Raw genomic sequence first — 57,671 nt, 5'->3', positions numbered from 1 at the left:
TAGTCAGTTTATTTTCAACACCTTTTACGCCATCTAAGGTCTTAATTAACTCTTCAGCTAATGACTTCTCAAGAGTGCTGTTTACCTCTCCTGTTAAAGTGACAATGCCATCTTCAACGTCAGTATCAATATTGAAAGAGTTAAGTTCGGCGTTAAGTAATAAAGTGGTTTCAGCTTTACCGTCTACCCATGCATCAAGGGATTCACCTTTCCAATCTTGCTCAGATGCAAATGCCAACGTTGATGAAGTCAGTAGTACAGTCGAAAGGGCAATCTTTGTTATGTTCTTCATGTTTTTCTCCTCTAGTTGATATTTAATGATACTAAAGCGATAGTCGTGCCAACTTTTTATCTTATTGTTTCTATTGGGTTTTTATTTTATTTTAGGTGTTGGCTTTACGTTAGTTATGAACTATTTACAGGGGAGGGTGTAATAATTATCAAGTATTTATAGGCCACTTTTACTTTTTTAACTTGATTATAAAGATACAAAGAGAGTGGATTGTATTATTGATGTTTTAAGCTCTAAGAAGAGTGAATCAGCCTGTTAAGTACATTATTTAGGTGAGTTATCACGCTTAGTTAGGTCAGCGTTGGCTTATATTTAATGGAATCTTTAAATTAAAGATAGGCCTTATAGTCTTTTTTAGGTGAGTATGGGAAATGGAGGTATAGCTCAACCATCAAGTTATATTCTATGACGACATTAAATCACATAACGCTTAATTCATAATAAGATGCCAAAAGGGTCATTGATATAATTGCTCTTTATGGCCATTAGACTAAGAATATCTTTTCAACTTTCTACCTTACTTTGGGGCACAAAGCACCTTAAATTGTTTGCTCTATTATCCGTTGAAATAGCCAATTTATGCTGATTCCCTGTCAATAGAAAGTAATAGCAAAAGGCAAGGTTTGACCCCTGAAATTTTGGAATTTAAAGAAAGGTAACGGTAATGTCAGACGTAAGTCACTTTGAGCAAATAAAACCTCTGTACTAAAACAGAAACCTGTTGAAGATATAATTGCTTTAAACGTATACTCGAATTTTTTGTCTTAAAAGGATTTAGAGATGCATTTTTTAGGGGTGATTAGTCAACAGTTGAGTCGGTTTACCGCATTAGTTATTGTTTTAGCAGCAGCGGTGACATTTATAGAACCCGCGACTTTTTCTTGGGTGACAGGCAATACTCAGATCATTGTACTAGGGGTTATCATGCTTGCTATGGGCATGACATTGGGTAAAGAAGATTACAAAATATTGGCTAAACGCCATTAGATATTTTTATTGGTTCTATCATCCAATATACCGTGATGCCGATATTAGCCATTGGTGTGGCTAGCCTGTTTGATCTCTCACCTGGTTTAACACTGGGCTTGGTTTTAGTAGGTACTTGTCCAGGTGGCGTATCTTCTAATATCATGAGCTATCTGGCTAAAGGTGATGTTGCTTTTTCGGTGGGTATGACCACTGTGTCAACCGTCATTGCACCTTTGATAACACCGCTGTGGTTGAATTACTTAGTGGGCCAATCAGTCGAAATGGATGGTTGGGGCATGTTCCGCTTTATGCTACTAGTTACTCTGCTACCCGTTGCTATCGGCTCCATGCTAAATATTTTATTTCATAACAAACATTGGTTTAAAGATGTGCAAGCCGTTATGCCTGGCGTTGCTGTATTAGCTTTTGCTGCGATCGTGGGCGGTGTTGCAGCCGTATTTGGCAGTCAGTTTTTACACTCAGGATTGGTCGTCATCTTAGCCATTGCCGTACACAACTTTGCCGGTTATATACTGGGTTTCTACTCAGGTGTATTATTTGGTATGAACAAGGCCAAAAAACGTACCATATCTATTGAGGTTGGTGTGCAAAATGCAGGCTTAGCAACGGGCTTAAGTACCAAGTTTTTCCCTGCTAATGCACAATCTGCGATCGCGGCAGCTGTTGCTTGTATCTGGCACTCGATATCCGGCTCTGTATTGGCAAATATCTTTGCTTGGTGGGATAAACGTCAGGAAGCAAAATCCCCTACTGCTATCGATGCACAAGTTATCGTAGATATTGATAAACCAATAAAAAATAGTTAAGGCACTTTTGGTATTCAAGAATCGCACTGACGGAGCGCTTTTATAGTGATTAGCAGTGCTTCATCATTGCTCAGTCACTATTATCTGCTTATTTATAAAGTGCCTTTTGATATTTATCTTAAAATACACAGTACAACACCAGTCGATAATACGGAGTTTCATTATGATTGGGGTCAGTCTTTCATTAGTTCAATAATTTGTGTGTTCACTTCGCTTTTTGATAACCGAAATCGTATCATTGTAATAATGTGAATTAATGGATGTCTAGTAACTATATAGTTTCTATAAATTTAATGTTTAAAATGAAACCACATATTTTATTATAAAGCTTTGACAGTTAATGATTTAATTATTGTTATTTTTTATTTCATAGTCCGTGACTATCGTGAATTATGGATAATATACTGTTATACGTTTCTCTTATTCTCTCTATTTTATTCTATTCAATTCTTGACTTATTATAATTTACTGCCATTATAAAATTATCTAAACGCAAATTTTAAAAGTTGAGTTATATGGTTAAGCCTACAGTGGAAAGAGCACCTAAATTTGAAATTTCAGAAGTTGATTTATCAACAGTAGGGAAATACTTAAATGAGTACGGAGCTACTGATGATAAGGGGAGATACCTTCACTGGAATCAATTGAAGTGGCGTGTACCGCAAGCTGAAGCAAAAGATATTTGGGCTGCAATTAAGTTTAAGAGAACGATGCAAATCAAGTATGTTCATTTATTGGATGATAAAGAAAAGTGTTTCTCATATGCGACTCCTCATTCGATGGAAGCAAAGCTACATCAAATAATTAAAGTTGCAGGTGGAAGTGTTGGAGCAATAGCTGGTAACGTTGCTTCTGACAGTATTCAAAGAAAATACTTGGTTTCTTCTCTAATAATGGAAGAGGCGATAACGAGTGCACAATTAGAAGGTGCATCGACGACTCGTGAAGTAGCAAAAAAAATGCTAGAAGAAGAAAGAGAGCCTGTTGATGAAGATGAGAGAATGATCATCAATAACTTTCTTTTACTTAAAAATGCAGAAAAAGTTTCTAAAGAGCCATTATCAATTGATTTGATTTTAGATTTTCATCGTATTGCAACTAATAAAACTACTGAGAATAATGTAGTTCCTGGTGAGTTCAGAGAAGATAATGATATTTTTGTTGAAGATGATAGAGGTGAGATTGCACATAAACCACCTTGTTATAAAGAGATTCCTGAGAGGCTTCAACGTCTGTGCGACTTTGCTAACGAAGAGCATTCAGGCATTGATGGTGGGGAATTTATTCCTCCTGTAATTAAAGCAATAATATTACATTTCATGTTGGGGTATGAGCATCCGTTTAGGGATGGAAATGGTAGAACTGCTCGTGCTTTATTTTATTGGTTTATGTTAAAAAATGAATACGATCTTTTTAAATATGTTTCCATTAGTAAATTATTAAAAGATGATCCTAAGGGCTACGGCCTTTCATATTTATATACAGAAAAAGATCAAAATGATCTCACATATTTTATCGATTTTCAGTTAGATATAATTCTAGCTGCATTTGATGAACTACAAAATTATTTAAAAGTTAAAACTGATGAATTTTACCAAGTAGTTGAAATTTTGGATAATTCACAATTTAATAATCTTTTAAACTTTGTTCAAAAAGATATTGTTAAAAAAGGCACAAAAGATCCAGGTAGGTTGTTTAGTGTAAAGGAAACAGCTAACTCTTATGCTATTGCTGAAAATACGGCTAGAACATATTTAAATAAATTAGTCTCGCTTAAGTTATTACTTCAAACAAAAGATGGTAGGACAACCTTATATTTTGCTCCTTCTGATTTGAAGTCACGACTAAAAGCAAACCACGTATAACAAGCTGTTTAAACTGATAAAAAATAGTTGGCCATCGCTTGCGATTATAGCCAATTATTTTTTACAGCTTAACGGGGCCTTATGGCTGTAGAGTTTCTCCAAAAAAATCATTTTATGAATGGGGGCTTATGAATGGGTCGTGTCTTGCCTTTTGCTTCTTATTATTGCGGTTGAACGATGTTGGCCACAACTTTATAGCCCACTCGCTCGCTATTGGGGCGAAAGTGACTTAGAGGTATTACTCTATTTTATCAGTACTTACAGAAATTCATGCCCGTAATGTCCGGGTTGTTGTCGTTAAAGAAATAACTTTAATGTTCGATACTATCAATGCTGATCATAACTGAGTCTGGGCGCCAATATTCAAATTCACAGTCAATAATCTCTTCATATTGGTTGTAATTTACACGGCATATTTTCAATACTTGTTGCCCTGCACTGAGGTTAAGTGCTTTGGCTACATGTGCTGGTGCGGTAGTTGGTATCACATCAAAGCGTGAACGACTGGTGCTGAAATTATATTTTTCTTGATATAATTGAGTAAGGGACTGATTGAGATCTTCCTCTATAATATGAGGGAAAAAATCACTGATTAAACAGTTTTCCACAAATAGCACGACTCTCCCATCAATATATCTTAAGCGCTCAATAATATGAATTTCAGTGAGCTCTTTAAGCTGCAAAATTTTCGCGTGCTCACTTGGTGCCATGATGGTATTGATATTAACTAATTGCGTTTCGGCAATTCGGTTCTGCTCACTCACCATCTGTTTAAAATGACATCGTGACAATGGGTTATATTGAATTCTTGGTGGAGAAACAAACCAACCTCGTCGGTCTTCTCGATATATTAACCCTTCTGCTTCTAAAGATTTAAGTGCTTCTTTTACGCTAATTCGAGTCAGGGAAAATAAGTCACAAAGCTCTCGCTCGGATGGTAGTTTTTGTAATGCTGTTAATGCATTACCAATAATTTGTTCACGTATGACATCCTTCATTTTGAGCGGAATTTGCTGTTTTTTTTGCATATTCTGAACTAGTCCAGTTGTATGTGTTTATATTAAATTACTATAGATTGAAACTTAAAAATAGGGGGAGTAAAGGGTTATTGATCACAAATAAGTTAAAAAATAGTTTTTACTTATTGTAAAAAAACTGTAATGTTTGGCTTGTAGTATAAAAAATGAACTCACTGAACTAGTCCAGAGGATGGAAGTAAAATGAATACATTTAAAGTTACGTCAACACTTATCGCACTCTCTCTATCACAATCTTTGTATGCTGCTGAATCGACGGATATAGATTCACTGGTTGCTGCCGCTCAAAAAGAAGGTCAGGTTTATAGTATCGGAATGCCTGATTCATGGGCAAACTGGAAAGATACATGGGCTGACTTAAAAACCAAATATGCTATTGAACATCAAGATACCGATATGAGTTCTGCTCAAGAAATCGCTAAATTTGATGCTGAAAAAGAAAATGCCACTGCTGATATCGGTGATGTTGGTTTTGCATTTGCACGTGTAGCTGTGCAAAAAGGAGTATCGCAACCGTACAAACCAAGTACATGGGACGATATTCCTAATTGGGCAAAAGATGCAGATGGCCATTGGGCATTAGCTTACACCGGTACCATTTCATTTATTTCAAACAATAATCTAGTTGAAGATGCGCCTACAACATGGGCAGATCTATTAACAGGTAAATATAAGGTAACAGTAGGCGACGTAGGTGTTGCATCACAAGCAAATAATGCCGTTTTAGCTGCTGCAATTGCCAATGGAGGGGATGAAGGTAACCTAGATCCTGCTATTAAATTCTTTGGTGAATTAGCAAAACAAGGGCGTATTTCATTTACTGACCCAAGTATTGCCAATTTAGAAAAGGGTGAAATTGAAGTCGCTATTCTTTGGGACTTTAATGCTTTGAATTACCGCGACCAAATTGATCGTTCTCGTTTCACTGTCAGCATCCCACAAGATGGTTCAGTGATTTCAGGTTATACAACGATTATTAATAAATATGCTAAGAACCCTAATGCAGCGAAGTTAGCACGTGAATATATCTTTAGCGATGCAGGTCAAATTAATTTAGCTGATGGTTACGCTCGCCCAATCCGTACTAACGTGACATTACCAGATGAGATTCAAGCAAAGTTAATTCCTAATGAGCAATATAAATCGGTTTCTCCAATAAAAGATTTTAAAGCTTGGGAAAAATCTGCTCGTAAACTGCCACGTCAATGGCAAGAAGGTGTACTTATTTACCAGAACTAAAAGGATTTATAATGAACGATAAGGTTATTCTTGTTGTTCTTGATGGCTTAAATCTGAAAGTAGCCCAGGATTGCCTAGGCTACTTAAATGGTTTAGTAGAGCACAAGAAAGCAAGCCAATATTCACTATATAGTGAACTCCCATCACTATCTCGCCCCTTGTATGAATGTATTTTAACGGGGGTCACCCCTATAGAAAGTGGAATAGTACATAATAATGTGACTCGTCGTTCTTTGTTTGAGTCTATTTTTAGCCTAGCGCAGGCACAAGGTAAAACAACCGCCGCTGCTGCTTACCATTGGGTTAGTGAACTATATAATCGCTCTCCTTACGATCCGATTCGAGATCGTCATACTCACAATGAAAGTTTATCCATTCAACATGGCGTTTTTTATCATTGGGATCATTATCCTGATGAAGCATTAGTCTTGGATGGAGAGTATTTACGCCAAGAATTTGATCCTGATTTTTTGCTTGTGCACTCTATGAATATAGATGATACCGGCCATAAGTTTGGTCTTGATTCAGCTGAATATAGAAACTGTGCTCGCCATGCCGATATTATTTTATCTAACTTTTTACCCACTTGGATAGAAGAGGGATATCAAATATTAGTGACCAGTGATCATGGTATGAATAATGATAAGTCACATGGTGGAACGCTTGTTGAAGAGCGTGAAGTGCCGCTTTATTTGATTGGTGATCGTTTTAGTCATTCAGATATTTCCATACAACAAACAGAGTTATGTGGATTGGTGTGTGAATTACTTGGTTTATTGCATCACAAGCCCTTCGTAGAAGAGGCATTAACATAAACAAGGATGATGTTATGTTAGCGATTAAGTCTGAAAAATCGAAGGGCGCTGTTTTTATAGTAAAGTTAGGTCAATACAAGCCGGTCCTTTGGTTAATACCATTTATAGTTTTTTATTATCTATTTCAAATTGCACCTATGCTTTGGGTTTTCGTCAATAGCTTTATTTATGATGGAGAGTGGACAATAGAAAACTACAGCGAAGTTTTTGATTCTGCTTTCATTTTACAAAGCTTTAGCAATAGCCTTTGGATCTCCTTTTGGTCTAGTTTGATCGGCTTAGCCTTAGCCGCTTTATTAGTGTCATCTTTGAGGCATTTAGATAGCAAAATTCGAGATGCTATTATTGCATTTACTAATATGAGTAGTAATTTTGCAGGTGTTCCATTAGCTTTTGCATTTATTATTATCCTTGGTACGAATGGCGCTGTGACTTTGTTACTAAGGCAGTGGGGAATATTAGGCGATTTTGATTTATATAGTAAATCAGGTTTACTTGCTCTCTATATTTACTTCCAAATTCCATTGGGGGCTTTATTACTTTATCCGGCCTTTGATGCGTTAAAAAAAGATGCCTATGAAGCTTCACAATTATTAGGTGCAAATACACGACAATATTGGTTAAAGATAGGGTTACCTATTTTGTCACCTGCTTTATTAGGGACTTTTATTATCTTATTTGCCAATGCCATTGGCGCTTATGCCAGTGTTTATGCATTAACCAATGGTAACTACAATATGGTGACGATTCGTATCGCAAGTTTGGTTTCCGGCGATCTATTCCTAGAGCCTAATTTGGCAGCTGCAATTTCTGTTTTATTGATGGCGTTATTAGCGTTGATAACCGCTGTAAATCAATGGTTAATAGCAAGGAGCTACCATGCATAATCAAAATTTATTGCTACATAAAACAGTGGTCTACGGGTTATCAACATTATTACTTATCCCTATTCTTGCCACTTTAATTTATTCGTTTTCCTCAAGTTGGGGAGCAACCATGTTACCTGATGGCTTTTCAATAAAATGGTATTCGCAATTATTAACCGATCCGCGTTTTATAGAGGCTTTTGCACGTTCATTATTTATTTGTATTAGCTCGTTAATACTGGCAATGGTATTAGTACTACCGATGATATTTGTTATTTTTTATTATTATCCTGCATTGGATAAATTAATGAATATATTAATCTTATTGCCATTTGCAGTACCGCCTGTTGTTTCCTCAGTAGGGCTATTGCAGTTATATGCAGATAGCAGTATTCAACTCGTCGGGACACCTTGGATCTTGATTGGAACCTATTTTACGATTGCACTTCCTTTTATGTATCGCGCTATTTCTAATAGCTTTAGCACTATTAATTTAAGAGACCTTGTTGATGCTGCCCACTTATTAGGAGCAAGTACTACCAAAGCTTACCTTTTGATTATCTTACCTAACCTTAAAAAAGGATTATTAGCATCGACGTTTCTTTCCTTTTCATTTTTATTAGGTGAGTTTGTTTTCGCTAATATATTAGTGGGAACACGTTATGAAACATTACAAATTTATCTATATAACATGCGTCAGACGAGTGGGCATTTTACCTCTGCTTTAGTGATGACTTATTTTGCTTTTATCTTTATATGCACTTGGTTGGCAACCCGTTTTAGTCGAGGAAATGAATAATGAGTTACGTTAAAGTTAATCAGTTTGCCAAAAGTTTTGGTGATGTTGATGTTTTTAAAGATATCGACTTTTCAATTGAAAAAGGCGAGTTCATTACGCTGCTAGGACCAAGCGGTTGTGGTAAATCAACTTTATTACGTTGTATCGCTGGGCTGGATAATGTTGATCTGGGGACATTGTTGGTTGAAGGAGAAAACATTACTGATCTTGCGCCACAGCAGCGTGAAATTGGTATGGTTTTCCAATCTTATGCATTGTTTCCAAATATGACCGTTGAAGATAACGTGGCTTTTGGCTTAAAAATGAACGGGTTTAGTAAGTCTAAGTCACGCTTAGAAGCTAAAAAGATGATTGATTTGGTTGAGCTAGCCGGAAAAGAAAAGTTCTACCCTAGGGAGCTCTCAGGTGGACAACGCCAGCGTGTTGCTTTGGCGCGTGCTTTGGTGGTAAGGCCAAGAATCTTGCTGCTTGATGAGCCGCTTTCAGCTTTAGACGCGAAAATCCGAAAAAGTTTACGACAGCAAATTCTGAACATTCAAAAAGAGTTAAATTTAACAACGATATTTGTTACTCATGACCAAGAAGAGGCCATGTTATTGTCAGATAGAATCTTTTTGATGTCTAAAGGCAGTATTGTCCAGCAGGGAAAACCTGAAGATATTTATACTAAACCTGCTAATGAATTTGTTGCTTCGTTTATGGGGCATTACAATTTAATTGATGCTGATGTCGCCAACCAATGGTTCGATATTTCTACCTCAGATAAAGTAGCGATTCGTCCTGAATCGATTTATATTCGTGAAAAGGGCAGACAATATGGTGAACATATATCGATAGCAAAACCGGGAGTAGTGCTTTCACATCAGCTATTAGGTAATGTGATCCGCTATAGCGTTGAGGTCGATAAGCAACAGTTAACCGTTGATTTATTAAACCGATCCTCGGAGCGATTATTAACTAAAGGAGCGCCCCTTGAGTTAATGTTCAATTTAAATGAAATACAACCGGTGAGGTCTTAAGATGTCAAAACCCCTGCATATATTTGATATGGATGAAACACTAGTCAATGGTGATTGCGCCAGTTTATGGAGTTTATTTTTAGTAGAGAAAGGCATTGTTACTGATCCCGATTATCTAGAAACCGATAAAATATTAATGCAGCAATATGCTCGGGGTGAGCTCGATATGGAAGAATATATTGCGTATACGCTTGCTCCTATTGTTGATATTCCTGTAGAGAAGATTGATAACTTAGTTGATGAGTTTGTAGAGACTCAGATTGTACCTTTAATATTTCCTGAAGCTATGACACTAGTGCGCTCCTTAAAAGATCAAAAAATTGATTGTTTGGTTATCTCTGCAACCGTTTCTTTTATTGTAAATAAAGTCGCAAAAGTCATTGGAATTAATGATGCACTCGGTATTGATTTACTGATCAAAAATAATAGTAATGGCAGCCCTTGTTATCAAAATGAGGTGACTGGTATTGCCACTTATCGGGAAGGAAAAATACTACGATTACAGCAGTGGTTAGAAAATCATTCTGAAAAATTCGATGTGATTCATTTTTATAGTGATTCGATTAACGATTTACCGTTATGTGAATATGCAGATTTTGCTTATTTGGTTAACCCTTGCAAACGCTTAGTATTAGCAGCAAAAGCACATCCTGAATGGAAGATATTTAGTTGGGGATAAAAGTAATAAAGGAGCTATCATTAGCTCCTTTATTGATCATAGTAAAATAAACTATCTTCGTGGCAGTAAAATGCTGGAGATAAATAGAATACAGCCAGCTACCACGATACTTGGGCCCGATGGCGTGTCATAATAGAAAGAGCCTAATAAACCTAAGGTTACGCTCAATCCGCCTATTACCATAGCAATAATCGCCATGCTTTCTGGCGTACTGGCAAAGCGTCTTGCGGTTGCCGCTGGGATGATTAATAGTGCCGTTACTAATAACATACCAACCACTTTCATCATAATAGCCACGGTTAAGGCAATTAAGCCTAAGAATAACCAGTTAATTCTATCCACAGGTAAACCTTCTACTCGAGCAAGGTCTTCGTGAATGGTGATCGAAAGTAGCGGTTTCCAGATAGCAATCAATCCGATTAAAGCAACCCCACCTGCGCCATAAATCCAGATCAGGTCGGTAGTACCAATAGCTAAAATATCACCAAAAAGATAGCTCACTAAATCTATTCTGACGTTATCCATAAACCCTAAGGCAACTAACCCCAGGGATAATGCACCATGGGAGAAAATACCTAATAAAGTATCACTGGCAAGTTGTCGCTGATATTGGCTAATAAATAATAAAATCGCGAGAATTTGGCAAATAATAAAAATGCCTAAGGTTAAATTGATGTGGAGAATAAAACCCAGTGCAACACCTAACAATGCTGAATGTGCTAACGTATCTCCGAAATAAGCTAAACGTCTCCAAACAACAAATGATCCAAACGGTCCGGCTACTAAAGCAACTCCTAAACCACCTAATAAAGCTCTTATTAAAAAATCATCAAACACAGTCTTTTCCTTCGTCACAATCACAGCTATTTACATGTTGAGGGTCTTGCTCATGTTTGTGTTCTTTATCATGTACATAAAATGCTAAATGTCTCGCTGCATGTGCACCAAATAATTCAGTGTAAGCAGGATCATTGATAACCACTTCGGGTGTGCCGCTACAACATATGTGGCGATTTAAACAAAATACTCTATCTGTTGATGCCATCACTAAATGCAAGTCATGGGAAACCATTAAAATGGCACAGTTACGTTCAGTTCTAACTCGACTAATTAGCTCATATAATTCAACTTGTCCGTGAACATCTACCCCTTGTACAGGTTCATCAAGGACTAAAACATCTGGTTCACGCATTAATGCGCGCGCCATTAAGATTCGCTGTAGTTCACCACCAGAAAGGTTTTGCAAAGGGGAGTCAATAACATGCGCTGCACCAACATCGTCTAATAATTTACTAAAATCGACCTTTTTATGGCTTTTAGCAAGCGCTAAGAAGCGGCGAACTGTAATAGGAAAGGTAGGGTCAATATGTAGTTTTTGTGGTACATAACCGATCGTTATGCCTGCATTAACTGTTACTTTACCAGACGTTGGCTTTTGTAAACCTAAAGCAACGCGTAATAATGTTGTTTTACCTGCGCCATTTGGGCCGACAACAGTTACAATCTCGCCTCTGTTAAGCTCTAAATTAACATTTTCAAGTAGGGAGCGTTCACCTATTTGTAAATTGATATTTACTAATGATAGTAAAGAGTCTTGTATGTTGTCTTTTTGCGACGACATGTCTTTTAACACAATTTCACCACTTAATTTATTCCTTTTTTAGCACCATTTGACAGCAATAAATGTTATTATATAACATTACCCTTATCAATATTATTAAAGGTTTGCACATGAAAAAAATATTACTTACTTTCTTGTCTATTATACTACTACCAATGCAGTTTGTAACTGCTGCTGAAACGCCACAAGTTGTTGTCAGTATTAAACCAATTCACTCATTAGTTAGTGGTGTTATGGAAGGTGTCGCAACCCCAACGTTACTTGTTAAAAAAGGCTCTCCTCACGCGTATACATTACGTCCTTCTGAAGCTAGCGCATTAGCCAATGCAGATTTAGTTATTTGGGTTGGACATGAAATGGAAAGCTTTTTGGAAAAACCATTAGAAACTGTTGCTGGAAATGCGCAAAAACTGACCTTGTCTGAACAATTAGCATCGTCATTATTAACTACTCGTACTGGTACTGAGTGGGAAGATGAGCATGACCACAGCGAGCATGATCATGCGGCACATGAAGGTGAGCATGAGCATGATGAAGAACACGCTGCGCATGAAGGCGAGCACGACCATGATGAAGAGCACGCAGCACATGAAGGCGATCACGACCATGATGAAGAGCATGCTGCACATGAAGACGATCACGACCACGATGAAGATCACGCAGCGCATGAAGGCGAGCACGACCATGATGAAGAGCACGCAGCACATGAAGGCGAGCATGCACATGAAGCTGGGCATCACCATGGCGCAATGGATTTACATCTATGGTTAGATCCAAAAATTGCACAAAAAATTGTGATTGAATCAGCTAAAAAGTTAATTGAGATAGACCCTGAGCATTCGCTTCAATATCAAAAGAATGCAGATAATTTAACAGCGAGACTAATGACTTTAGATCAACAGTTAGCAGAAAAAGTTGCGCCAGTGAAAGCCGTACCTTATCTTGCATTCCACTCTGCATATCAATATTTTGAAACCGCTTATGGACTTAATGCTGTGGGTTCAGTCACCATTGATCCAGATAGAAAGCCTGGTGCCAAAGGAATTAGTGAAATACGTCAAAGAGTAAAAGAAGCAGGTGCTAAAGCAGTATTTAGTGAACCACAGTTTGAATCTAGCTTGGTACAAACAATTATTGAGGGGACTGGTGCAACCACAGGCATTTTAGATCCTTTAGGTTCAGATATTGAACAGGGGCCTGAAGCCTATTTCACTTTATTAAATAACCTAACTGATAATTTAGTCGCCGGTTTAAAATAAACAACAAATAAACAACAAATAAACCACTTAAAAGCTCAGTTTTATACTGAGCTTTTTTATATCCACGCAATTATTATTAACCTTCAGATAGTATTGATACTAATAAGATTGGCTGTATTGATATTATTATCTAGATTGAATGAGTCATTTTAAGTAACGCCTAAACCCGATAGAAGCGACTAATTAGATTAATCTTGTTGAGGCTCTATAACTGCTTTTTCTCAACATTTAATTTAGCTATAACAAGCAAAACCCATCCTAAGTCTAAAATTAACAATAAATAAATACAAAGCCTTTTACGATTAGTTAAAAATGCTATTTTATGCTCTTGAACTACACAGATAAGGTCATTACAACAAATTCGTTTAGGGATAAAAGCATGATTAATTTTGCCACCATCGGTACTAACTGGATCACAGAGTCATTTATAAATGGCACATTAGTTAATAATGATTTAAAGCTAGCTGCCGTTTATTCTCGTAACCTTGATAACGCAAAAACCTTTGCAGATAAATTTGCAATTAACCTATGCTTTGATGATTTAGAGGCGCTAAGTAAATGTGATGAGGTTGAAGCTGTTTATATTGCTAGCCCCAATTCACTGCATTTTGAGCAAGCCTTACTAATGTTAGAAAATGGTAAGCATGTTATTTGTGAAAAGCCCTTAGCCTCTCATTTTCAGCAAGTAGAGAAGCTTTACCAAGCTGCAATAGATAACAATGTTATTTTATATGAGGCTTATAAAACCGCTCAATTACCTAATTTTAAACAAATTAAAGAAAATATCTCTGAGTTAGGCAAATTGCGAAAAGCCCATATTCATTATTGCCAATATTCGTCGCGTTATCAAAGATACCTTGATGGCGAAATTCCTAACACCTTCAATCCTGAATTCTCCAATGGATCAATTATGGATATTGGGTATTACTGTATTGCCTTTACCGTTGCTCTATTTGGTAAACCTAAACGCATTCAAGCTGATGCCATTATACTAGGATCGGGTGTTGATGGTTGTGGCGCTGTTCTCTTAACCTACGATGGATTTTCCGTAACAATTGATCACTCAAAAATTAGTCGATCAGAGCAAGTTAGTGAAATACAAGGTGAAGAAGGTAATTTATTAATTAAAGGCATTTCTGTTTTGGATGATGTTACCTTGGTAACAGACTCCATTAGGGATTTAACACTACCACAAGAACAAGACCAAATGAGTTACGAAGCAAGCTTTTTTGCTGAACAAATTAAACAAGGCGTGATCAATGATGAGGCGATGTTACAAGCCAAGAATACGTCAGAGGTTATCACTGAAATACGCCGTTTAACCGGCGTAAATTTCCCCGCAGATGATATCTAGCTAGAAACTGAACAGCTGTATTTATTCAATATCAAGCGGCAAGCTTATAAGAATGTAGGTATGTACGAAGTACTCGATTTGAAAGTGATCAAAAACAATTTTTAGGGTTTGATAATATTGGGAAATCGTGGGTAGTCGATGTAATTTCAACATCTTTAACGCTTAAGCTTGCTGGTGGGGTTGCTGTATTACTGTCTAGTCAGTGAGAGTCGCACTATCATAAAATCAGCTCATATTTTAGGAGCTGATTTTATGAATACTTATCTCTATGATTTTAATAGATAAATGAAATTATATTTTTGAGAGCTTAAACTCATCAATACGGACTTCTGTTTGTTTACCAATATCTCCATCGCTGTCTATTTTAGAGGGATCGGTTATTTTTAAATTTGCATAAACAGTAACAGAGACATTTGAGCCTGAATTAAAGTTAATAGCAGTTTGGCGGAAACCTTTTTTTACATCGCCTTGAGGTGCATCTGCAAGTTCAGAAATATGGACTGTTTTTGTTGCCAGTGTGCCACCATTGGCTCCTGTTACCCCATAAACTAATTGGCTAATGGATTGCTCACCTTTTTTATCATTGTAATAAAGTGATAATTGGTAATCTGTATTTGGTTGAAGACCTAAGACTGTTTGGCTTAACCCAGGCTCAGCGGAAAAGTCGTCCGTTGCTGCAATAAAACGTAAACGAGATGATCCTTCACTGCCAAATGCGCTATCTTTAGAGCTACCTGCATCACCTAAGCCTGCATTCTTATTTGAATTTTTTTTCCACACATCACTTTTACCACTATTGCTTCTAAACTCTGTTAATTGTGGATCTTGAATTAGGTTTTCACCTGTTGCGATAGCGGTTACCGCTTGAGCTATCGAGGCACCTTCCTGTGCTGTTGTCGCCTGCTCTGTTGTGACACAGCCTGCTAATAGTGTTGCGATGGTTAATCCTAAGTAAGCTTGTTTCATTCGGCTAATCTCCTGTTAGTTTATTCTTTCATTGAATATCCTACGTAGGTACAGGGTTTTTAATGTGATTAAAGAAACAAAAAAAATAAACCCTTTAATAGTTTGTTATTTCTGTGAGCAAGATTTAATAATCATACAAATGAAACTAAGGTTAATCGATGTGTTGTCCTAGTGTAATATTTTTTTCATTACAAAAATCCACAAAATCAATAACATGTTGAGGAGAGGTTTTACGACTGTGATAAATATTAAGTTGTAGCGGCAAAGTTAATTCGTGCATGGTAATAAAGCAACAACCATCAATGTGTAGATATTGTACGCAGCTTGGAACGATTGAAATACCCAATCCAGCTGAAACCACTGTCATCAGACTGCGGATATTACCATGGTGCGAGGTAATATTAGGGGAGAAGCCATTTTTTTGGCAGTTGGACACAATGTGGTAATGCAAGTCGACAGACTCTTCTGGTTTAAACAGGATAAAGTTTTCTTTCTCTAATTGTTTAAAATGCAATTGCTTATTGTTTGCTAGATGGTGACCATCCGGGACCACTGCGACCAATGAGTCCGTATAAATCTCAGAGCAGGAGAACTTGTCTTTTTCTAATGAGGGCTGTGGGCGTGAAAAACTAATATCGATTTTATTTTCAGCAAGTGCGTTAAATTGTTCTTTAGAGGTCATCTCTTGAATAGAAAACCTAATATTAGGGTTCAATTTGGAAAACTGTTTAACCAATTGTGGAAAAAAGGTTGAGCAGGCAGAGGCTAAGTAGCCGATTCTTAGTACCTGTTGTTTATTACTGGTTGCGATGACTAAGTTTTTAACGCGAGTATTATTTGCGACAATTTCTATTGCTTCGGGTAATAACACTTGTCCAGCTTCTGTTAAGTTGACCTCTCGTGTATTACGGCTGAATAGTTTTGTGTCGAGGGTTTTTTCTAGTTCGGAGATTTGTCGGCTAACATTGGGCTGAACAGTGTGAAGTTCTTTTGCTGCAGCTGAAAAGTTTTTAAGCGAAGCCACTGTAATGAATGTTTTTAATGCCTTTATTTCCACTTTTTATAACCTTTATTCGTAATTAGTATTATTGCTATACAATATCAGTATTTCCCTACACCACCAATGCTACGTATATTTCTGTTATGGAATCTATCTAGGTAATGTTGAGCAAAATTTTGGTGTCTATATTTTAGTATCTATGTAGTCGTGTCTATACACGTGTTGAGGCATGACTATGCTTGGTTTTATCAGGGCCTTCAATCGTTATCTTCTTCTCAGTGTATATGTGCCTTTCAAATGTGAATTGCGAATGAGTGATGAAAAATCAATATTCAATTTTGACCTACATAACCAATAACATACAGTATTGATCTGCTCTTATTAAGTGTTTGTTTTCTGAACTTGATTCCAACTTCATAACAAGGCCGTTGTTGTCCATTGTTGTTACGGCTATTGTGGATTTTATGAATTTATTATTGCTTCTTCAATGATCAGAAAGGCTATTTAAACTGGTCAATTGGAGCTTCTAATCAACATTCTTATATCATTACAATGGAGGTGAGTGCTAGCTCATTGCCTAAGGTTAAAAATATGTCTATACAAGAAAAATTTGGTGGTGAATTAAGCGAAGAAGAGTTTCGTAAATTTACACTCTACACCACGCAGAGTAATAACTTTGAAGATGATAATACGCGAGCAACGATTCTTGGTTTTACCAATGAAAGAGTTAGAATTGCACCTGGTGCGGTAGTGCGCATTGGCGAAAATCAAATAGGACAACATTCATATGTAGGCCTTTATAGTTATGTAAACGGTGATGTTAATATTGGTGAAAACGTATTGATTGGACCACATGCCAGTATTGTTGCTTCTAATCATTTGTACTCTGCAGAGGATGATTTCTTTAGTGCTCGAAGTGATCTTGAGAAAGGTAAAGTCGTTATTGAAGATGGAGTGTGGCTCACTTCAGGCGTTGTCATTACACCTGGTGTTACCGTCGGTCGTTGTAGTTTAGTTTGCGCAAACTCGGTAGTAACTAGTGATATTGAACCCTATGCCATTGTTGGTGGAACACCTGCTGTGCCATTAGGCAGAATAGATCGTGAAACGGGTAAGTACCATTGGTTTAAAAAGGAGAAATAAGATGTTAGAACTGAAACGACATCATGACTTCCAATTATTTTTATCGCCCGAAGATCAACAAGTCGCATTAACAAACCCTCCCAGTTTTAATTGGCCACAGCCTGCTAGTGAGTTGCTATATAACCTTGAGTTAGAATTGGTTGATACTCAACAAGTTTGGGAATGGAAGGGGGTTAGATCACCACTGCAGTTATCATTTAAGCTTGAAATAGGCCATTATCGGTGGCGTGTAAGCAATGAAAGTAATGAAACGTCACAATGGTTTGTTTTTGTTATTGATGAAAGTGTTCCTGATTATTTAGCGCCAACCGCCAGTGAGTTGTTTAATTCCTGCGCTGAACGCACGCAATTTATGATGTATTTTGATGAGGATATTGAGCTTATTAAAGAGGCATCTGCTGCTGTTTATCCAAAGTTAAAAGCAACCGCGTCATTAGCGGTAGATGTCGATGATATTAGTTATCCTGATCACTATAAGCGTGGCAAAGAAGCGGGTAAAAGAACGGCTATTACCAATGTCCGTGAATGGATCGACAGAGACTTAATGACATTGTCATTACTTTACAAAATTTGGCAGGAAGAAGAGAGCGGTCAACAAGCGGTTGAATTGTTATTAAGTTTTGCGCAATGGAGTCCGGAAGGTCCGGCAACCTTAGTACGACCTTTAACTTGGGGGGATGAAGTTGGTTTATCCTTATCACGTAATTTATTTTTAGCTTATCATTGGCTATCACCGTTAATGACAGAGCCTGAAAAGTCATTTATTCGACCAATGTTAATCCGCATTGCCTACCAAATGGAAGAGCGTTTAGAGGGCGATCAGTTTTTACAATTTCCAGGACACTCACATACATCGAGATTACCGGGCTATTTAGGTGTTGCTGCGTTAGTGTTACACAAAGAATTTGAACGTGATGTTTGTGAGCGCTGGTTGAATTATTCATTGACTGTTTACCGCGGTATTTTCCCATTTTATGGCGGAAGTGATGGTAGCTGGGCTGAAGGTCCATTTTATTCGTCATCTTACAGTAAATGGCATCATGCATTCTTTTTATCAGTTGAACGATTAACTGACTTTTCTTTTTATGAGCATCCCTTTTATAAAAACTATTGTGACTTTGCTATGGACTTTGTGGCGACGGATCAAAAAATCCATCCCTTTGGTGATGGGTTTTGGTGCCAGCGTGAAAGCGTTGAATGGCCAGGGTTCTTTGCTCAAAATCCATTACGTATTTATGCACAGCGCTTTGGTGGAGAACAAGCCGTTGCGACAAGTGATAAATTAGAATCAGAGATTAATCATTATGCTTTACATTTATTGGACGTTATTCCAACCATCAAACAATTAGCATTTATTAATAATAGTGACATAAAACAGAAAAACCCACGCGCAAATGCAGGTTACTTTTATGGATATGCAGGTTTTGGTATTGCTAAATATCAACAGGTAAATTTATCATTCCGTGCAAGCCCGTTCGGAAACAGTTCTCATCGTCATGCAGATCAAGGTAATTTAGCCTTGATAGATAACGGTGTTGGGGTATTAACGCCAACGGGTAGTTATGGTTATTGTTTTGGTAGCGATCATCATAGTCAATGGACACAAAAAACATTGGCACATAATTTACCGTTAATTGGTGGTGAAGGGCAGATTAGTGATGATGAAAATGCAACGGCTTCCGTTGTATTTCAAGAAGAGGGTGAGGGTTGGTATTGTTGTCAGGTTGAGCTAGCCAACGCCTATCATGAGACTGAGTCATTTACCCGTACTTATGTATTCATAGAAGGACATGGAGTGGTTATTTGGGATGATATAAAGCTGCATCAAGCAAATACATTACAATGGCGATTACATAGTCACTTAGATACAAAAGCAGTGTCTGATGTTGTTCAACTTAGTTCAAACACATCGCCGGAATTGCAATATCAATGTGCACTTGTGAGTGATAATAAAGTGCCTGTCACCCTTGAGTTTGGCTATCAGGAGGAGATACCTGTTTCAGGTGGTATTAAGTCAGATGCCACAACTGATATTTATCATCTACAGTGGGACTTCTGCGCAGCAAAAGCACATAGCGTAGTGGTTAACTGCCTGAAAAAACCATTAAATGTATCGTTTAATGGGACAGGTGAATTGAATATTACGCTAGAAAAGGCGCAATTAGTTATTACTAAAAAGACGGCAAACGTCATTTAAATAGTAAAATGTAGTCAATGCCAGTGTTATCAATACTGGCATTTTATTACCCCGTAGGCTGCTTAATAAAGCTAAGTTTTTACCCCACAGCCTTTTAAAATGACTTGTGTTACTGCTGTTATACCGTGCTCAAAGTCTGTTTCTGTTAGTTCTTCTTTATCCATTAAAATACTAATTTGTAAACCATGATCAGCATAGGCTTGAGTGCTTGACCAAAGCATAAACAAGAGGTGTTCTGGATGAATTGGATCAATCCATTTCTTATCTATCCATGCCTGAAAAACTTGGCAAGTTTGTTGAAATTGATCTTTTAACTCTTGTTGCAATGAAGTACGCAGAAAGTGAGCGCCGTGTAATACTTCGGCGGCAAAAATACGTGAAGCATTTGGATGATTTTGAGATTGTTTAATTTTATTTTTTATATACTTAGGTAATGCATCTTTTGGATGAGAGTCTGCCGTTATTTCATTCATGTGTTGCATCCATAAACTTAAGAGCTGATTCATTACCTCTTGGTAAAGTTTCTCTTTACTCTTAAAATAATAAAGGACATTCGCTTTGGGTAACCCAACGGCGTTAGCTATTGATGAAACGGTGGTGCCTTTATAACCATTTTTAGCAAATATATCCTCAGCAGCACTTAATATTTGCTGCAAATTGCCTTTACGTGCTTTGGTTATTTTATTATCAGTTTTTTTCTCTGCTGTGTTATTCATAAATACCAAACTCATTCATTTTTGACCAATCAGATGAAAAAAAGGGGCTAATCACGCCCCTTTATTGTTGGATAAAGCGCAGAGGTTATTTAAGTTTACCGTCAACACCTTCAACATAATAATCCATGCTCAGCAAATCACCGTCAGCCATAACTTCACCTTCAGGTAAAATAACTTCACCAGCTTGGTTTTTGATTGGGCCTGTGAATGCATGTAATGTACCATTCATCATTTGCTCTTTAAGTGCGGTTACCTTATCAGCAACTTCCTTAGGTACTTCAGCGTTAAATGGGCCAATCTTAGTCATACCTGCAGCGATACCACCCCAAACGTCTTCAGATTTCCAAGTGCCGTCTAATACTGCTTGAGTTACTTTTGCGTAATAGTCATTCCAGTCATGAATAGCCGCTGTTAACTGTGCTTTAGGGCCGTATTGGCTCATATCTGAATGGTAAGCGATAGCATAAACACCTGCATCTTCTGCTGCTTGTACTGGTGCTGGCGAATCCGTATGGAAAGTAATAACATCTGCTTTTTGATCGATTAAACTATTTGTTGCTTCACGCTCTTTAGCTGGATCAAACCAAGTATTTACCCAAACAACTTTCACTTTAATATCTGGGTTTACTGAACGAGCACCTAGCGTAAATGCATTAATACCGCGAACAACTTCAGGAATAGGGAAAGCACCGATATAACCGATAACATTCGATTTTGACATGTAACCAGCTACTACGCCAGTTAGGTAGCGAGCTTCATAAATACGGTCAAAGTAAGTACCTACATTTTTAGCTTGTTTGTATCCTGTTGCATGTTCGAATTTAACATCAGGAAAACGTTTTGCTACTTTAAGTGTTGGGTTCATAAAGCCAAAAGAAGTAGTGAAGATTAACTTATGACCACTTTGTGCTAGTTGCGTGATCACGCGCTCAGCATCTGGGCCTTCTGCTACATTTTCAATAAAAGTTGTTTTAATTTTGTCACCGTACACTTTTTCTAAATTTAATCGTGCTTGGTCATGTGTGTGGGTCCATCCTGCTTCACCTGTTGAGCTAACATATACGAAGCCTATTTTTAATGGCTCATCAGCATAACTAAATGCAGATAACCCTAGGCCCAGTGTTAGGCACAACATCGTAAAAAGTTTTTTCATGTTATTTCTCCGTTTGTTTTTCGCATTAACCATTTATTAATGACGGTCCGTATTTTATAGCAGTTTACCGTTGATGCCAGCGATTGAATTAAGTCTTTTTTGTAATAAACAAATAAAAGTAATTAATCAGGTTGGTACATAGTATGCAAGCAAGAACTTGACCAATTGGTCAAAAGCGGATTAACTATTTTGTTATAGACTGACAGAAAATAAGTTAATCCCTGATATATAAAGGATTGCATTATAAAGAGAGGTTTACGTGATTCAGTTTTTATTAAATAACGAAATGATTCAGTTGACAAAGTTTGTGCCAAATATGAGCATTTTGGACTGGTTACGCACCAATATGGGGAAAGTGGGTAGCAAAGAAGGGTGTGCTACAGGTGATTGTGGAGCTTGTACCGTGGTCATTGGCGATTTAATTAATGGCCAATGGCACTATAAAAGCATTAATGGTTGTTTGATGTTACTAGGTAACTTGCATGGTAAGCACTTACTTACTGTTGAAGCATTAACCACAAAACCGAATCCAAGCCTGGAACAGTTGCACCCTGTCCAAAGAGCAATGGTTGAGTGTCATGGCTCACAATGTGGCTTTTGTACACCGGGTTTTATTATGAGCTTATTTGCTTTATATATGAGTCATAAAAGTTATCCTGGAAGAGAGGCTGTCATCCAAGCTTTGGGCGGAAACCTTTGTCGTTGTACTGGTTACGAACCGATTTTAAAAGCTGCTGAAAAATGTTTTAGCTACCCTGATAATGATCAATCTAATATTGCCCATAAAGATCATCGCTTTAGCCAGCAAGTAGCGGTGTTAACAACAAATTTAGAAAAAGCATTAGCAGATAATGAGATACCTACGGTTAGCCTTGATGGAGAAAACCAACAATTTTATTTACCACAAAGTTTAAAGCAATTATGTGAATTGAAAGCGAATAATCCGCAGGCACAATTTGTTGCGGGCGCAACTGACTTATCAGTTGAGTTCAGCCAACTTATTAATCAGAAGCAACAGTTAATTTCTGTTCGTTATTGTAGTGAATTAATGGTATTTGAAGAGAGTGAGCAAGGGCTAGAAATTGGCGCTGCTTTACCCTACAGTGAATTTATAGATAAATTTTGTCATATTTACCCAGAAGCCCATGAGCTTTTTGAACGTTTAGGTTCATTACAAGTAAGAAATGCGGGTTCTCTAGGCGGCAGTATTGCGAATGCTTCTCCTATTGGAGATCCTGCTCCGTTATTGATTGCACTCGATGCACAACTAAAATTACAAAGCATACGTGGTGAACGTTTAATTCCTATCGATGAGTTCTTTTTAGATTATCGCAAAGCCCAGCTTGCTGAAGATGAAGTGATTGTTTCCATTCATGTCCCTAAGCGACAAGAGACGTTTAAATTAAGTTGTCATAAAATCTCTAAACGTATTGAAGATGATATTTCAGCGGTTTGTTTAGTACTAAGTTATCAGCTTGAAAATGAAAAAATGCAACAGGTCAAATGTGCGATGGGTGGAATGGCTGCAACTCCAGCCTTAGCTAAGAATGTCGCTGCAGCATTAAATGGACAAGCCTTTAATTTAGACACGTTACAAACGGCAGCAAGTAAAATTGCAGAAGACTTTCAGCCTCTATCAGATGTTCGTGCTAGCTCAACCTATCGTTTACAGGTCACCAAAAACTTATTTGATCGAATCTGGTACCAAAGCGCTGGTCAGATTCAATCGTTATCTGTGAATCTTCAATCAACTTCAGCTATTCAAACAAGGATTAATCATGCGTCACTTTAAAACAGATAAATTAGACAAAAATAAAAGTAATGCTATTGGTCAATCTTTTATTCATGAAAGCGCGATTAAGCAAGTTACAGGTAAAGCGGTTTATATAGATGATAGAGCGGAAGAAGCACACAGCTTACATGCTTATCCTGTGCTATCAACGATCAGTAGCGGTAAAGTGTTAAGTATTGATACATCAGAAGCTTTAGCAATAGCTGGTGTTATTGATATTTATAGTGCCAAAGATATACCAGGTAAAAATGATATTAGTCCTGTCTTTACTGGTGATATTTTATTAGCTGAGGAGATTATTTCATATCATAGTCAGCCTATTTTATTAGTGGTCGCGAACAGTTATCAAACGGCACGGATCGCTGCTCGTAAAGTCAAAATTGAATATGAAAAAAGCGCTGCAATATTAGATATCAAAGAAGCGATTAAACAAGAAAGCTGGGTACGTCCACCACATGCTTTAAATCGTGGCGATGCACAACAGGCAATCAAAGCAGCTAAACATACTGTTGATGGTGAATTAGATATCGGCGGTCAAGAGCATTTCTATTTAGAAGGACAAATCAGTATCGCTTCGCCAACTGAAGATGGTGGGATGTTTATTCAAACATCATCTCAACACCCTAGTGAAGTACAGCATTTAGTGGCTAAAGTATTGAAACAACCCTTTAATTACGTGACGGTTGAAATGCGTAGAATGGGCGGTGCATTTGGTGGTAAAGAAACACAAGCTGCACCTTGGGCTTGTTTAGCTGCCTTAGCCGCTTTCCATACGGGCAGAAGCGTTAAAGTACGTTTAGCACGTGGTGATGACTTTAAAAGCACAGGTAAGCGTCATCCTTTTTATAATACTTACCAAGTAGGTTTTGATGATGATGGCTTAATTGAAGGGGTTGATATTAACATTAATGGCTATTGCGGACATTCAGCAGATCTTTCAGATGCGATAGTTGATCGTGCGTTATTTCATGCTGACAATGCTTATTATTACCCATCAGCTCATATTAACGGAAATCGCTGTAGAACCAATACTGTTAGTAATACTGCTTACCGAGGATTTGGTGGTCCGCAAGGTATGATCATGGCTGAAAAAATAATGGATGATATTGCCTATGCTTTAGGGAAAGACCCATTAGAAATACGTAAGCTCAATTTATACCGCCCAGGGCGTGATCTCACCCCTTATAAACAGAAAATAGAGCAATTTATTTTAAAAGATATGATTGCCCAAATGGAGCAAGAAGGTGATTATTGGGCACGTAAGGCAGCGATTAAAGCGTTCAATAAAAGCTCTCCTATTATTAAGAAAGGCTTGTCACTTACCCCTGTTAAGTTTGGTATTTCATTTACCGTGCAGCATTTAAATCAAGCTGGCGCATTATTAGTTATTTATGCCGATGGTTCAGTGCATGTTAACCATGGTGGCACAGAGATGGGGCAAGGTTTAAACACTAAAATAGCACAAATTGTAGCGCAGGCTTTATCGATTGATATGCAACATGTATTAGTCAATGCAACACGTACCGATAAAGTACCAAATACATCGCCTACTGCCGCATCAAGTGGTACTGACCTTAATGGTATGGCTGCATTTAATGCCGCAACGACCATCAAAGAGCGATTGTTTGAGTTTGCTAGCGCACATTTCGATGTGAGCACTGAAGGTATGTTGTTAGAAAATAATAAGTTGATACACGAAAAAGGTGAAATTAGCTTTCCTGAGTTAATTAACCTGGCTTATTTAAATCGTATTTCATTATCTACTACTGGTTTCTATAGCACTCCTGAAATCTACTACAACCGTGATAAAGCGGAAGGGCATCCTTTCTTTTATTTTGCCTACGGTCTTGCATTAAGTGAGGTAGAGGTTGATTTATTAACCGGGGAAAACACATTAACACGTGTGGATATTTTACATGATGTGGGTAATTCAATTAATCCAGCCTTAGATATTGGGCAAATTGAAGGGGCATTTATTCAAGGTATGGGCTGGTTAACTACGGAAGATTTAAGTTGGAATAAAGAGGGGGTGTTAGCAAGTAATGCTCCTGCAACTTATAAAATTCCTGCGATTGGTGACACTCCTGCACAATTTAATGTCAAACTTTATGATTCACAAAACCCAGCAACAACAGTATTTAAATCTAAAGCCGTTGGTGAGCCGCCATTTATGTTAGGTATCAGTGTTTGGAGTGCGATTCGTAATGCTTTAGCCAGTATCACTGATTATCAATATGCACCAAACTTGAATACACCAGCGACAGCAGAGCGTGTATTAAATGCAGTAGAAGTGGCGAAACAGTGGTCCGAAAGTGCAAAAAAAGGGGCTAATAATGCTTAATTCCTCTACTCAAGGTTTGCACTCTCATAGTTGGCTTCAAGCGGCTATTGAGTTAGATAATAGTGCTGAAAATTATGTGTTAATTACTGTTTTAAGTACTGCTGGTTCAGCACCTCGAGGTAGCGGTACAAAAATGGTCGTTAGTGAGCAAAATATTTATGCGACTATTGGTGGTGGGCATTTAGAGTTTAAAGCGATTAAATATGCTAGAGATCTTATTGCTAAAGGTGAAACCTGTCAGTTGGTAGAGAATTTTCAGTTAGGTGCAAGTCTAGGGCAATGTTGTGGTGGGCAAGTGATGGTCTTATTTGAAGTGTTTATAAGCGATCAAGTCACCTTGGATATTTATGGTGCGGGGCATGTAGCGCAAGCATTAGTGCCTATTTTAGCGCAATTGCCGATGAAAGTACGTTGGATAGATAGCCGCTCAAGACTATTTCCTAAAAATATTCCAGCGAACGTTAAAAAAGTGATTGATGAAGATCCTGTTGAGCAAGTGAAACAAGCAGCAAATAATACGGCTTCTCTGATTCTTACACATAACCACCAGCTAGACTTTGCATTATGCAAAGCGATTTTAAAACAAAATAAGTCGCTTTGGTTGGGGGTGATTGGCTCTGATACTAAAGCTAAAAAATTCCAATATCGCTTAAGTCAACGTGGTTTTTCTGACAAGCAAATTGAGAAGATGGTTTGTCCTGTTGGCTTATCTGAAGTCTCAGGAAAACTCCCAATGGAAGTTGCTATTTCAATAGCAGGTCAGCTGGTGGGGCTCTATCAAAGTTTAGAAAATAAAGCCTCAGCACCAAAAGGTAAACAATGGCAGGAATTACAAAGTAATTTAGTGCAGTTGAGAACAGAACAAGGAAAAGTAGGTTAGCTATTTTTGTTTATTAACTTCGTTTGAGAGCGCTCTGTCATTTCTGGTTCCCATGTTTTGCGTGGGAGCATTCAGGCAACCACTGCCATGCTAACTTCCAATTTATTCCAAGATACGACATGAAAAGCAACAATTTATACCAATCTGTAAAATTCACTGGTCAGTTTCATCCAATCCCTAAAGCACATACTTTTCACCCTTTGAGACCTTTGCTTAGATAGATACTAACTATAGTGGTCTAATGATCTCGGACACCATTTAATTAACGTTAGGTCTACTCACTTTCAGGAGCCTTGCTTTGACTTTGGGGCGGTGGGCGAATTAAGCGGCAGCTTAGTATCATGAGCGGAGGAGCTTTGCGACTTCTTTTTTCAGCCTCCTTTGTAGATGCAATGAACAAAAGAGCACACTTTGCTCGTTACCTTATCGCATTTTTCTTCGATGATTTTTGTTTTCGATCTCGGGGCGGTGGCTTTAGCCTCCCTTGTAGATGTAGTCAATAAAACAAAGCACTTCGCTGTTTATCTTGTTGCATTTTACTTAGGTGATGTTTGTTTTGGTTTTGTACTTTGATGCAAGCAGGGAGACTAAAGTCACCGCCCCGGGGGAGTTTAATGTTTCTGCTTTAACGCAAGCAGGGAGACTAAAGTCACCGCCCCAGGGGAAGTTTAATGTTTCTGCTTTAATGCAAGCAGGGAGACTAACGTCAACGCCCCGAAGCGAAAGTCAATACTACTCCGCTTAGATAGATACTCACCTATTTATTAACGCTAGGTCTACTCACTTTTAGGAACTGAGCAATTTGGGTTCGTGAATGGCCATCTTGAAAACGTGCTAAAGCCAGTAAACGCATTTTCATTTGTAATGAAGTTTGCTTACGGGAAAATACTTTAAAATCTGTCTTTTTTATATTCTCTATCTTGAGTTACTTTAATCGCAATAGATAAATCAATTAGATCATATTTTTACTTAGATTGGTATTAGATAGAAAGCACAATTCCCATACCATTACTTTTAATATTTTTAAGCTATAACTCGTTTGAGTTGTTAGTGAGAGTAACGTAGTCAATAGTAAAAGTTCAATATGCTAATGACTCAGTAGGGTGGGGGAGTGTAGATAACCTAAATGAAAGCCAATAAAAAGCCGTTGTTACATTCATAACAACGGTTTAAAGATAAAGTAAGTATTAACTAACTTACTGGGTTAGTTGCTTCTATGCCATGGCTTACCTAATGACATTGGTTCAAACAGTTTTAATTTCTGCTTATCACGACTTAACATCACCAATACAACTAAGGTTGCTACATATGGCATCATTGCTAATAGGTTAGAAGAGATATCCCAATTTAATCCCTGAGCAACAAGATGCATAATACTTGCAAAACCAAATAGGTAAGCGCCTAACACAATACGTTCAATACGCCAGCTTGCAAATACAACTAAGGTTAATGCGATCCAGCCTTTTCCTGACACCATTCCCTCTGTCCACATCGGTGTATATGCAATAGATAAGTAAGCACCTGCTAACCCCGCCATAGCGCCACCAAAAGCAACACATAGGTAGCGGATTGTCATTACTGGTAAACCTAAGTTACTTGCAACCGCTGGGTCTTCACCCACAGCTCGAATCGATAACCCTTGACGGTGATAGCGGAAGAATAGGTAAGCAAGCACGACTAAAAGCCAACTTAAATAAACAATTGCATTTTGCGCAAACAAAGCTTTACCAATTAAAGGAATGTCTTGTAATTGAGAAACTGATAATGATGGTAAAACAGGAATTTGTTTTCCTTCGTAATCTGTTCCAAGGAAAGCTGATAAACCAGTTCCAAAGATAGTAAGTGCTAACCCCGCTGCAACTTGGTTGGCATTAAGTTGTAGGGTTATCACTGCAAATAAGAGCGACATAAGTACACCCACTAGCATTGCAAAAATAAAGCCTAAGACATAACTGTCAGTATGATACATTGCAATAAAGCCAGCGACGGCACCCATCAGCATCATGCCTTCTTGACCTAGGTTTAATACGCCACTTTTTTCACACACCATTTCACCCAAAGCAACTAATAAAAGTGGTGTGCCTGTCATGATCATCATGTATAAAATATTTGTTAGTAAATCAATATCCATTTTTAAACTTCCTTAAGGTACGTTATGCAGTGGCACGTTTGAAGGTGAATTGCACTCGATAACGAATTAATACATCACACGATAATAGGAAAAACAGAATCAAGCCTTGCAGTATGCCTGTTATAGCTCTTGGGAGCTCTAAGTTCATCTGTGAAAGTTCTCCGCCCATAAATAATAATGCGATTAATAAACCTGCTAATGTTATGCCAATAGGGTGTAAGCGGCCTAGGAAGGCAACAATAATGGCAGAGTAACCATAGCCTGGTGATATAGCTGGAATTAATTGTCCTGTTGTACCGGTAATGATCACTGAACCTGCTAATCCAGCAAGTGCACCTGATGCTAAAAACACCATTGCAGCTAATTTCTTTTGTTTAAATCCAGCCATATGAGCTGCCGGTTTATCTAACCCTAAAACTTTAATTTGAAAGCCTAAAAAAGTTTTACTCATAAATACCCAAACAGCTACTAGTGCCAGTAAAACAAGCAGTAAACCAATATGTAAACGTGTACCTTCAAACATCACGGGTAATAGTGTGCTATCTCCGAATAATGCGCTTTCAGGAAAGTTATAACCATATGGGTCTTTTAATGGCCCGTAAACTGCCCATAATAATGTATTAAGCGCAATGTAGTTCATCATGATGGTCACTAGAGTTTCATTACAGTTTAAACGAAGGTTTAAAAATGCAGAGATACCGGCACAGATCATGCCACCAACCATGCCGCCTAATAATGTTAAAGGAAGTGCTACCCAACTTGTTGAATCGACAAATTGCAAAGCGACCACCGAGCCCATAATAGCGCCTGCTAAAAGTTGCCCTTCAGCACCGATGTTCCATATTGCAGCGCGATAACAAAGAGCTAAACCGTAAGCACAAAGTAAAATGGGGATGGCGACTACCAATAACTCGGTAATACCATACCAATTAGCAATTGGACTAATGAAAAAAGTATAAAGTGCCTCTATCGGATCTTTTCCTAGCGCGGTGAATAAAAAGATACTGGTAATAACCGTTAGAAAAACAGCCAGTACAGGTGATAAATATCCCCATTTTTCAGATGCTTGAACGCGAGGTATTAATTTAATCATTGTGTGCTGCTCCTATTGTGCTATTTATTTGGGTTGATTCAGTATCAAAATCACCAGCCATCCATTGCCCTAGTTTTACGACGGGTAAATCTTCCGGAGGTAAAAAAGGTGAAATACTACCATCACAAATAGCCCCTAAACGATCACTTATTTTATATAGCTCATCTAAATCCTCTGAGACAATTAAAATGGCACAACCTGCATCTCTCAATGTTAAAATCGCTTCATGAATAGCAACTTGAGCACCTATGTCGACCCCCCAAGTGGGATGTGACATGATTAAAAACTGCGGATTTTGGTCTATCTCTCTTCCCACAATAAATTTTTGTAAGTTACCACCAGATAAACTCGCTGCGGTATTGTGATTACCTGGTGTTTTAACTTTATATTGTTTAATTATTTTATCGGCGAGTTCGACAATTTTTGATTTGATTAAAAAACCGTTTTTTACTAAACCTGAATCAAAACTAGTCAGCAACGCATTGTCACATAAATCCATATCAGGTACTGCACCACGGCCTAATCGATCCTCAGGTACAAAAGAAAGTCCTAATCGGCGGCGTTGTAAAGGATCTAACGAATCCACTGCCTGGTTAGTATTACCAAAGGTGATGGCAGTTGATTTAGGGTGAATATCTTCACCGGAAAGTGCTTTTAATAGCTCCTCTTGACCATTACCTGCAATGCCTGCGATACCTACTATCTCACCACGTTTTACTTCTAAGTTGATATTTTTCAGGGCAATATCAAATTGGCCTTTAGCAGTGGTAGATAAGTTATTAATACGCGCAAAAACATCACCGCCAACTGCACGTTGGCAGTCATTGTCGATGGCAATATCATCACCAACCATCATTCGAGCAATCGACTCAGAAGTTTCTTGTTTCGGGTTACAGTGGCCAGTAACTTTACCAGCGCGAAGAATAGTTGCACTGTCACATAGCTCTGTTACTTCATGTAATTTATGACTAATAAATAGGACTGAACAACCTTCACTTGTTAGTTGTTTTAAGGTTTTGAATAAGTTTTGAACTTCTTGAGGGGTTAGTACTGAGGTTGGTTCATCTAAAATAAGTAACTGTAAATTTAGTAGTAAACAGCGAACAATTTCTACACGTTGACGTTCACCTGTTGATAAGCTAGAAATGCGACGATCAGGGTCTAGCGGCATACCGTAACGTTCAGATGTCTTTTTGATCCTTGCTGCTAGGGTTTTCGTATTACCAGCTTGATCGCCCAATACTAATGCAATATTTTCAGTTACTGTTAAGGTTTCAAATAATGAAAAATGTTGAAAAACCATGCCAATACCTAACCCTCGAGCAACTGAAGGTTGGGAGATAGTCACTTGCTTACCATTCCAAGTAATGGTGCCTGCATCAGGTTTAACAACCCCATAAAGCATTTTCATTAAGGTGCTTTTTCCTGCCCCATTTTCACCTAATAATGCGTGGATTTCCCCATGTTTTATCTCTAAGAAAACCTGATCGTTAGCTATACAGCCAGGGTATGCTTTAGTGATCCCCTGCATCGCTAAACGTTTAACATTACTCATTAATTAGTCCTTTTTTATACGAATTGTTTGAACACGCTTCGTTTTCTTTATTCAAATATTTTTAACAATAAGAGCTCAGTTATTACTGTTTATTTGTAACCTGTCCAATTGGTCAAAGTTGGTATGATATTAGCAATAACCTTACCAGTTATAAAAAGATTGTACGGGATCAGAAAAAAAATGCCTTGTAAAAAAAGCTAATATCCTTGATTTTCAAACGATAAGTTAGCCAATATTAATTTTAAAAGGGGATTTTATGAGTAATCTGGTTATTATTAAAACAAACAGGTAAGCACCAAAAGTGGACATATTCTTTGGATATGCACCATCGAAGCGCTTAGCAAAATATTATGTTACCAATATTCATTCAACAATATTGATAATGAAAACTTAAAAGGAATTTTGATGAGTTTAGATAAGTTGAACAAAGCAACTGTTGAGCAAGCCTACGAAATTTTTGAAACATGTTGTTGTGCACCGAATTGGGTAGAGCAGATGATTGCTGCCCGTCCTTTTACAGAAGCTTCACAACTTTTAGAAACGTCTGAAAAATGTTTCGCACAGTTAAACCAACAAGACTATTTAGCCGCTTTTCTTGGCCATCCTCAAATAGGTGATTTGAATACGTTACATGAAAAGTATGCGAATACGTCTGGTACTGCCAGTAATGAGCAAGCTGGTATGTCTGAAGCTGATTCAGCTGTTCTTCAAGAAATGGTGCAATTAAATAGAGCTTATTTTGAAAAGTTTGGATTTATTTTTATTGTCTGCGCATCGGGTAAAAGTGCAGAAGAAATGTTGCAATTAATTAAACAGAGAATGCCCAATAGTTTTGAAGATGAAATGCAAATTGCTGGCAATGAACAAGCTAAAATAACAACAATACGTTTGGAGAAGTTATTATGAAAAATCCCCCAATCACAACCCATATCCTTAACACGGCATTAGGTAAACCTGCTACAGGCATTGACCTTGCTCTTTGGATACTTAAAGAGGGTGAGTGGACAAAGTTATCTTCTGCAGTAACAAATGAAGATGGCCGTATTGATGGTTGGAGTGAATCTGATTGGTTTGAAGATAAATCTGCAGAGCAACTTTTTGCAACCTATAAGCTGGTCTTTGAACTGGATAGTTATTGGGAAAAGCAAGGCATTGATGCTTTTTACCCTAGTGCCGAAATCTGCTTTAAAGTACAAGATACAAAGCATTACCACATCCCTTTATTGCTTTCACCGTTTGCTTATTCAACCTATAGAGGTAGCTAACAATTAAATATAATTGTTACTCATTGCTTTTTTATAGAAGATAGCCAGTGTCGTTTTACATTGGCTATTACATTTAAATTATCTGCGATTTATTCCCGCTACACTCCCGTCAATAAGTTGATCAAAATAATCATGCGGATTCACTATAGTTGTGTTTAAATACCGCCATTATTTTTAGATACATAGAAGTCTAGCATGAGAAATTTAACGGTATTAGATGGAGGAATGGGGCGAGAGCTTAAACGAATAGGCGCGCCTTTTTCTCAACCTCTTTGGAGTGCTCAAGCTCTTATTGAAGCACCACATTTTGTTGCTCAAGCGCATCAAGGTTTTATTGATGCCGGTGCTGAGCTTATCTCTGTGAATAGTTATGCCTGTGTTCCTTTTCACCTTGGTGAGTCGCTGTATAAGTCAAAGGGACATGCGTTAGCTAAACAAGCGGCGATGATTGCCAGTGAGGTAGCAAATAAAGCGCCTCAAAAGGTGCTTGTTGCTGGTTCTTTACCGCCTGCTTTTGGATCATACCGCCCAGACCTATTTGAGAAAGAGCGCGCTTTTGATATTTTAAATAACTTGTATAACGCACAAGATCAATTTGTAGATGTATGGTTAGCAGAGACTATTTCAAGCATTGAAGAAGCGAGTGTGATCGCTCAGGTTATGGAAGATTCTGCAAAGCCTTGTTATTACGCGTTTACATTAAGTGATGAGATAAAATCTGCTCCTAAATTACGTTCGGGTGAGTTAGTGACTGATGCCATTGCCATTTTACTGAGTAGAAAAATAGAAGGGATTTTGTTTAATTGCTCTATCCCTGAAGTTATTGAGCAAGCAATAGTTGAGACCCAAAGCTGCCTTAAAAAATACCCTAAAGAAATTTCAATTGGTGCATTTGCTAATAGTTTTACTCCTATTTTAGCTAATCATAAAGCAAATGAAGTGGTGCAAGGATCGCGAGATCTTTCTCCTGAAGAGTATCTCTCATTTGTAAAAAAATGGCATGCCCATGGGGCTAATGTAATAGGCGGGTGTTGTGGGATAACTCCCGAACATATTCAAGCGATTGCAGAGTGGAAAAAACAGCTCGAAGTTTAGTTTTTATAATGTCTCATTAAAGGCATTGTTAGCAAAAATACTGACAGCTCAAGACTCTACGTATATTTGCCCCTTTATTTATTCGTTAAAGACCATGAAAACCTAGCTCACGAAGCGTTACCAAGTGAACTAGGTTATTGTTTTTATTAACGTGATTTAATATAAGGTGTTCCCACCGCTTTAGGTCCTACTGCTCGCCCTATAAAGCCTGCCAGTAATAATACCGTTAAGACGTAAGGTAATATTTCAATCGCCTGTACTGGGATTTCACCAATAAATGGTAATTCAGCACCTTGTAGACGAATGGCCATGGCATCTAAGAAGCCAAAGAGCAGACAACCGAACAACACAGGAACAGGTTTCCATTTACCAAAGATGAGAGCAGCTAGTGCAATATAACCTTTACCTGCACTCATGTTAGGCACAAAGCCCGCGCTATGCGCCGTGGATAAATAAGCACCAGCTATGCCTGTTAATATACCTGCACAAATTAATGCTCGATAACGTAACCAAGCCACAGAAATACCCGCTGTATCAACGGCATGAGGATTTTCACCTGCTGCGCGTAAACGTAAACCAAAACGTGTTTTATAGACAACCCACCAACAGATAGGCACCAATAACAACGCGAAATAAACTAAAATATTGTGCCCTGATATGAGTTCGCTATACAGCAGACCTATTACCGGAATGTCGGCAACAGCGTCGGCACCTGGTAACGTGATTGAGGTGAAGCGTTGCGTTTCGGTTAAAGGAGGTGTTTGACCACCTAAACCAAACCAGTAACCGCCTAATGTCACTGTCAAACCAGCTGCGAGCATATTAATTGCCACACCTGAAACGATCTGATCGCCACGGTGAGTGATACAAGCAAATCCGTGCAATAAAGATAATAGCGTAGAGGTCGCCATTGCAGCGAATAGGCCAAACATGACCGAACCTGTGACAGAGGCGGTCGCAGCAGCGGCAAAGGCAGAGGCTAATATTTTACCTTCTAGGGCAATATTTACGATACCTGAACGTTCTGAAAATAATCCTGCCAATGCTGCAAGAATTAAAGGAGCAGAAACCCTTAGTGTTGCATCGAGTATTAAGATGATACTTTCATACATAATTTAAGCCTCCGCTACTAATGTGTTTTTAGCTTTCTTCTTTGCATCAAGATATACAAATAGTTTTTCCGTGGGTTTAACCAGCATCAGCGAAAGTGCGCCACTAAATAATACAACCAATGCTTGTACTACTTGGATCATTTCACGGTCAATATCAGGAAAATCAAAAGAAAGTTCTGCGCCACCTTGGTAGAGAATACCAAATAATATGCTGGCTAAGATAATGCCAAAAGGGTGGTTACGGCCGATTAAACAAACTGCGATACCTGTAAAGCCATACCCAGCAACAAAACCAAGCTTCAGCTGTTGTGAGTACCCTTGGACCTCATTCAAACTTAATAAACCCGATAGTGCACCTGAAATAAGCATCACAATAATGATTAAATGTTTTCGGTTGATACCACCATATTCAGCGGCAGAGGGACTTGAACCCATTGCGCGAATGACATAACCCCAGCGTGTTCTCCACAGCAGTAGCCAGACCAGTACACAACAAATAAGTGCAATGATAAAACTTAAGTTCATTGGCGATTCTGCAAATCCAAAGCCAAACCAAGCTGCAATAGTATGAAAACCAGGTAATACAGCAACAGGCTCAAATAAGCGTGAGACAGGGGCCATTTGACCTTTTTGGTTTAATACATTAACCATTAAGTAAACCATCAATGATGAAGCGATGAAATTAAACATAATAGTCGTAATAACAATATGGCTGCCGCGGTAAGCTTGTAAATAGGCTGGAATGAGTGCCCATAATGCACCAAATGCCATACTAGCAAACATAGTAATAGGGAGGATCGCCCAGAAAGGTAGGGTATGATCTAATCCTAAACAGGCAAGGCCAACACCTAGTCCACCAATATACGCTTGTCCTTCACCACCAATATTAAATAAGCCAGCAGAAAAGGCTACCGCAACGGCGAGTCCGGTAAAAATAAAGTTGGTTGCATAGTAAAATGTATAGCCAATCCCTTCTTGATAGCCTAATGCACCGCTAATCATTGTTTTAGCTGCTTCTATTGGGTCAACATCAACCGCAATAAAAATAAAAGCAGAGAATGCAAAAGCAAATAATATATTAATCAAAGGCAGTACAATAATACTCACCCATGAAGGTATCTTTGAGTCGTTCATAGCTGCTCTCCAGCACTAGGTTGTTGCACGGTTGTTTGAAGCTCTTCAGGCATAATATTGGCCATCATCATACCCAACAGTTTTTCGTTAGCTTGCTCTGCAGAAACTTCACCAACGACTTGGCCATCAAACATCACAATAATGCGGTCAGATAACGCCATAATTTCATCTAATTCTACTGAAACAAGTAAAATACCTTTGCCTTGATCTCGTAGTTCAATGATGCGTTTATGGATAGTTTCAATCGCGCCTATATCTACACCACGAGTTGGTTGACCGATTAATAATACGTCGGGGTTTTTATCTACTTCACGGGCAATAATTAGTTTTTGTTGATTACCGCCAGAGAATAAAGAGCTACGTAACTTAGGGTCTTGAGGGCGAACATCCCACTCTTCCATTAAACGAGCACATTCTTGATTAATAACACCAGGTTTATTAAGTAATTTACCATTATAAGTTGATGAGTTTTGGTAGCCTAAAATAGCTGATTCTTCAGCGGTAAATGATTTAATTAATCCCATTACCAGGCGATCTTCAGGGATGTGGCCGACACCTAATTCTCGTACTTTTGCTGCAGAACTAGGGTGGTTAGCATCAATCCATGTACCATTAATATTAAGCTGTCCTTTCGTTGGTTTTAACAAACCAGCTAATACGCTCATGAGCTCCGATTGGCCGTTACCTGAAACCCCAGCTATACCTACAACTTCACCTGCTTTGATAGACATCGAAACTTCTTTTAAGCGGTCAACGCCCATTTCATCGGTATAGGTTAATTTATTTGTTGTTAATAAGGTTTGTTGTGGTTTGGCTTTCGATCTGTCTACTTTGAGGCGCACCTTACGGCCAACCATCAGTTCGGCGAGCTCTTCTTTGTTTGTTTCTGCTGTTTTACGATGTGCGACCATTTCTCCTTGGCGCATAACAGAGACATTGTTAGTTGCGGCAAGAATTTCTCTTAACTTATGGGTAATAAGTAAAATAGTGACACCTTGGTCGCGTAAAGCATCAAAGATTTTGAAGAGGTGGTCAGTTTCTTGTGGCGTTAATACACCCGTTGGTTCATCGAGAATAAGAATTTTTGCACCACGGTATAAGGCTTTTAATATTTCCACACGTTGTTGCAGGCCAACAGGAAGGTCTTCGATAAGTGCGTCTAGTGGAACGTCTAATTGATATTCGGTTGCTAAACGTTGTAACTCTTTGCGTGCCTTTTTTAAGCTAGGTTGTAATAAACCGCCTTCTTCAGCACCTAAAATAACATTCTCTAATACACTAAAATTATCAACCAACATAAAATGCTGATGTACCATGCCAATTCCGTAGCTAATGGCTTCTTTTGAACTTGTTAATTTGCGTACTTTACCTGATATTTTTATATCGCCAGAATCTGCTATATAAAACCCATAAATGATATTCATGAGCGTTGATTTACCCGCACCATTTTCACCGATGATTCCATGAATTGTGCCGGCTGGTACTTTTAAGTCAATATTGCGATTAGCATGTACTGCACCAAATTTTTTATCGATACCACAAAGCTCTAAAGCAATATTATTTTCATTATGAGGCTGAGACATAAATTAAGCTCTCTATTGTATCTACTGATATATGCATCATTAATGCTTAAGGAGTAAAAATATTACATATATTCATTTGTGTCTTTTTTATTGAAAAAATAAATAGTTATATAGTGATATGTTGAGTTAGATAACGTTAATTATTATTTTTACAATGGATTAAAACAAAAACGCTCCCTTATTTTTAGTAAGGAAGCGTGATCGTTTTAGGAAGTTTAGTAATTACAGGTATTGTCACTCATGTAATCATGTACTTTGATTTCACCTGATATTATTTTTGCTTTAATACCATTAATTTCTACTTCCATTTCTGGTGTGATTAAATCGCGGTTATATTCATCAATAGCCCAATCAACACCATTCTCTTTCAAACCTAGTACTTCAATACCCGGTGTAAAAGTACCTTGCTCAGCGGCTTTGAATGCATCAACTGTCGCTACGCCAACACGTTTAACCATTGAGGTAAGCATCACGCCAGGGTGAATATAGTTTTGGTTAGAGTCAACACCGATTGCATACTTACCTTCATCTACAGCTGCTTGGTAAACGCCTGCACCTGTCCCGCCGGCTGCTGCAAAGACAACATCAGCGCCTTTACTAAATTGGCTTTTAGCAAGTTCAGCGCCACGCGCTGGATCAGACCAAGCCGCATTTGTTGAACCTGTCATATTTTGGAATATTTCTGCATCTTTATTGTAGTATTTTGCACCTTGCTCGTAGCCACAAGAAAATCGACGAATAAGTGGAATATCCATACCACCAACAAAACCTACTTTATTGGTTTCTGATTTCATTGCAGCAATTGCACCGACAAGGAAAGAACCTTCTTGCTCTTTAAATAAAACTGATTTTACATTGGGTAAATCGACCACTGCATCAATGATAATGAATTCACTATCAGGGTATTTAGCAGCAATTTTCTGTAGTGGTGTCGCATATAAAAAGCCCACTACTAGGATTGGACTAAAGCCTCGGCGTGCTAAACGTTCAAGACCTTGCTCTCGCTGAGCGTCACTTGATGGTACTAATTCACGTACGTCAACGTCAGATTGCTCCATGAATTTCTTTACGCCATTTTCAGCGACAGCTTGACCAAACGATTTATCGAATTTACCAGTTGAATCGTATGCAACTGCAGGCTTAAAGTCTGCGGCTTGTGCTGTAAGAGAACACAAAGCAATTGAAACCGCTGCAGCGGCGATCGAAAGTTGTTTTTTCATAAATAAATTGTCCTTAATATATATAAATGAGAAATAAACGATAGCTAGGATTGAGTGATTCAGTCGCCACCGAATAAATTTAATTAGTGTTTCCATAATAATGTAAATCGTTCACTTTAGGTACTGTTTCCTAATTAGCATTGACTCTTTTACGAGACAAAAATGAAAGAGTTATCGTAAATTACGATAACTCTTTAGTACTCACTGTTAACTATTTCATTTTTTGTCAGTAATTTACTTAAGTGTTAACTTCTTGCTTTCTTTGGTAACTCATCATTCATCGGAAAATCTTGAATGATTGGATGGTATTGCTCTGGGTATTCACCTAAAAAGAGTGTTAGTAAAATAACACTTAATCCACTTGCCGTTACTGGCGAGCCGAAGATACTTTTAATAATCGCACCTAGTTCTCCACCAATATTGGCAGAAATAGTGTTAACTACTTCTGGAACAAGTAAAACACCTAAGCCCATACCAAATGAAACCGCTAATGTGAGCATGTTCTTTCTGTTTAGCTCAACATGTGTCAGTATTTTTACGCCCGCTATTGCGACAGTTGCGAACATAATAATAGTTGCACCACCTAATACTGAGCTTGGTACTGCTCGGAATAGCGCGCCGATATGTGGAAATAATCCCATTACGATTAAGATGCCACCAATCCATACACCGATAAAGCGGCTTGCAATACCTGTTAATTGAATAACACCGTTGTTTTGACTAAAGGTTGTATTTGGAAAAGTATTGAATACACCGGCAAGCAGTGAATTCACACCATCGCCTAAAATACCTTGTTTAATGCGTTTTATATAAGAGTTACCGGTAATTGGCTGTTTCGATACAATACAGTTTGCCGTGATATCACCTGATGTTTCAATTGCTGTTATCAGGTAAATAAGTGCAACAGGAATAAAGGCAGCAAGGTCAAAGGATAAGCCATATTTAAACGGCATCGGTAAGCTGATAATAGACTCTACTTGGCCAATCGCACTGTAGTTAACTTTACCCATCATTACTGCGGCGATCATACCTACTATCATACCGATAATAATAGAAGATAAACGAACCCATTGATTACCGTATTTGTGCGCGATAATAATTGCAACCATCACTAATATGCCTAGAAACAGATTACTAGGACTAGCAAAAAGCTCCGGCTTATTAGTTAATAGCCATTGCCCACCGGCTAAATCAGTGAAGCCCACTTTAATTAAGCTGATACCAATAATAGTAATAACCGTTCCAGTTACTACAGGCGTTACAACACGTTTTAATTTCTCTAGGAATTGACTAACAAAAATTTCTACGAATGCACCTAAAGCACATACACTAAAAATAAGAGACAGTATTTCATCAGGGCCGCCACCTTTTGATTTAGCGATAAACCCAGCAGCTAGTACTGAACTTAAAAATGCAAAACTAGTACCTTGTACACAAATCATGCCCGCACCGACACCCATTGGTCTTTTTGCTTGAATAATTGTACCGACACCAGAAACCATCAGCGCCATTGATACTAAATAAGGAATCTCATCGCCTAATCCTAATACGCCACCAATAATCAGTGTAGGCGTAATGATGCCGATGAAACTTGCTAATACATGCTGTAGAGCAGCAAAAAATGATTCCTTTCCTGATGGGTTATCATCGAGTTTATAAATTAACTCAGATTCCTCACTCATGTTGTACTTCCTTATTCACTTATGAAACGATTGGGGCTGATTTATTATATTTTGCAACGATCGTGCCAAACATTAGTTGGGGCTTAAACTCAATATAAAACATAAGGTTATTGACAAGTAACAGGTTACTAATAATATTAATTGCCCATTTTTATTCATGTTTGGTGCAGTCGCTGCACTTTAAATGAGCAAGAAAAGAGGGGTACTTGGTTACTTTCAGGGGCGTAAATCAACATTAAAAAGTTACTTTAATAGCGTTTTGTTTTAAGTGTCATTTTAGATAAATGAGTGTAATTGCGAAGGTCTCGACGACTTGAGTCGTTTCTTAATTAGCGGCAATAAAAAAGCGAAGTAGATATTGTGTTATCACTTCGCTTTTTATATTCAGATGAATAGTTTGATTGTATTATTGTGATTTATTTATATTCAATAACTTAAGACTGCGATGCTAATATAGCTTGTTGCTTAATCGTTTCTTGACGCTCTTTCTTCATTAACACTCGATATACAATCGCTGCAGTGAAACCACCAATAAAGATAGCGTAGTTTGCTAAACCATCAACAAAGAAAGTGGCAAAAATAGCAAATAATCCCGATATTAATAGCGCATAAACACTATTCATATTAATACCATTTTCATACCAGTAAATCCCTTTAGGAGACTCTGTGTAGAGCGAGTCAATGTCAATATTGCCTTTTTTGATAAAGTAATAATCGACAATAATAATACCGTAAAGTGGACCAATCATAGCTGCTAATACATCTACCGTGTAATGAATTACTTCAGGGTTATTAAATAGGTTCCATGGCGTTAACAGAATCGATCCGATAGCGGCAATAAAACCACCAGCCTTAAAGCTTATTTTTTGTGGTGCTACATTTGAGAAATCAAAGGCAGGAGCAACAAAGTTCGCCACAATATTAATACCAACCGTTGCAAAAATGAATGTTAATGCACCTAAAATAGTAATCATCCCTGAGTCTAGACGTTTAACTGTTTCAACAGGATCCGTTATCATTTCACCAAAAACAGGAATTGAAGCAGAAACAATCAATACACTAAATAATGAGAAGATAATAAAGTTAACTGGCAACCCTAATAAATTCCCAACTTTTAACTCTTTATAGCTAACACAATAACGAGAGAAGTCACTAAAGTTAAGTGTTGGGCCCGCAAAATAACCGGCAACTAATGAGGTGGCGATGATCATTTGTATAATTGCATCCCAACCAACCAATTTTTCAGAGCTTAAATTAAAGCTAATATTTTCCCAACCAGCAAGGCTGACCAGATAGATACAAAGAGCAAACATAGCCAGATAGATTGCAGGACCTGACCAGTCGATAACTTTACGGATCATATTCATGCCAAACATAAAGATAACGGCTTGCAAAATCCACATTGATGAAAATCCTATCCATCCTAAATAAGATAAACCTAAAAATTCAGAGTCGGCTAAACTAGCTGCACTAGGGAAAAAATAAAGTATTAGAATAATAAAAGCACTGGAAGCGAGGTAAGTTTGAATACCATACCAAACGACAGCAATCAGTCCTCGAATTACCGCAGGAATATTGGCACCAAATACACCAAATGACATACGAGCAATAATAGGGAAAGGGGCACCACTTTTTTGTCCAGGTTTCCCCATTAAGTTAGCAAATAATAAAACAATAGAAATACCCGCTAATAAACTAATAAAAACTTGAATTCCATTTAATCCTAATGCAAATAAGCTGGCTGCAAAAACATAACCACCAACGCTATGTACATCTGACATCCAGAAAGCAAAAATACTATACCATCCCCATTTTTGTTCTTTCTCTGGTAATAAATCTTCATTACTCAGGCGTGGGCTCACTAATAATTCATCTGACATAACTAACCTCTACTATTAAAATTGTATACAATGTTTTGTAGCAGTTAATGTGCCAATTTTATAAAATCCCATAAACACTAGGCTTGTATACAGAAATTTAAATGCTCTTTAGGTTTAAATATGCATTTTTGCACTATTTTTAAGCAAATGAGATCAATTTGGTGCGCCAGCGAGCTTGATTTGTGGTTATTGAAGGTTAAACTAATTTTATATTAGAAAATAAAGTTGTATACATTACCTTGGTTTTTATTGTATACAATAAAAAGGAAGGGAATAAAGGTGAGTAATAACTTGAGTGACGAAGCTATTTACAAAAAAATATTAAAATCGATTGTAGAGCGTCAATTGCCTCCAGGAGCAAGATTACCTGAAGATAAGTTATCTGAAGCTTTTGGTAAAAGTCGTACTAGTATTCGAAAAGTATTACAACGTTTAGCCTTAGAACGAATAGTTACTATTGCGCCTAATAAAGGTGCACAAGTTAACCGACCGACTGAAAAAGAGGCTAAAGAAGTACTAGATAGTCGTATCATGTTAGAGCCAATACTTATTCCCGATATATTAAAAGTATGGTCAACAAGTCACTCCAATCACTTTCGAAAAATGGTTGCAGCAGAGAAAAAAGCTGAACAAGAAGAAGACCAATCGGCTTTAATTCAACTAACAGCACAATTTCATTATGAGCTAGCACAGTTATCTGGAAACTCGGTGATGGCTGAGTTTATTGAGCAGCTATGTTACCGCTCTTCTTTGATTATTGCTGTCTTTGGTTCTCGTCATAGTGTGAGCTGTGATTGTGGGGATCATGATGCGTTTATCGATATTTTAGATAAAGGCGATCATGATACTGCTCAAAAGTGGATGAAACACCATTTGGTGCATATCAAGTCTTCTTTAAAATTGGCTACAAGTGATGATCATAAAATTAATTTTAAACACCTTTTTTCTACTATGGATGAGAAATGAAAATAAATTTAATTAACCCAAATACTTGTACTGGTATGACAGAAAAGATTGCAGAATCAGCAAGAGCAGTGGCATTAACAACAACCGATATCATTGCTTCTTCACCATCTGATGGTCCTGAAAGTATAGAAAGTGCCTTTGATGAAGCCATTGCTTCAGCTGCTTTGTTAGATGTTATTCAAGCTGGGGAAGCAGCACAAGTTGATGCTCATATTATTGCCTGTTTCGGCGATCCTGCTTTAGATGCTGCACGTGAAATTGCCACTGTTCCTGTTATTGGTATTGCTGGTGCTGCGTTTCAATTGGCTAGTTTAATCTCCTATCGATTTGGGATTGTAACAACCATGACCCGCACCCTTCCTGCTAGTGAGCACTTACTGCATCGCTATGGTTACCAACATCTATGTAGTGGAGTGCGTGCTACAGATATTGCGGTATTAGACCTTGAAGAAACGAATGATGATATATATCTTGAGTTAAAGTTAGAATGTGAAAAGTCGATTCAATCTGATGGAGCTGAAGCGATTGTATTAGGCTGTGCAGGTATGTCTGATTTAGTTGCTCGTTTATCAGAAGATCTCCAAGTTTCTGTTATCGATGGTGTCGCTGCAGCCGTTAAACTAGCAGAGTCATTACATCAGCTTGGTTTAAAAACCTGTAAAATTGGCCAATATGGTGCACCGTTAACAAAAGCATTCCATGGACGCTATCAGCATTGGGATAATTGTTCGACAACCTTGAAAAAATAAACGTTGTTGAAATAGTTAAGTTAGTAAAATGCTAATTAGTGCAGTTTAAATCAAATAAAAAATTAACTAAGGAAAGTGAATAATGAGTATAGATAATCCACGCGATTATATTGGTTACGGAAGAGATAATGTACCTGATGCAAATTGGCCTAATAAAGCTAAAATTGCAGTGCAATTTGTGCTTAATTATGAAGAAGGGGGGGAGAATTGTGTATTACATGGAGACCCTCATTCGGAAACCTTTTTATCGGAAATAGCTGGTGCAGAAGCTTATCCAGAACGCCATATGAGTATGGAGTCATTATATGAATATGGCTCAAGAACAGGTGTGTGGCGCATTTTAAATGAATTTAAAAAACGTCAATTACCATTAACAATATTTGGTGTTGCAACTGCTTTACAGCGTAATCCTGAAGTGACTAAAGCGATTATTGAAGACGGACATGAGATAGCTTGTCATGGATTAAAATGGTTACATTATCAACATACACCTATTGCTGAAGAACGCGCAGATATGATCCAAGCATTGGATATCATTGAAGACTTAACCGGTAAACGCCCGTTAGGTTGGTATACTGGACGAGATTCTCCTAATACTCGTGGCTTAGTTGCAGAGCAAAAAGGGTTGGTTTATGACTCTGATTATTATGGGGATGATTTACCTTTTTGGACGCAAGTAAAAAGTACAGAGCCGGGTAAAACACGTCCGCATTTAGTTATTCCTTATACTTTAGATAATAATGATATGCGCTTTTCATCTCCTTATGGCTTTAGTCACGGAGAGGAGTTCTTCCAGTATTTAAAAGATAGTTTTGATTGCTTATATGCAGAAGGTGACGATAAACCTAAAATGATGTCGATTGGTTTACATTGCCGTGTGATTGGTAAGCCGAGCCGCTTTATGGCGTTGAAAAAGTTCTTAGATTATGTGCAATCACATGATCATGTATGGATAGCTCGACGCGATGAAATTGCACAACATTGGATAGATAACCATCCTTACTCATTGTAATTTTATCTGCTTTAAGCTTATTTTAAGCAGATAAAACATAATAAAAAAGGCGCATCAAGCGCCTTTTTTGTTGTTTGGGTATTAAAGCATTAACGCTGCTAACTGTTAGTCAGTTAATTTTTTAATCATATCAACTAAGCAATTTAGGGCAACTGCTACGTCTGACTCTATCACTTGCTCTCTGGGATTATGGCTGATGCCTTTTTCACAGCGTACAAATAACATACCTATGTCGGTAATATTTGTCATCACCATTGCGTCATGGCCTGCGCCACTAGAAAGGAAACGAGGCGGTTTTTGTGTATGTTGTTCAACAACTTCACCCCATTTCTTTTGTAAATCATCATCACATAATACGGCTTCTGCTTGATAGAGCTTTTCATGTGTTAACGTTAGTTGACGTTTAGTGGCAATATCCGACAGCATTTGTAACAAAGTTTCACAACAACGTTCTAACGTTGATTGGCACTGACTACGAATATCAATGGTAAAATGTACTTCTCCTGCAATAACATTGACTGCAGCGGGAAATACGTCGCAACGGCCTACGGTCGCAACGATTTCATTATCAATTGCAAATTGTTCAATCGCTGAAACCATCTCAGCTGTACCACACATTGCGTCTCGACGTAAATTCGAAGGAACGGTTCCAGCATGGCCAGCCATTCCTTTGAGTTTAAATTGATAACGCTTTGCACCTGCAATACCGGTTACTACTCCAACAGGTAAATCTAGATCTTCTAATACAGGGCCCTGTTCGATGTGTACTTCTAGGTAAGATAAAATATCATCGGCTAGGCGTTGATCTTTACCTGCTAAAGCAGGATCGAGTCCAAAATGTGTCATGGCTTGCGCCATACTAATGCCATCGCTATCGGTTACCGCTAACCATTCTTCTTGAAAGCCGCCTGCAACAGCACTTGAGCCAATGAGAGTGGTATTAAAACGAGTACCTTCTTCATCAGCGAAAGCAACTATATCAACATGGAAGGGCAGTTCCACATCACTTAGTTGTAGCATCGCTTCAATGGCCAGCAATACCCCTAAGTTACCATCATATTTACCTGCATTGGCTACCGTGTCACTGTGTGAACCAATCAAAAGCGTAGGCATGGTTGGGTTTTTAGCAACTTTTCGGCCCCATTGGTTACCTACGCTATCCTCCCATGTTTCTAAGTTAGCGAGTTGCATCCATTGATCAATTTGTTGGTGTGCAGCCTTGTGCTCAGGCGTTAAATAGGCGCGTAATAACCCATTTTCCATTGCACTAAAAGTACCGAGTTGATCGGCCTGTTGCATTATTTTTGCCGCGCCTTGTTTGGCATCAGTGTTAATTTGCATAAATTCTCCTATCACCCTAATTTAGATGCTGTAAAACTTCATTGCAGTCGTCACAGCTTGACCTGGAGATATGTTTGCTTTGTATTTTAATAGTATCGATTCCAATGCAGCTAAGGTTGTTAATACACAGTCTTGTCGTGCATTGAAGCCCATTGTGCCAATACGCCAGATTTTTCCGTGTAATGGGCCGAATGACGTGCCTATTTCGATACCAAAAGCCAGTAATAACTCTTCTCGAATTTGTTCACCGTTAACGCCATCAGGAATATAAACACCGACTACATTATTCATTTTGTAAGCTTGGTTACCAAATAGTGTTAAGCCCATTGCTTGTAAACCAGCCGCCATCGCATCACCAGCTTGTTTATGGCGAGCCACTACGTTAGTACTGCCTTCTTCTAGGAAGATACGTGCACACTCACGAGCTGCATATAACATACTTGTTGCTTCTGTATGGTGATTAAGGCGCTCAGGTCCCCAGTAGTCCATGATCATTGCAAGGTCAAAGTAATTAGAGTTAATTGCGGCTTCACTACCTGAAGTATGGTGATCTGCTTTGATGCCCGCTTCAATATGCTTACGTTTGTTAATCACTTCCGCACATTTGTCGCTTAAGGTCATTGGTGCGCTACCAGAAGGGCCACCAAGACATTTTTGTAAGCCAGCCGAAACAGCATCTAACTTCCACTCATCAACTTTTAAATCATTTCCGGCGATAGAAGCGGTTGCATCACAATAGAACAGTACATCATGACGGTCACAAATCTCACCAAGTTCAGCCAGTGGCTGGTTCATTGTTGTTGAAGTATCACCTTGAACAGTCGCCAACATTTTAGGTTTGAACTCTTTAATGGCTTGTTCAACAAGTTCTGGAGGGCAAACTTCTCCCCATTCAATATCGATGGTTCTGACTACGGCACCAACGCGTTGTGCTATTTCACAAAGTAGATGGCCAAAACGTCCCATTACAGGAATAAGTACTTTATCACCAGGCTGTAAAACAGAGACTAAAACAGCTTCAATACCTGCACGTGCGGTACCATCGACTAGCATGGTTTGTTGGTTATCTGTTTCAAGAAGATCACGATATAGTGATTGTACTTGATTCATATAACCCGTCATCACTGGATCATATTGTCCAATTAATGCACCTGAAATTGCTTGATGGACCCTAGGGTAAGCATTGATTGGACCTGGTCCCATCAATAAACGAACTGGTGGGTTAAGTGTTTCGAATAAGGATTTTGTTGTCATTATTTTTCTCCAGTTATACTTTGCCCGTCACTACGAGGATCGCTTGTTGCCAGCGTTTTTCCATCAGTATTGAGCATAATGGCACCAGCGTGCCCCATTAATTCATTGTTATCTGCAACGGCTGTAATATCGTGACCTAGCGCTTTTAGTTCAGCGCCATGTTGTTTATAAAGTTGATTTTCTAAACGTAAATTGTTGGTGCTATCTCCCCAAGTTCGGCCGAGTAACCAACGTGGTTTAGCTACTGAACTCGATAAACTCATATCTTGGTATAGGTGACGACTAAATAAGCAAGCTTGTGTTTGCGGTTGTCCTTCTCCACCCATCGTTCCATAAACCAAACGGCGTCCATCATTTAATTCTGCATAGGCTGGGTTTAGCGTATGGAAAGGTTTTTTACCAGGCGCTAAAACATTATGGTGTTGTTCATCAAGCGTGAAACTTTTACCGCGTACATTCCAAGTAATCCCTGTGCTTGGCAATACAACACCTGAACCAAACTCCCAATAGATACTCTGGATAAAACTAACCATGGTGCCGTATTGATCACAAGCTCCCATCCAAATGGTATCGCCTGGTTTTGCCATATGTGGCCAAGGTAAGGCTTTGTCCAGTGAGATATTAGCAGCACAATTATTAATAACATCTTGGTCTAAAAATGTTTGTAAAGGCTGTTGTAAGCAGTCCGGATCGGTTATTTGTTGGTCGCGAATAATAAAGGCTTGTTTAGTGGCTTCAACTAACAGGTGAAGGTGCTCAAGTTCAGTTGTCGCTTGATCAGCTAACTTGTCATAAATTGCAAGAATAAGTAATGAAGCCAAGCCTTGCGTTGGCGCATCTAAGTTATATAGCTTCCCTTTAGAAATCTCCACAGTTAATGGCGTGGTTACTTTTGCTTGATGCTGGTGGAAATCATTTAAAGTAATTGGGCTACCCACTAATGCTAACTCTTCAGCCATTTTCTCTGCTAATTCACCTCGATAAAAGTCGTCTAACCCTGCCTTTGCTAACTGTTTAAATGTGTTGGCTAAGGCTGGGTTGGTGACTTGATCGCCTACTTGTAATGTTTTACCTTGTTTTAAATAAAGCTCAGCAAAGTTAGCCAATTCTTTTAATCGAGAAAATGTTTTTTCACTCGCATCGACTAAGCTATCGGTGACTTCAATACCTTGTTCTGCCGCTTCAATTGCTGGCTGTAAAAGCTCTAATAAAGGCAAGCCACTTGCATTCAGTTGTAGGGCTTGCTGCCACCCTGAAATAGTACCCGCCATTGTTATTGCTGCTTTGCCACCACTTTCTGGTAATTCATCTGACGCTTGGCGATATGTATCAACATCAATAGAAAGGGCTGATGCGCCACAGGCATCAATGGCAATAGGAGACTCTCCTGCTTTGCTGATAACCCAAAAACCATCACCACCAATACTATTCATGTGCGGGTATTGGACTGAAATCATTGCAGCTGCCGCTACCATCGCTTCACTTGCGGTACCGCCAGCATCTAATATCGCTTGTCCGGCTTGCGCCGCTTTATAATGAGGGGCTGTAAAAGAAGTTTGATAAGTCATTAAAGTTTATCTCCTTGTAATAGGTTAAATGCCGTCGCGAAAAGGTCTAATTCGCTATCTGCAACGCCCATTAATGAAAAACCACAAGGGCCTTCAGCCAGATTATCGATAGGTAGATGCAGTTGTGGAAAACCTGCTAATCCTGCAATGCTGGTTAAACCCATTAATTGAGAGCGGTAATTAGCAAGAGCTTCACCTTGTAAGGTTAAAGAAGGTGGGCCAGAAGGGGTCGTCGGCAATATCCATAAGCCTTGCATATCATTGAATAGGTCAATGAGTTGCTGAGTGAACTTGGCTTGTTGTTGTTTGGCATCGAGATACTGCTGACTGGTGATTTCTCGAGCCCAATCAACTCGTAACATGATTGAAGGATCCAGTGAATCTAAATACTCCTTTAACCATTGGTCATGGCCTTGGATAATATCGTAGCCTTGTATGGTACGAAATAATAAGCTTAATGAATCTAAGGTATGTTCAGTTTTACCTAAAACATCACACCCGACAAGCGTGATATTGGCTTGTTTACAAGCTGCTTTTAGTCTTTGTAAACGTTCAGCGCTTATTTGTGTTGCTAAGGTATTATCTAAATAAAGCTTAGTTACTGCTTCACCCGTTTCTTTATTATCTGCTAAGACTTTAAACACCTTCGATAATAAAGATAAGTCTCGACTAAAAATACCGGCAGTATCAAAGCTTTCAGATAACTGAAAAGCATGTTCTAAATTAAGCTTGCCAAGTGTAGGGCGTAAGCCATATAAACCACAGTAACTTGCAGGTACACGTACTGAGCCACCTGTATCTGTGCCTATTGAAAAGTCCGCATCACCAGTTGCCACTGCGACGGCACTACCACTTGACGAGCCACCGGGTAAACAATCTGGGGCAATAGGATTGATAGGCGTACCATAATGGATATTTTGCCCATTAAGGCTATATGCTAACTCATCTGTTTGTACTCTACCGACACATTCCGCGCCATTAGCTAATAACGTTTCAATCAGTGGAGATGTTTTTGATGCTTTTGAGTGACTCGTTAGCCAAGCTGGATTACCAGCGCCTGTTACATAACCTTCTACATCAAATAAATCTTTAAAAACAAATGATAGATTATCTAGCTCACCATTGGCAGTTGCAGATAGTGCTTGTGGGCCTTGTTGGCAATATACACGAGCGTCTTTAGCTATTTTATTATTCATTTTAACTTCCTAGAACTTAGTGAGAAGAAGCTTGTTCGCTTTGTGCTGCGTATTTGTTTGCTAATATTGCACAATAGAAAATCTGAATTGGGTGATACAACATAATCGGTAATAAAATCATGCCTAGATTAGAAGCTAATTCTGGGTTACCGCCAAAGATAGCGGTTGCCATTGGAATACCTGCAGCAAGGGTTTTTTTAGTACCACAAAATACAGCAGCGACTTCATCGGCTAACTCGAAATTACTACGGCGGGCACCCCATTGAATTGAATGCACCATAACCAATAACACAACAATACAAATAAGGATTGAAACAAGTAACATTTGTATTGAGAAAGTACTCCAAATACCATTTACAACTGAGTTACAGAAAGCGTTGTAAACAATTAATAAAATAACGTATTTATCAACTTTACTAACAACTGATTTATGTTTTTGTGCAAACTCTAGTAAGAATGGACGTGCTAATTGACCTAAGATCATTGGTAATAATAAAAGTTTTGAAATAGAGATGATCGAAGCCATTAAATCTAATTCAACACCTTCAAATCCCATAAAAGATTGAATTAACATTGGGGTAATAAAAATACCTAAAATACTTGATAAAGAAGCATTAAAAATTGCTCCCGGTACATTACCTTTACCAACACTTGTCATCGCCACTGAAGATGAAATAGTACTTGGTAAAACAAATAAATAACAAAAACCAAAGGCTAATGCAGCGGGCATATATGCTAAGAAGGTACTACCAAAAATAACCCAAAGTAATGGGTACGCAAGGAAGGTCGCTAATTGAATATAGATGTGCATTCGCCAATTACTTAGTCCTGCTTTGATAGCACTTGGAGATAGCCCCAGACCATGCAAGAAGAAGACAATTGCAACTCCAATTCCTGTTAATTTATCAAGATGAATAACACCGCCGCTTTTACCAAAATCAGCAGTGAAAATGGCTAATACAATGGCTACCACCATCCCGACTAAAAACCATTCTTTTTTAAGTTTATTTATCATTTTTATGTTGTCCCTAACTAGCTTGTTTTAAAATTTAATTTTCTATGGTTATTAATTATCACAGCTTGATTACTCTAGCTCATTTAATTTTGAGTAATGTGAGCTTATTTTACTACTTAATTGAGTGGCATCCCCTTTAAGTACTTGATAAGTACGATTGACCAAATGAGAGATAAGACTCATTGGCACAGCATAACTATCCAAAGGAGTGTCGTTATTCATATGACACACTAATAAATGACACGCTTTCGAAGCATATTTTTGGCCAGATTGATCAGTTATTAATAAAATATTGTTACCTTGTAATTGGTTTAATATTTTTGAAAATTGACTGACTCGACGACGGATACCGATAATCACCACAAAATCTTCTTCTTTAATCGAAGCGAGATCTTCACCGATGGTTTGACCTGGTAAAGGTAATAAATCGACATTACCTCGACATTGCATTAGCTGCTGTCGAAAATGTAAGGCTAAAGGGTAACTGTTACGGTAGCCAATAACTTTAATTGATGGAGCCTTTGCAAGGCTTTGAATGATTGGCTTTAATTTACTTTTGTTAAGTTGTTTACGTAAACGCTCTAAAGCTTGTATTTCTTTTTGAAAATCACAGTTTTCATTTGTTGTGGTAAGCATTGGCTCGCCACTTTTACGCACTTCTAATAACTCATTTCGTAATGATTGGTGGTCGGTATAACCTAAACGACGAATGAATCGACTGACACTTGTTTTTGATACAGAGCAGACTTCAGCAATTTCATTGGTAGACATAATCAGCACTTTTTCTGGGTTTAGCAGTAAATAATCAGCTAAACGTCTGCTATTACTTGTTAAGTCTACATAATGGCGGTGAATGCGTTCAATTAATGAGCTGCTGTTATTTGTCATCTGTTTCCCTTGTTAAAAATTTAATGATATTTATGGCTATCTTACAGCGGCTAGAAAGCTTTGTAGCTCTTCTGTTTGTGGGTTGGAAAAAACTTCCTCACTTGGCCCTGTTTCCCATACTTTACCTTGATTCATAAAAATAACACGATCGCCAACATCTCTGGCAAAGTTCATTTCATGTGTTACTAGAATTAATGTCATTCCCTCAGCTTTTAACTGTTCTAATACTTTAAGTACTTCTCCTACTAGCTCTGGATCTAAAGCAGAGGTAATTTCATCACAAAGCAGTACCTTCGGTGACATAGCAAGAGAGCGTGCAATCGCTACACGTTGTTGCTGTCCGCCAGATAAGTTACCTGGGTAAGCGTCAAATTTATCTGATAAGCCTACTTTTTCTAATAACGCTTCAGCTAATTTTTTATTCTCAGCTTTATTTTTTTTGAGTACAAGCTTAGTGGCTAACATTACATTTTCGCCAACTGTCATGTGTGGAAAAAGATTAAAGCTCTGAAAGACCATACCGACACTACGACTCAATAAACGTAATTTAAATTCATCATTTTCAACAGCTTGGTTATCAACAATAATGCCACCTTGTTGATATTCTTCTAACCCATTCATACAACGTAATAGGGTACTTTTACCTGAGCCGCTTCGGCCAATAATTGAGACAACTTCACCGGCTTCAACTTTAAGGTCGACCCCTTTAAGTACATGATTATCTCCATAATATTTATGTACCTGATCTAAACTAACGAGCGACATGATTTTTTTTCTCCAGATGACGAGCTAAAACTGAAAGTGGAAAGCAAATAATAAAATATAAAATAGCGACAAACACAAAAACCTTAAATGGTTGGAACACCGCGTTATTTATCATTGAACCTGCTTTTGTTAATTCTACAAAGCCAATTACAGAGGCAAGGGCAGTCCCTTTGACAATTTGTACAGAAAAGCCAACAGTAGGTGCAATCGACATACGCATTGCTTGTGGCACGATAACGTGACGCATGGTTTGTAAGTAGCTTAGCCCTAAGGTTTTACATGCTTCCCACTGGCCTTTGGGTAGCGCTTCGATACAGCCTCGCCAAATATCATGAAAAAAAGCACTACTAAATAATGTTAATGAAATGACCGCAGCTGTCCAAGCGTCAACTTCTATTCCGATTAACGATAACCCAAAAAAGGTTAAGAATAGTTGCATTAATAGCGGGATACCTTGGAAAATTTCAACATAACCTTGAATAAGGTAAGTGATTAGCTTATTGCGCATACTTCGTAATAGTGTGAGCAGTAAACCAAATACGCCACCGCCAACAAAAGCTAATAAAGATAATAAGATAGTCCATCGCGCTGCAAGCAGTAAATTTTTTAAAATATCCCAATCCGTAAACTGTACCATTCAATACTCTCCTACAAAGATGGGTTTTTAAAAGTAATGCGCTTGATTAAGGCGAAGGTTTGTCGCATCAATATGGCTAGCAATAGGTAAACGAGTGCGGCAATCATGTAAGACTCAAAACTTAAAAAAGTGCGTGATTGAATAAAGTTTGCCGAAAAAGTTAATTCTTCTACTGATATCTGAGATACCACGGCAGATCCCAACATAACAATAATGCATTGACTCACGATAGCTGGATAAACACGCTGATATGCTGGCGGTAAAATGATATGCCAAAACACTTGGCGGCGTGTTAAGCCTAAAGTTTGTCCTGCTTCCCATTGTCCTTTAGGTGCTGCATCAATTCCCGCTCTGATAATTTCTGTACTATAAGCACCTAAATTAATGATCATAGCGATCGTTCCTGCTTGCCATGCAGACAGTTTAAAACCCAATGCGGGTAAACCAAAAAAGATAAAAAATAGCTGCACAATAAAAGGCGTATTTCTTATGACTTCTACATAGCAAGAGCAACATGTTCTTAACCAAGCTTCTTGGCTGATTCTTCCTTGCGCACATAAAGTGCCAAGTAACAGCCCACCAAAAGTTGATATGAGTGTTAGCTCTACTGTTGTCCACAACCCTGCCGCGAATTGCGGCAAGTAAGGAATTAAGTTGGTGAAATCAAGTTGATAGCTCATAGTCGCATAAAGCCTGTATTAAAGGTCTGCAGGGAAAGGGGCTTTTAACCACTTTTGAGATAGCGCTTCTAATACACCATCTTGTTTAGCAGATTTAATTAAACGGTTAATTTCAGCAACTAACTCTGTTTCGCCTTTCATTACCCCAACGTAACATGGTGAATTATGCAGTAAGAATTTCGTTTCTGGTGCTTTATCCGGGTAGCGTGTTGCAATCTCGGTTATTACTAGATTACCTGTTGCAATCAGGCTAACTTGACCAGATAAAAAAGCAGATAAAGTACTGTTGTTATCTTCAAAGCGTTTAATCGTTGTGCTTTTCGGCACAAGTTTACTTAACTCTAAATCTTCAACTGAGCCTCGGGTAACACCGACGGTTTTGTCTGCTAATTCTTGTGCATTGCTTACTGGTTCAGACTTTGTTCCAAAAACACCTAAGAAGAAAGGTGCATATGCATCACTGAAATCAACCACTTTTTCACGTGCAGGGTTTTTACCCATACTAGAGATAACAAGATCGACTTTACCTGTTTGTAAGTAAGGGATTCGATTGGCACTCGTTACCGGAACAAGTTTTAACTCAACATTTAATTGTTTAGCTAAATATTTAGCCATATCAATATCGTAGCCTTGCGGTTGTAAATCTGTTCCAACAGAACCAAAAGGAGGGAAGTCTTGAGGAACAGCAACTTTTAATACTTTTGATTCTTTAATGTCAGTTAATTTATCAGCTTGTACAGCTTGGGCTGTGAAAAGCAAGGTTGTAGATAACACTATGCTTGATAACATTTTTAAAAACTTCATTTTAGATCTCCATCTATTTTTGAAACGATTGGAACTTGTTGGTATTTTTCTGCAACGATTGTGCCATAGTGACGAAGAGTTTAAATTCCATTTAAAACAATGATTTATTGTTTTTAAATGAAATTACTAAAAGTTGGATTTTAAAAAATTACCCATTTGGTGCGCGATTGCACCGCCAAAGAGCAGTAAAGTAGTTACTTTGAATGACGTTTCTATTGTTCATTGAATATATTAGGTGGGATAGGAATACCTAATGACTTTTACTATTAAGTAATGAAAGCGATCAATGAAAAATAGGCAGCGCAAAGTCTATATTTTAGGCTAAAGGTGGTAGTGCCTATATGTAGTAGAAGTGGTTTAGTAATGTGGGTTTAAATTAATAACTAATTCACGGTATTACCATTCAAAAATAAAGATACTGCTATAATTTAAATCTTATTTTTATATAAATCAGTTATTTACTGTTTTTTATATGGGGGTATCTCTGTTCTATTGTAGGCATCAATATTTAATCTAAATAATAAGCAGAAATTATTGAACTTTATAAGTCAATACAACTCAAATGTATTGCTTGAGGTAATGAACTAATTCCATTATCTCAAAATTAATTCTCGTTTCTTTATATTAATTAAAAAATGTCAAAAAGAGATTATGTGATGATGAATTCGTAAATAGAGTGTTTTTTGTATATATATTATAATCATAACAAGATAGAATGTGTGATGTTGATCAATGCATTAAAATAATTACGCTTAAAAAATGATAATTTAAAGATGTTATCAAACAGTGTATTTATATTTATGTTCTTTGATTTGCATATATAATGTTCAATAAATTCAAGATATTAGAGTTTAATCTTTTTTTATGAGCATATAAGATAGATAAATTTACATATTTTTATCGCATAAAATTGTTGAAATTATCATAAAAATGATATTTTTTTGCTTTGGTTGTGAAGTACTTTTGTGATCTAATTGCACTGTAGTCGTACGTTTATCATCCAACTTATTAATATAATGGAATACAAAAATGATGAAACATAAAGCCCCACTTATTGTTAGCGCAGTATTACTTGGTCAAATGCTTCCTGCTCAAGCTGAGCAAACTTCTGGTGAAACATTAGTTGGTAATGCATATGGCGGTATCCACGGTTCTTACTTACAAGCAGATAACGATCGTCTAGATGGTGATGACTCTAGAGACGAATTCGATGGTGCTGGTGGTTACGGTGCTGAGTTAGGTTACCGTATTACTAAACCTGTTGAATTACGTTTTTCTTACACTCGTTTTGAAGCTGATGTTGAAACAGGTCCTAACGTTCAAGGCATTAACAAATACAACTTAGACGCTCTATACTTCCCTAACGAAGAAAGCTTCTATGTATTAGGTGGTATGAGTGCTTTAGACTTTGATGCTGATACAGAAGCTGCATTAAACGTTGGTTTGGGTTACCGTCAATACTTTACTGATCGTTTTGCTGCATACGGTGAAGTTAAAGGTAACTACCAGTTCGACGAGAAATACACTGATGCAATCGCACAAATCGGTTTAATCTACTACTTCAGCAAAAACGAAGCACCAGTTGAGCCAGTTGTTGTATATGCTGCTCCAGTAGATACTGACCAAGATGGTGTTGTAAACGGTACTGATGAATGTGCAAACACACCTATGTCTGATAAAGTAGACGCAGTTGGTTGTACTATCTTCGAAGAAGAGACTCTATCTACTCGTTTATTAGTTAACTTCGATAACAACAAATCAGTAGTTAAACCAGAGTACTACAGTGAAGTTGCAAAAACTGCTGAGTTCCTAAAAACATACCCACAAGTAAACATCACTGTTGATGGTCACAGTTCAGCTGTAGGCGCAGCCGCTTACAACAAAAAACTATCTCAAGAACGTGCAGATGCTGTAGCTGATCTACTAGTTTCTGAATACGGTATTGATGCATCACGTATCACTGCTGTTGGTCACGGTGAAGAAGATTTACTAGATACAGCTAACACAGCTGAAGCGAACGAAATGAATCGTCGTATCGAAATCAACATCGAAGAAACTCGTGAAGTTCCTGTAGAACGTTAATATATACATTAACTGACTAATATAAAAACTCCTCAATACGAGGAGTTTTTTTTTACCTGCCAAAAGATTATTTAGCGTCTTTATACCAATTATATTAAATAAGTGATCTAAATTTTGCGCAGAAAAAATGACTTA

50 protein-coding genes and 1 pseudogene (1 of these 51 running past the window's edge) are annotated in these 57,671 nt (G+C 38.0%); 23 read left to right on the top strand and 28 right to left on the bottom strand.

The genetic code is table 11. The features are described from left to right. Positions 1-292, bottom strand: the 5' portion of a protein-coding gene (locus V6256_RS01230) for a BON domain-containing protein (RefSeq protein ID WP_341596165.1). 80 nt of this gene lie to the left of the window's left edge; the window shows 292 of its 372 coding nt (coding positions 1-292); its start codon is at positions 290-292; its stop codon lies beyond the left edge, outside the window. Positions 293-1,072: 780 nt separating this feature from the next. Between V6256_RS01230 and V6256_RS01225 the strand changes: the two genes are divergently transcribed. The 3 genes from V6256_RS01225 to V6256_RS01215 all read left to right on the top strand — a co-directional run bounded on the left by V6256_RS01225 (position 1,073) and on the right by V6256_RS01215 (position 3,953). Next, a complete protein-coding gene (locus V6256_RS01225) occupies positions 1,073-1,279 on the top strand; it encodes a hypothetical protein (RefSeq protein ID WP_341596164.1) in 207 nt (68 codons plus the stop codon). Between the two features lie 2 nt (positions 1,280-1,281). After that, positions 1,282-2,088, top strand: a complete 807-nt coding sequence (locus V6256_RS01220; RefSeq protein WP_341596210.1) for a bile acid:sodium symporter family protein — start codon at positions 1,282-1,284, stop codon at positions 2,086-2,088. 515 nt (positions 2,089-2,603) lie between these two features. Next, the gene (locus tag V6256_RS01215) at positions 2,604-3,953 is read left to right on the top strand and encodes a Fic family protein (RefSeq protein WP_341596163.1); all 1,350 of its coding nucleotides are present in this window, start codon (positions 2,604-2,606) and stop codon (positions 3,951-3,953) included. 311 nt (positions 3,954-4,264) lie between these two features. Here the strand turns inward: V6256_RS01215 and V6256_RS01210 are convergent, their stop codons facing one another. Further along, positions 4,265-4,981, bottom strand: coding sequence for a UTRA domain-containing protein (locus V6256_RS01210; protein WP_341596162.1), 717 nt, complete (start codon positions 4,979-4,981; stop codon positions 4,265-4,267). A gap of 192 nt (positions 4,982-5,173) precedes the next feature. Between V6256_RS01210 and V6256_RS01205 the strand changes: the two genes are divergently transcribed. Genes V6256_RS01205 through V6256_RS01180 form a run of 6 tightly spaced genes read left to right on the top strand, consistent with a single transcriptional unit; the run spans position 5,174 to position 10,407 of the window. Then, positions 5,174-6,229 carry an ABC transporter substrate-binding protein gene (locus V6256_RS01205; protein ID WP_341596161.1) on the top strand — a complete coding sequence of 352 codons (1,056 nt, stop codon included), beginning with the start codon at positions 5,174-5,176 and terminating at the stop codon, positions 6,227-6,229. An 11-nt stretch (positions 6,230-6,240) separates the two neighbouring features. Further along, the gene (locus tag V6256_RS01200) at positions 6,241-7,044 is read left to right on the top strand and encodes an alkaline phosphatase family protein (RefSeq protein ID WP_341596160.1); all 804 of its coding nucleotides are present in this window, start codon (positions 6,241-6,243) and stop codon (positions 7,042-7,044) included. Between the two features lie 14 nt (positions 7,045-7,058). Next, positions 7,059-7,931 carry an ABC transporter permease gene (locus V6256_RS01195; RefSeq protein WP_341596159.1) on the top strand — a complete coding sequence of 291 codons (873 nt, stop codon included), beginning with the start codon at positions 7,059-7,061 and terminating at the stop codon, positions 7,929-7,931. Next, positions 7,924-8,709 (top strand): ABC transporter permease, encoded by a 786-nt coding sequence (locus V6256_RS01190; protein WP_341596158.1) that lies wholly within the window; start codon positions 7,924-7,926, stop codon positions 8,707-8,709. Before V6256_RS01195 ends, V6256_RS01190 begins: the two co-directional genes overlap by 8 nt. Next, the gene (locus V6256_RS01185; protein WP_341596157.1) at positions 8,709-9,728 is read left to right on the top strand and encodes an ABC transporter ATP-binding protein; all 1,020 of its coding nucleotides are present in this window, start codon (positions 8,709-8,711) and stop codon (positions 9,726-9,728) included. The genes V6256_RS01190 and V6256_RS01185 overlap by 1 nt, the downstream gene beginning before the upstream one ends. Position 9,729: 1 nt before the next feature. Next, the gene (locus V6256_RS01180; protein WP_341596156.1) at positions 9,730-10,407 is read left to right on the top strand and encodes an HAD family hydrolase; all 678 of its coding nucleotides are present in this window, start codon (positions 9,730-9,732) and stop codon (positions 10,405-10,407) included. A 51-nt stretch (positions 10,408-10,458) separates the two neighbouring features. Here V6256_RS01180 and V6256_RS01175 read toward each other — a convergent pair whose 3' ends face one another. Beyond that, positions 10,459-11,244 (bottom strand): metal ABC transporter permease, encoded by a 786-nt coding sequence (locus tag V6256_RS01175; RefSeq protein ID WP_341596155.1) that lies wholly within the window; start codon positions 11,242-11,244, stop codon positions 10,459-10,461. Continuing rightward, positions 11,237-12,040 (bottom strand): zinc ABC transporter ATP-binding protein ZnuC, encoded by an 804-nt coding sequence (znuC, locus tag V6256_RS01170; RefSeq protein WP_341596154.1) that lies wholly within the window; start codon positions 12,038-12,040, stop codon positions 11,237-11,239. The genes V6256_RS01175 and znuC overlap by 8 nt, the downstream gene beginning before the upstream one ends. 98 nt (positions 12,041-12,138) lie before the next feature. Between znuC and V6256_RS01165 the strand changes: the two genes are divergently transcribed. Both V6256_RS01165 and V6256_RS01160 read left to right on the top strand, forming a co-directional pair. Then, complete coding sequence (locus V6256_RS01165) at positions 12,139-13,287, top strand: zinc ABC transporter substrate-binding protein (RefSeq protein WP_341596153.1); 1,149 nt, start codon at positions 12,139-12,141, stop codon at positions 13,285-13,287. Between the two features lie 379 nt (positions 13,288-13,666). Further along, positions 13,667-14,641, top strand: coding sequence for a Gfo/Idh/MocA family protein (locus V6256_RS01160; protein ID WP_341596152.1), 975 nt, complete (start codon positions 13,667-13,669; stop codon positions 14,639-14,641). A 291-nt stretch (positions 14,642-14,932) separates the two neighbouring features. Here the strand turns inward: V6256_RS01160 and V6256_RS01155 are convergent, their stop codons facing one another. Together V6256_RS01155 and V6256_RS01150 are read right to left on the bottom strand one after the other, a co-directional pair. Continuing rightward, complete coding sequence (locus tag V6256_RS01155; protein WP_341596151.1) at positions 14,933-15,607, bottom strand: hypothetical protein; 675 nt, start codon at positions 15,605-15,607, stop codon at positions 14,933-14,935. A gap of 151 nt (positions 15,608-15,758) precedes the next feature. Further along, entirely contained in the window at positions 15,759-16,664 is a 906-nt protein-coding gene (locus V6256_RS01150) for a LysR family transcriptional regulator (protein WP_341596150.1), read from the bottom strand. 534 nt (positions 16,665-17,198) lie between these two features. On the opposite strand from V6256_RS01150, the gene V6256_RS01145 reads away from it, so the two are divergent. Together V6256_RS01145 and V6256_RS01140 are read left to right on the top strand one after the other, a co-directional pair. Continuing rightward, positions 17,199-17,750, top strand: a complete 552-nt coding sequence (locus tag V6256_RS01145) for an acyltransferase (protein ID WP_341596149.1) — start codon at positions 17,199-17,201, stop codon at positions 17,748-17,750. Position 17,751: 1 nt separating this feature from the next. Further along, on the top strand, positions 17,752-19,947 hold the full coding sequence (locus V6256_RS01140) for a heparinase II/III domain-containing protein (RefSeq protein WP_341596148.1): 2,196 nt from the start codon (positions 17,752-17,754) through the stop codon (positions 19,945-19,947). Positions 19,948-20,018: 71 nt separating this feature from the next. On the opposite strand, the gene V6256_RS01135 is transcribed toward V6256_RS01140, so the two are convergent. Then, a complete protein-coding gene (locus V6256_RS01135) occupies positions 20,019-20,663 on the bottom strand; it encodes a TetR/AcrR family transcriptional regulator (RefSeq protein WP_341596147.1) in 645 nt (214 codons plus the stop codon). 85 nt (positions 20,664-20,748) lie between these two features. Beyond that, positions 20,749-21,816 (bottom strand): BMP family ABC transporter substrate-binding protein, encoded by a 1,068-nt coding sequence (locus V6256_RS01130; RefSeq protein WP_341596146.1) that lies wholly within the window; start codon positions 21,814-21,816, stop codon positions 20,749-20,751. A gap of 259 nt (positions 21,817-22,075) precedes the next feature. Between V6256_RS01130 and xdhA the strand changes: the two genes are divergently transcribed. The 3 genes from xdhA to xdhC are packed head-to-tail and all read left to right on the top strand — an operon-like array spanning position 22,076 to position 26,829. Beyond that, positions 22,076-23,608 (top strand): xanthine dehydrogenase small subunit, encoded by a 1,533-nt coding sequence (gene xdhA, locus V6256_RS01125; protein ID WP_341596145.1) that lies wholly within the window; start codon positions 22,076-22,078, stop codon positions 23,606-23,608. Continuing rightward, positions 23,595-25,949 (top strand): xanthine dehydrogenase molybdopterin binding subunit, encoded by a 2,355-nt coding sequence (xdhB, locus tag V6256_RS01120; RefSeq protein WP_341596144.1) that lies wholly within the window; start codon positions 23,595-23,597, stop codon positions 25,947-25,949. The genes xdhA and xdhB overlap by 14 nt, the downstream gene beginning before the upstream one ends. Beyond that, entirely contained in the window at positions 25,942-26,829 is an 888-nt protein-coding gene (gene xdhC / locus V6256_RS01115) for a xanthine dehydrogenase accessory protein XdhC (protein ID WP_341596143.1), read from the top strand. The genes xdhB and xdhC overlap by 8 nt, the downstream gene beginning before the upstream one ends. Before the next feature lie 760 nt (positions 26,830-27,589). Here xdhC and V6256_RS16400 read toward each other — a convergent pair. From V6256_RS16400 to V6256_RS01100, 4 genes and pseudogenes are all read right to left on the bottom strand, one after another. After that, positions 27,590-27,688 (bottom strand): annotated as a pseudogene (locus V6256_RS16400) (helix-turn-helix domain-containing protein); the annotation flags it as partial. Between the two features lie 345 nt (positions 27,689-28,033). Continuing rightward, positions 28,034-28,960, bottom strand: coding sequence for an ABC transporter permease (locus tag V6256_RS01110; RefSeq protein WP_341596142.1), 927 nt, complete (start codon positions 28,958-28,960; stop codon positions 28,034-28,036). 22 nt (positions 28,961-28,982) lie between these two features. Next, positions 28,983-30,053: an ABC transporter permease gene (locus tag V6256_RS01105; RefSeq protein ID WP_341596141.1), complete on the bottom strand. Its 1,071-nt coding sequence runs from the start codon at positions 30,051-30,053 to the stop codon at positions 28,983-28,985. Then, a complete protein-coding gene (locus V6256_RS01100) occupies positions 30,046-31,608 on the bottom strand; it encodes an ABC transporter ATP-binding protein (RefSeq protein WP_341596140.1) in 1,563 nt (520 codons plus the stop codon). The genes V6256_RS01105 and V6256_RS01100 overlap by 8 nt, the downstream gene beginning before the upstream one ends. A gap of 405 nt (positions 31,609-32,013) precedes the next feature. Between V6256_RS01100 and uraD the strand changes: the two genes are divergently transcribed. The 3 genes from uraD (at position 32,014) to V6256_RS01085 (ending at position 33,968) form a co-directional block, all read left to right on the top strand. After that, complete coding sequence (gene uraD, locus V6256_RS01095) at positions 32,014-32,514, top strand: 2-oxo-4-hydroxy-4-carboxy-5-ureidoimidazoline decarboxylase (RefSeq protein ID WP_341596139.1); 501 nt, start codon at positions 32,014-32,016, stop codon at positions 32,512-32,514. Continuing rightward, positions 32,511-32,873, top strand: coding sequence for a hydroxyisourate hydrolase (gene uraH, locus V6256_RS01090; protein WP_341596138.1), 363 nt, complete (start codon positions 32,511-32,513; stop codon positions 32,871-32,873). The genes uraD and uraH overlap by 4 nt, the downstream gene beginning before the upstream one ends. 195 nt (positions 32,874-33,068) lie before the next feature. Next, positions 33,069-33,968, top strand: a complete 900-nt coding sequence (locus tag V6256_RS01085; RefSeq protein ID WP_341596137.1) for a homocysteine S-methyltransferase family protein — start codon at positions 33,069-33,071, stop codon at positions 33,966-33,968. 146 nt (positions 33,969-34,114) lie between these two features. On the opposite strand, the gene V6256_RS01080 is transcribed toward V6256_RS01085, so the two are convergent. From V6256_RS01080 to V6256_RS01055, 6 genes are all read right to left on the bottom strand, one after another. Continuing rightward, entirely contained in the window at positions 34,115-35,080 is a 966-nt protein-coding gene (locus V6256_RS01080) for an ABC transporter permease (RefSeq protein WP_341596136.1), read from the bottom strand. Positions 35,081-35,083: 3 nt separating this feature from the next. After that, positions 35,084-36,214, bottom strand: coding sequence for an ABC transporter permease (locus V6256_RS01075; protein ID WP_341596135.1), 1,131 nt, complete (start codon positions 36,212-36,214; stop codon positions 35,084-35,086). Continuing rightward, the gene (locus tag V6256_RS01070) at positions 36,211-37,797 is read right to left on the bottom strand and encodes an ABC transporter ATP-binding protein (protein WP_341596134.1); all 1,587 of its coding nucleotides are present in this window, start codon (positions 37,795-37,797) and stop codon (positions 36,211-36,213) included. The genes V6256_RS01075 and V6256_RS01070 overlap by 4 nt, the downstream gene beginning before the upstream one ends. Positions 37,798-38,012: 215 nt before the next feature. Beyond that, positions 38,013-39,017: a BMP family lipoprotein gene (locus V6256_RS01065; protein ID WP_341596133.1), complete on the bottom strand. Its 1,005-nt coding sequence runs from the start codon at positions 39,015-39,017 to the stop codon at positions 38,013-38,015. Between the two features lie 245 nt (positions 39,018-39,262). After that, positions 39,263-40,699 (bottom strand): uracil-xanthine permease family protein, encoded by a 1,437-nt coding sequence (locus V6256_RS01060; protein WP_341596132.1) that lies wholly within the window; start codon positions 40,697-40,699, stop codon positions 39,263-39,265. Positions 40,700-41,133: 434 nt separating this feature from the next. Next, positions 41,134-42,579, bottom strand: a complete 1,446-nt coding sequence (locus V6256_RS01055) for an NCS1 family nucleobase:cation symporter-1 (RefSeq protein ID WP_341596131.1) — start codon at positions 42,577-42,579, stop codon at positions 41,134-41,136. A gap of 279 nt (positions 42,580-42,858) precedes the next feature. Here V6256_RS01055 and V6256_RS01050 point away from each other — a divergent pair, with 279 nt between their 5' ends. The 3 genes from V6256_RS01050 (at position 42,859) to puuE (ending at position 45,306) form a co-directional block, all read left to right on the top strand. Further along, positions 42,859-43,545 (top strand): GntR family transcriptional regulator, encoded by a 687-nt coding sequence (locus V6256_RS01050; protein ID WP_341596130.1) that lies wholly within the window; start codon positions 42,859-42,861, stop codon positions 43,543-43,545. Further along, the gene (locus V6256_RS01045; RefSeq protein WP_341596129.1) at positions 43,542-44,294 is read left to right on the top strand and encodes an aspartate/glutamate racemase family protein; all 753 of its coding nucleotides are present in this window, start codon (positions 43,542-43,544) and stop codon (positions 44,292-44,294) included. Before V6256_RS01050 ends, V6256_RS01045 begins: the two co-directional genes overlap by 4 nt. 82 nt (positions 44,295-44,376) lie before the next feature. Beyond that, positions 44,377-45,306, top strand: coding sequence for an allantoinase PuuE (puuE, locus tag V6256_RS01040; protein WP_341596128.1), 930 nt, complete (start codon positions 44,377-44,379; stop codon positions 45,304-45,306). A gap of 105 nt (positions 45,307-45,411) precedes the next feature. Here puuE and V6256_RS01035 read toward each other — a convergent pair whose 3' ends face one another. The 10 genes from V6256_RS01035 to V6256_RS00990 form a co-directional block, all read right to left on the bottom strand. Beyond that, positions 45,412-46,647: an allantoate amidohydrolase gene (locus V6256_RS01035; RefSeq protein WP_341596127.1), complete on the bottom strand. Its 1,236-nt coding sequence runs from the start codon at positions 46,645-46,647 to the stop codon at positions 45,412-45,414. A 21-nt stretch (positions 46,648-46,668) separates the two neighbouring features. Continuing rightward, positions 46,669-47,901 carry a pyridoxal-phosphate-dependent aminotransferase family protein gene (locus tag V6256_RS01030; RefSeq protein WP_341596126.1) on the bottom strand — a complete coding sequence of 411 codons (1,233 nt, stop codon included), beginning with the start codon at positions 47,899-47,901 and terminating at the stop codon, positions 46,669-46,671. After that, the gene (locus V6256_RS01025) at positions 47,901-49,469 is read right to left on the bottom strand and encodes a gamma-glutamyltransferase family protein (RefSeq protein WP_341596125.1); all 1,569 of its coding nucleotides are present in this window, start codon (positions 49,467-49,469) and stop codon (positions 47,901-47,903) included. The genes V6256_RS01030 and V6256_RS01025 overlap by 1 nt, the downstream gene beginning before the upstream one ends. Next, complete coding sequence (locus V6256_RS01020) at positions 49,469-50,665, bottom strand: amidase (RefSeq protein ID WP_341596124.1); 1,197 nt, start codon at positions 50,663-50,665, stop codon at positions 49,469-49,471. Before V6256_RS01020 ends, V6256_RS01025 begins: the two co-directional genes overlap by 1 nt. Positions 50,666-50,681: 16 nt before the next feature. Continuing rightward, positions 50,682-51,680 carry a bile acid:sodium symporter family protein gene (locus V6256_RS01015; protein WP_341596123.1) on the bottom strand — a complete coding sequence of 333 codons (999 nt, stop codon included), beginning with the start codon at positions 51,678-51,680 and terminating at the stop codon, positions 50,682-50,684. 69 nt (positions 51,681-51,749) lie between these two features. Then, the gene (locus V6256_RS01010; RefSeq protein ID WP_341596122.1) at positions 51,750-52,568 is read right to left on the bottom strand and encodes a MurR/RpiR family transcriptional regulator; all 819 of its coding nucleotides are present in this window, start codon (positions 52,566-52,568) and stop codon (positions 51,750-51,752) included. Between the two features lie 36 nt (positions 52,569-52,604). Then, a complete protein-coding gene (locus V6256_RS01005; RefSeq protein ID WP_341596121.1) occupies positions 52,605-53,333 on the bottom strand; it encodes an amino acid ABC transporter ATP-binding protein in 729 nt (242 codons plus the stop codon). After that, positions 53,320-53,970, bottom strand: a complete 651-nt coding sequence (locus tag V6256_RS01000) for an amino acid ABC transporter permease (protein ID WP_341596120.1) — start codon at positions 53,968-53,970, stop codon at positions 53,320-53,322. Before V6256_RS01000 ends, V6256_RS01005 begins: the two co-directional genes overlap by 14 nt. Positions 53,971-53,981: 11 nt before the next feature. Further along, positions 53,982-54,650, bottom strand: a complete 669-nt coding sequence (locus V6256_RS00995) for an amino acid ABC transporter permease (protein ID WP_341596119.1) — start codon at positions 54,648-54,650, stop codon at positions 53,982-53,984. Positions 54,651-54,668: 18 nt separating this feature from the next. Beyond that, on the bottom strand, positions 54,669-55,454 hold the full coding sequence (locus tag V6256_RS00990) for a transporter substrate-binding domain-containing protein (RefSeq protein ID WP_341596118.1): 786 nt from the start codon (positions 55,452-55,454) through the stop codon (positions 54,669-54,671). A 1,029-nt stretch (positions 55,455-56,483) separates the two neighbouring features. Here V6256_RS00990 and V6256_RS00985 point away from each other — a divergent pair. Continuing rightward, a complete protein-coding gene (locus tag V6256_RS00985; RefSeq protein ID WP_341596117.1) occupies positions 56,484-57,536 on the top strand; it encodes an OmpA family protein in 1,053 nt (350 codons plus the stop codon). The last annotated feature ends 135 nt before the right edge of the window (positions 57,537-57,671 follow it).

Origin of the sequence: Psychromonas aquatilis (genome assembly GCF_038155185.1) — a bacterium.
Lineage (GTDB): Bacteria > Pseudomonadota > Gammaproteobacteria > Enterobacterales > Psychromonadaceae > Psychromonas > Psychromonas aquatilis.
This window is presented reverse-complemented; position numbering and strand designations above follow the sequence as displayed.

What these genes read in the sequence shown, in the direction of transcription:
- V6256_RS01225 (WP_341596164.1), top strand. Translation starts at nt 1,073, where the DNA reads ATGCATTTTTTAGGGGTGATTAGTCAACAGTTGAGTCGGTTTACCGCA.
- V6256_RS01215 (WP_341596163.1), top strand. Translation starts at nt 2,604, where the DNA reads ATGGTTAAGCCTACAGTGGAAAGAGCACCTAAATTTGAAATTTCAGAA.
- V6256_RS01210 (WP_341596162.1), bottom strand. Translation starts at nt 4,981, where the DNA reads ATGCAAAAAAAACAGCAAATTCCGCTCAAAATGAAGGATGTCATACGT.
- V6256_RS01205 (WP_341596161.1), top strand. Translation starts at nt 5,174, where the DNA reads ATGAATACATTTAAAGTTACGTCAACACTTATCGCACTCTCTCTATCA.
- V6256_RS01200 (WP_341596160.1), top strand. Translation starts at nt 6,241, where the DNA reads ATGAACGATAAGGTTATTCTTGTTGTTCTTGATGGCTTAAATCTGAAA.
- V6256_RS01195 (WP_341596159.1), top strand. Translation starts at nt 7,059, where the DNA reads ATGTTAGCGATTAAGTCTGAAAAATCGAAGGGCGCTGTTTTTATAGTA.
- V6256_RS01190 (WP_341596158.1), top strand. Translation starts at nt 7,924, where the DNA reads ATGCATAATCAAAATTTATTGCTACATAAAACAGTGGTCTACGGGTTA.
- V6256_RS01185 (WP_341596157.1), top strand. Translation starts at nt 8,709, where the DNA reads ATGAGTTACGTTAAAGTTAATCAGTTTGCCAAAAGTTTTGGTGATGTT.
- V6256_RS01180 (WP_341596156.1), top strand. Translation starts at nt 9,730, where the DNA reads ATGTCAAAACCCCTGCATATATTTGATATGGATGAAACACTAGTCAAT.
- V6256_RS01165 (WP_341596153.1), top strand. Translation starts at nt 12,139, where the DNA reads ATGAAAAAAATATTACTTACTTTCTTGTCTATTATACTACTACCAATG.
- V6256_RS01160 (WP_341596152.1), top strand. Translation starts at nt 13,667, where the DNA reads ATGATTAATTTTGCCACCATCGGTACTAACTGGATCACAGAGTCATTT.
- V6256_RS01155 (WP_341596151.1), bottom strand. Translation starts at nt 15,607, where the DNA reads ATGAAACAAGCTTACTTAGGATTAACCATCGCAACACTATTAGCAGGC.
- V6256_RS01145 (WP_341596149.1), top strand. Translation starts at nt 17,199, where the DNA reads ATGTCTATACAAGAAAAATTTGGTGGTGAATTAAGCGAAGAAGAGTTT.
- V6256_RS01140 (WP_341596148.1), top strand. Translation starts at nt 17,752, where the DNA reads ATGTTAGAACTGAAACGACATCATGACTTCCAATTATTTTTATCGCCC.
- V6256_RS01135 (WP_341596147.1), bottom strand. Translation starts at nt 20,663, where the DNA reads ATGAATAACACAGCAGAGAAAAAAACTGATAATAAAATAACCAAAGCA.
- V6256_RS01130 (WP_341596146.1), bottom strand. Translation starts at nt 21,816, where the DNA reads ATGAAAAAACTTTTTACGATGTTGTGCCTAACACTGGGCCTAGGGTTA.
- xdhB (WP_341596144.1), top strand. Translation starts at nt 23,595, where the DNA reads ATGCGTCACTTTAAAACAGATAAATTAGACAAAAATAAAAGTAATGCT.
- xdhC (WP_341596143.1), top strand. Translation starts at nt 25,942, where the DNA reads ATGCTTAATTCCTCTACTCAAGGTTTGCACTCTCATAGTTGGCTTCAA.
- V6256_RS01110 (WP_341596142.1), bottom strand. Translation starts at nt 28,960, where the DNA reads ATGGATATTGATTTACTAACAAATATTTTATACATGATGATCATGACA.
- V6256_RS01105 (WP_341596141.1), bottom strand. Translation starts at nt 30,053, where the DNA reads ATGATTAAATTAATACCTCGCGTTCAAGCATCTGAAAAATGGGGATAT.
- V6256_RS01100 (WP_341596140.1), bottom strand. Translation starts at nt 31,608, where the DNA reads ATGAGTAATGTTAAACGTTTAGCGATGCAGGGGATCACTAAAGCATAC.
- uraD (WP_341596139.1), top strand. Translation starts at nt 32,014, where the DNA reads ATGAGTTTAGATAAGTTGAACAAAGCAACTGTTGAGCAAGCCTACGAA.
- uraH (WP_341596138.1), top strand. Translation starts at nt 32,511, where the DNA reads ATGAAAAATCCCCCAATCACAACCCATATCCTTAACACGGCATTAGGT.
- V6256_RS01085 (WP_341596137.1), top strand. Translation starts at nt 33,069, where the DNA reads ATGAGAAATTTAACGGTATTAGATGGAGGAATGGGGCGAGAGCTTAAA.
- V6256_RS01080 (WP_341596136.1), bottom strand. Translation starts at nt 35,080, where the DNA reads ATGTATGAAAGTATCATCTTAATACTCGATGCAACACTAAGGGTTTCT.
- V6256_RS01075 (WP_341596135.1), bottom strand. Translation starts at nt 36,214, where the DNA reads ATGAACGACTCAAAGATACCTTCATGGGTGAGTATTATTGTACTGCCT.
- V6256_RS01070 (WP_341596134.1), bottom strand. Translation starts at nt 37,797, where the DNA reads ATGTCTCAGCCTCATAATGAAAATAATATTGCTTTAGAGCTTTGTGGT.
- V6256_RS01065 (WP_341596133.1), bottom strand. Translation starts at nt 39,017, where the DNA reads ATGAAAAAACAACTTTCGATCGCCGCTGCAGCGGTTTCAATTGCTTTG.
- V6256_RS01060 (WP_341596132.1), bottom strand. Translation starts at nt 40,699, where the DNA reads ATGAGTGAGGAATCTGAGTTAATTTATAAACTCGATGATAACCCATCA.
- V6256_RS01055 (WP_341596131.1), bottom strand. Translation starts at nt 42,579, where the DNA reads ATGTCAGATGAATTATTAGTGAGCCCACGCCTGAGTAATGAAGATTTA.
- V6256_RS01045 (WP_341596129.1), top strand. Translation starts at nt 43,542, where the DNA reads ATGAAAATAAATTTAATTAACCCAAATACTTGTACTGGTATGACAGAA.
- puuE (WP_341596128.1), top strand. Translation starts at nt 44,377, where the DNA reads ATGAGTATAGATAATCCACGCGATTATATTGGTTACGGAAGAGATAAT.
- V6256_RS01035 (WP_341596127.1), bottom strand. Translation starts at nt 46,647, where the DNA reads ATGCAAATTAACACTGATGCCAAACAAGGCGCGGCAAAAATAATGCAA.
- V6256_RS01030 (WP_341596126.1), bottom strand. Translation starts at nt 47,901, where the DNA reads ATGACAACAAAATCCTTATTCGAAACACTTAACCCACCAGTTCGTTTA.
- V6256_RS01025 (WP_341596125.1), bottom strand. Translation starts at nt 49,469, where the DNA reads ATGACTTATCAAACTTCTTTTACAGCCCCTCATTATAAAGCGGCGCAA.
- V6256_RS01020 (WP_341596124.1), bottom strand. Translation starts at nt 50,665, where the DNA reads ATGAATAATAAAATAGCTAAAGACGCTCGTGTATATTGCCAACAAGGC.
- V6256_RS01015 (WP_341596123.1), bottom strand. Translation starts at nt 51,680, where the DNA reads ATGATAAATAAACTTAAAAAAGAATGGTTTTTAGTCGGGATGGTGGTA.
- V6256_RS01010 (WP_341596122.1), bottom strand. Translation starts at nt 52,568, where the DNA reads ATGACAAATAACAGCAGCTCATTAATTGAACGCATTCACCGCCATTAT.
- V6256_RS01005 (WP_341596121.1), bottom strand. Translation starts at nt 53,333, where the DNA reads ATGTCGCTCGTTAGTTTAGATCAGGTACATAAATATTATGGAGATAAT.
- V6256_RS01000 (WP_341596120.1), bottom strand. Translation starts at nt 53,970, where the DNA reads ATGGTACAGTTTACGGATTGGGATATTTTAAAAAATTTACTGCTTGCA.
- V6256_RS00995 (WP_341596119.1), bottom strand. Translation starts at nt 54,650, where the DNA reads ATGAGCTATCAACTTGATTTCACCAACTTAATTCCTTACTTGCCGCAA.
- V6256_RS00990 (WP_341596118.1), bottom strand. Translation starts at nt 55,454, where the DNA reads ATGAAGTTTTTAAAAATGTTATCAAGCATAGTGTTATCTACAACCTTG.
- V6256_RS00985 (WP_341596117.1), top strand. Translation starts at nt 56,484, where the DNA reads ATGATGAAACATAAAGCCCCACTTATTGTTAGCGCAGTATTACTTGGT.